Origin of the sequence: Brevibacillus sp. (genome assembly GCF_003521185.1) — a bacterium.
Lineage (GTDB): Bacteria > Bacillota > Bacilli > Brevibacillales > Brevibacillaceae > Brevibacillus > Brevibacillus parabrevis.
Window position 1 is genome coordinate 168,571 of sequence record NZ_DOTK01000034.1, and the last position, 57,671, is coordinate 226,241.

General features: G+C 50.9%; 59 protein-coding genes (2 of these 59 only partly in view). All 59 read left to right on the forward strand.

Going from position 1 to position 57,671, the window contains the following annotated elements; all coding sequences use genetic code 11:
- On the forward strand, nucleotides 1-207 hold the final stretch of the coding sequence (gene dprA, locus DEP07_RS08985) for a DNA-processing protein DprA (protein WP_173598880.1). 909 nt of this gene lie to the left of the window's left edge; only the last 207 of its 1,116 coding nucleotides appear in the window; its start codon lies off the left edge, out of view; it ends in the stop codon at nucleotides 205-207.
- Between the two features lie 109 nt (nucleotides 208-316).
- Nucleotides 317-2,395, forward strand: coding sequence for a type I DNA topoisomerase (topA, locus tag DEP07_RS08990; RefSeq protein WP_173596488.1), 2,079 nt, complete (start codon nucleotides 317-319; stop codon nucleotides 2,393-2,395).
- 39 nt (nucleotides 2,396-2,434) lie between these two features.
- Nucleotides 2,435-3,739: an FADH(2)-oxidizing methylenetetrahydrofolate--tRNA-(uracil(54)-C(5))-methyltransferase TrmFO gene (gene trmFO, locus DEP07_RS08995; RefSeq protein WP_122965188.1), complete on the forward strand. Its 1,305-nt coding sequence runs from the start codon at nucleotides 2,435-2,437 to the stop codon at nucleotides 3,737-3,739.
- A gap of 73 nt (nucleotides 3,740-3,812) precedes the next feature.
- On the forward strand, nucleotides 3,813-4,754 hold the full coding sequence (gene xerC, locus DEP07_RS09000; protein ID WP_173598879.1) for a tyrosine recombinase XerC: 942 nt from the start codon (nucleotides 3,813-3,815) through the stop codon (nucleotides 4,752-4,754).
- 15 nt (nucleotides 4,755-4,769) lie between these two features.
- Nucleotides 4,770-5,312, forward strand: a complete 543-nt coding sequence (gene hslV / locus DEP07_RS09005) for an ATP-dependent protease subunit HslV (protein WP_122965190.1) — start codon at nucleotides 4,770-4,772, stop codon at nucleotides 5,310-5,312.
- A gap of 19 nt (nucleotides 5,313-5,331) precedes the next feature.
- Nucleotides 5,332-6,729, forward strand: a complete 1,398-nt coding sequence (hslU, locus tag DEP07_RS09010; RefSeq protein ID WP_063227640.1) for an ATP-dependent protease ATPase subunit HslU — start codon at nucleotides 5,332-5,334, stop codon at nucleotides 6,727-6,729.
- A 40-nt stretch (nucleotides 6,730-6,769) separates the two neighbouring features.
- Nucleotides 6,770-7,549, forward strand: coding sequence for a GTP-sensing pleiotropic transcriptional regulator CodY (gene codY / locus DEP07_RS09015; RefSeq protein ID WP_005834266.1), 780 nt, complete (start codon nucleotides 6,770-6,772; stop codon nucleotides 7,547-7,549).
- A 373-nt stretch (nucleotides 7,550-7,922) separates the two neighbouring features.
- Nucleotides 7,923-8,336 (forward strand): flagellar basal body rod protein FlgB, encoded by a 414-nt coding sequence (gene flgB / locus DEP07_RS09020; protein ID WP_122965191.1) that lies wholly within the window; start codon nucleotides 7,923-7,925, stop codon nucleotides 8,334-8,336.
- 2 nt (nucleotides 8,337-8,338) lie between these two features.
- A complete protein-coding gene (flgC, locus tag DEP07_RS09025) occupies nucleotides 8,339-8,797 on the forward strand; it encodes a flagellar basal body rod protein FlgC (protein WP_122965192.1) in 459 nt (152 codons plus the stop codon).
- 19 nt (nucleotides 8,798-8,816) lie between these two features.
- Nucleotides 8,817-9,116 (forward strand): flagellar hook-basal body complex protein FliE, encoded by a 300-nt coding sequence (gene fliE, locus DEP07_RS09030; RefSeq protein WP_063227636.1) that lies wholly within the window; start codon nucleotides 8,817-8,819, stop codon nucleotides 9,114-9,116.
- A 29-nt stretch (nucleotides 9,117-9,145) separates the two neighbouring features.
- Nucleotides 9,146-10,732 (forward strand): flagellar basal-body MS-ring/collar protein FliF, encoded by a 1,587-nt coding sequence (gene fliF / locus DEP07_RS09035; protein ID WP_122965193.1) that lies wholly within the window; start codon nucleotides 9,146-9,148, stop codon nucleotides 10,730-10,732.
- 12 nt (nucleotides 10,733-10,744) lie between these two features.
- Entirely contained in the window at nucleotides 10,745-11,758 is a 1,014-nt protein-coding gene (fliG, locus tag DEP07_RS09040; protein ID WP_122965194.1) for a flagellar motor switch protein FliG, read from the forward strand.
- A complete protein-coding gene (locus tag DEP07_RS09045; RefSeq protein ID WP_122965195.1) occupies nucleotides 11,742-12,560 on the forward strand; it encodes a FliH/SctL family protein in 819 nt (272 codons plus the stop codon). The genes fliG and DEP07_RS09045 overlap by 17 nt, the downstream gene beginning before the upstream one ends.
- Nucleotides 12,557-13,876, forward strand: coding sequence for a flagellar protein export ATPase FliI (gene fliI, locus DEP07_RS09050; protein WP_122965196.1), 1,320 nt, complete (start codon nucleotides 12,557-12,559; stop codon nucleotides 13,874-13,876). The genes DEP07_RS09045 and fliI overlap by 4 nt, the downstream gene beginning before the upstream one ends.
- Before the next feature lies 1 nt (nucleotide 13,877).
- The gene (gene fliJ, locus DEP07_RS09055) at nucleotides 13,878-14,324 is read left to right on the forward strand and encodes a flagellar export protein FliJ (protein WP_122965197.1); all 447 of its coding nucleotides are present in this window, start codon (nucleotides 13,878-13,880) and stop codon (nucleotides 14,322-14,324) included.
- Nucleotides 14,325-14,336: 12 nt separating this feature from the next.
- On the forward strand, nucleotides 14,337-15,245 hold the full coding sequence (locus DEP07_RS09060; protein ID WP_063227630.1) for a MotE family protein: 909 nt from the start codon (nucleotides 14,337-14,339) through the stop codon (nucleotides 15,243-15,245).
- 63 nt (nucleotides 15,246-15,308) lie between these two features.
- Nucleotides 15,309-16,541, forward strand: a complete 1,233-nt coding sequence (locus DEP07_RS09065; protein ID WP_122965199.1) for a flagellar hook-length control protein FliK — start codon at nucleotides 15,309-15,311, stop codon at nucleotides 16,539-16,541.
- Between the two features lie 24 nt (nucleotides 16,542-16,565).
- A complete protein-coding gene (locus tag DEP07_RS09070) occupies nucleotides 16,566-16,961 on the forward strand; it encodes a TIGR02530 family flagellar biosynthesis protein (RefSeq protein ID WP_063227628.1) in 396 nt (131 codons plus the stop codon).
- A 98-nt stretch (nucleotides 16,962-17,059) separates the two neighbouring features.
- Nucleotides 17,060-17,878 (forward strand): flagellar basal body rod protein FlgG, encoded by an 819-nt coding sequence (flgG, locus tag DEP07_RS09075; protein ID WP_122965200.1) that lies wholly within the window; start codon nucleotides 17,060-17,062, stop codon nucleotides 17,876-17,878.
- A gap of 70 nt (nucleotides 17,879-17,948) precedes the next feature.
- On the forward strand, nucleotides 17,949-18,170 hold the full coding sequence (locus DEP07_RS09080; RefSeq protein WP_122965201.1) for a flagellar FlbD family protein: 222 nt from the start codon (nucleotides 17,949-17,951) through the stop codon (nucleotides 18,168-18,170).
- Nucleotides 18,171-18,184: 14 nt separating this feature from the next.
- Complete coding sequence (locus DEP07_RS09085) at nucleotides 18,185-18,640, forward strand: flagellar basal body-associated FliL family protein (RefSeq protein WP_122965202.1); 456 nt, start codon at nucleotides 18,185-18,187, stop codon at nucleotides 18,638-18,640.
- Between the two features lie 42 nt (nucleotides 18,641-18,682).
- Nucleotides 18,683-19,678: a flagellar motor switch protein FliM gene (gene fliM / locus DEP07_RS09090; protein ID WP_063227624.1), complete on the forward strand. Its 996-nt coding sequence runs from the start codon at nucleotides 18,683-18,685 to the stop codon at nucleotides 19,676-19,678.
- The gene (gene fliY, locus DEP07_RS09095) at nucleotides 19,671-21,032 is read left to right on the forward strand and encodes a flagellar motor switch phosphatase FliY (protein ID WP_173596489.1); all 1,362 of its coding nucleotides are present in this window, start codon (nucleotides 19,671-19,673) and stop codon (nucleotides 21,030-21,032) included. The genes fliM and fliY overlap by 8 nt, the downstream gene beginning before the upstream one ends.
- 38 nt (nucleotides 21,033-21,070) lie before the next feature.
- Entirely contained in the window at nucleotides 21,071-21,433 is a 363-nt protein-coding gene (locus tag DEP07_RS09100; protein ID WP_005834238.1) for a response regulator, read from the forward strand.
- Nucleotides 21,434-21,456: 23 nt separating this feature from the next.
- Complete coding sequence (locus DEP07_RS09105) at nucleotides 21,457-22,113, forward strand: flagellar biosynthetic protein FliO (RefSeq protein WP_229049699.1); 657 nt, start codon at nucleotides 21,457-21,459, stop codon at nucleotides 22,111-22,113.
- A complete protein-coding gene (gene fliP, locus DEP07_RS09110; RefSeq protein WP_122965205.1) occupies nucleotides 22,110-22,871 on the forward strand; it encodes a flagellar type III secretion system pore protein FliP in 762 nt (253 codons plus the stop codon). The genes DEP07_RS09105 and fliP overlap by 4 nt, the downstream gene beginning before the upstream one ends.
- A 30-nt stretch (nucleotides 22,872-22,901) precedes the next feature.
- Nucleotides 22,902-23,171: a flagellar biosynthesis protein FliQ gene (gene fliQ, locus DEP07_RS09115; RefSeq protein ID WP_063227620.1), complete on the forward strand. Its 270-nt coding sequence runs from the start codon at nucleotides 22,902-22,904 to the stop codon at nucleotides 23,169-23,171.
- 3 nt (nucleotides 23,172-23,174) lie between these two features.
- Nucleotides 23,175-23,957 (forward strand): flagellar biosynthetic protein FliR, encoded by a 783-nt coding sequence (fliR, locus tag DEP07_RS09120; protein WP_122965206.1) that lies wholly within the window; start codon nucleotides 23,175-23,177, stop codon nucleotides 23,955-23,957.
- Complete coding sequence (gene flhB / locus DEP07_RS09125; protein WP_122965207.1) at nucleotides 23,954-25,051, forward strand: flagellar biosynthesis protein FlhB; 1,098 nt, start codon at nucleotides 23,954-23,956, stop codon at nucleotides 25,049-25,051. Before fliR ends, flhB begins: the two co-directional genes overlap by 4 nt.
- 19 nt (nucleotides 25,052-25,070) lie before the next feature.
- Nucleotides 25,071-27,113, forward strand: a complete 2,043-nt coding sequence (gene flhA / locus DEP07_RS09130) for a flagellar biosynthesis protein FlhA (protein WP_122965208.1) — start codon at nucleotides 25,071-25,073, stop codon at nucleotides 27,111-27,113.
- A complete protein-coding gene (gene flhF, locus DEP07_RS09135) occupies nucleotides 27,110-28,459 on the forward strand; it encodes a flagellar biosynthesis protein FlhF (RefSeq protein WP_242771106.1) in 1,350 nt (449 codons plus the stop codon). The genes flhA and flhF overlap by 4 nt, the downstream gene beginning before the upstream one ends.
- Nucleotides 28,460-28,463: 4 nt before the next feature.
- Nucleotides 28,464-29,330, forward strand: coding sequence for a MinD/ParA family protein (locus DEP07_RS09140; RefSeq protein ID WP_122965210.1), 867 nt, complete (start codon nucleotides 28,464-28,466; stop codon nucleotides 29,328-29,330).
- A gap of 31 nt (nucleotides 29,331-29,361) precedes the next feature.
- Nucleotides 29,362-30,474 (forward strand): protein-glutamate methylesterase/protein-glutamine glutaminase, encoded by a 1,113-nt coding sequence (locus DEP07_RS09145; RefSeq protein ID WP_122965211.1) that lies wholly within the window; start codon nucleotides 29,362-29,364, stop codon nucleotides 30,472-30,474.
- A 20-nt stretch (nucleotides 30,475-30,494) separates the two neighbouring features.
- Entirely contained in the window at nucleotides 30,495-32,537 is a 2,043-nt protein-coding gene (locus DEP07_RS09150; RefSeq protein ID WP_122965212.1) for a chemotaxis protein CheA, read from the forward strand.
- Between the two features lie 16 nt (nucleotides 32,538-32,553).
- Nucleotides 32,554-33,030: a chemotaxis protein CheW gene (locus DEP07_RS09155; protein ID WP_063227612.1), complete on the forward strand. Its 477-nt coding sequence runs from the start codon at nucleotides 32,554-32,556 to the stop codon at nucleotides 33,028-33,030.
- 5 nt (nucleotides 33,031-33,035) lie between these two features.
- Nucleotides 33,036-33,662, forward strand: coding sequence for a chemotaxis protein CheC (locus tag DEP07_RS09160; protein WP_122965213.1), 627 nt, complete (start codon nucleotides 33,036-33,038; stop codon nucleotides 33,660-33,662).
- Entirely contained in the window at nucleotides 33,649-34,134 is a 486-nt protein-coding gene (locus DEP07_RS09165; RefSeq protein WP_063227610.1) for a chemotaxis protein CheD, read from the forward strand. The genes DEP07_RS09160 and DEP07_RS09165 overlap by 14 nt, the downstream gene beginning before the upstream one ends.
- 2 nt (nucleotides 34,135-34,136) lie before the next feature.
- Nucleotides 34,137-34,526, forward strand: coding sequence for a hypothetical protein (locus DEP07_RS09170; protein WP_287102397.1), 390 nt, complete (start codon nucleotides 34,137-34,139; stop codon nucleotides 34,524-34,526).
- Between the two features lie 16 nt (nucleotides 34,527-34,542).
- The gene (locus tag DEP07_RS09175; RefSeq protein ID WP_063227608.1) at nucleotides 34,543-35,331 is read left to right on the forward strand and encodes a FliA/WhiG family RNA polymerase sigma factor; all 789 of its coding nucleotides are present in this window, start codon (nucleotides 34,543-34,545) and stop codon (nucleotides 35,329-35,331) included.
- Between the two features lie 36 nt (nucleotides 35,332-35,367).
- A complete protein-coding gene (locus tag DEP07_RS09180) occupies nucleotides 35,368-36,783 on the forward strand; it encodes a FapA family protein (protein WP_122965215.1) in 1,416 nt (471 codons plus the stop codon).
- Between the two features lie 43 nt (nucleotides 36,784-36,826).
- Nucleotides 36,827-37,168 (forward strand): hypothetical protein, encoded by a 342-nt coding sequence (locus DEP07_RS09185; protein WP_122965216.1) that lies wholly within the window; start codon nucleotides 36,827-36,829, stop codon nucleotides 37,166-37,168.
- A gap of 41 nt (nucleotides 37,169-37,209) precedes the next feature.
- Entirely contained in the window at nucleotides 37,210-37,731 is a 522-nt protein-coding gene (locus tag DEP07_RS09190) for a DUF6115 domain-containing protein (RefSeq protein ID WP_122965217.1), read from the forward strand.
- Nucleotides 37,724-38,371, forward strand: a complete 648-nt coding sequence (locus tag DEP07_RS09195; protein WP_173596492.1) for a DNA polymerase III subunit gamma/tau — start codon at nucleotides 37,724-37,726, stop codon at nucleotides 38,369-38,371. Before DEP07_RS09190 ends, DEP07_RS09195 begins: the two co-directional genes overlap by 8 nt.
- 194 nt (nucleotides 38,372-38,565) lie before the next feature.
- A complete protein-coding gene (rpsB, locus tag DEP07_RS09200) occupies nucleotides 38,566-39,276 on the forward strand; it encodes a 30S ribosomal protein S2 (RefSeq protein ID WP_063227604.1) in 711 nt (236 codons plus the stop codon).
- A gap of 132 nt (nucleotides 39,277-39,408) precedes the next feature.
- The gene (tsf, locus tag DEP07_RS09205) at nucleotides 39,409-40,296 is read left to right on the forward strand and encodes a translation elongation factor Ts (RefSeq protein ID WP_122965219.1); all 888 of its coding nucleotides are present in this window, start codon (nucleotides 39,409-39,411) and stop codon (nucleotides 40,294-40,296) included.
- A 157-nt stretch (nucleotides 40,297-40,453) separates the two neighbouring features.
- Nucleotides 40,454-41,176: a UMP kinase gene (pyrH, locus tag DEP07_RS09210; protein ID WP_063227712.1), complete on the forward strand. Its 723-nt coding sequence runs from the start codon at nucleotides 40,454-40,456 to the stop codon at nucleotides 41,174-41,176.
- A 3-nt stretch (nucleotides 41,177-41,179) separates the two neighbouring features.
- On the forward strand, nucleotides 41,180-41,737 hold the full coding sequence (gene frr, locus DEP07_RS09215) for a ribosome recycling factor (protein WP_122965220.1): 558 nt from the start codon (nucleotides 41,180-41,182) through the stop codon (nucleotides 41,735-41,737).
- A 68-nt stretch (nucleotides 41,738-41,805) separates the two neighbouring features.
- Nucleotides 41,806-42,576, forward strand: coding sequence for an isoprenyl transferase (locus DEP07_RS09220; RefSeq protein ID WP_122965221.1), 771 nt, complete (start codon nucleotides 41,806-41,808; stop codon nucleotides 42,574-42,576).
- A gap of 17 nt (nucleotides 42,577-42,593) precedes the next feature.
- Complete coding sequence (locus DEP07_RS09225; RefSeq protein ID WP_122965222.1) at nucleotides 42,594-43,379, forward strand: phosphatidate cytidylyltransferase; 786 nt, start codon at nucleotides 42,594-42,596, stop codon at nucleotides 43,377-43,379.
- Between the two features lie 39 nt (nucleotides 43,380-43,418).
- Entirely contained in the window at nucleotides 43,419-44,567 is a 1,149-nt protein-coding gene (locus DEP07_RS09230; protein ID WP_173596607.1) for a 1-deoxy-D-xylulose-5-phosphate reductoisomerase, read from the forward strand.
- Nucleotides 44,568-44,608: 41 nt separating this feature from the next.
- The gene (gene rseP / locus DEP07_RS09235; RefSeq protein ID WP_173596493.1) at nucleotides 44,609-45,880 is read left to right on the forward strand and encodes an RIP metalloprotease RseP; all 1,272 of its coding nucleotides are present in this window, start codon (nucleotides 44,609-44,611) and stop codon (nucleotides 45,878-45,880) included.
- 50 nt (nucleotides 45,881-45,930) lie between these two features.
- The gene (ispG, locus tag DEP07_RS09240) at nucleotides 45,931-47,013 is read left to right on the forward strand and encodes a flavodoxin-dependent (E)-4-hydroxy-3-methylbut-2-enyl-diphosphate synthase (RefSeq protein WP_122965223.1); all 1,083 of its coding nucleotides are present in this window, start codon (nucleotides 45,931-45,933) and stop codon (nucleotides 47,011-47,013) included.
- A gap of 43 nt (nucleotides 47,014-47,056) precedes the next feature.
- On the forward strand, nucleotides 47,057-48,805 hold the full coding sequence (locus DEP07_RS09245) for a proline--tRNA ligase (protein ID WP_173596608.1): 1,749 nt from the start codon (nucleotides 47,057-47,059) through the stop codon (nucleotides 48,803-48,805).
- A gap of 99 nt (nucleotides 48,806-48,904) precedes the next feature.
- Nucleotides 48,905-53,209, forward strand: a complete 4,305-nt coding sequence (locus tag DEP07_RS09250; protein ID WP_122965225.1) for a PolC-type DNA polymerase III — start codon at nucleotides 48,905-48,907, stop codon at nucleotides 53,207-53,209.
- 164 nt (nucleotides 53,210-53,373) lie between these two features.
- The gene (gene rimP / locus DEP07_RS09255) at nucleotides 53,374-53,832 is read left to right on the forward strand and encodes a ribosome maturation factor RimP (RefSeq protein WP_063227597.1); all 459 of its coding nucleotides are present in this window, start codon (nucleotides 53,374-53,376) and stop codon (nucleotides 53,830-53,832) included.
- 46 nt (nucleotides 53,833-53,878) lie between these two features.
- Nucleotides 53,879-54,970, forward strand: a complete 1,092-nt coding sequence (gene nusA, locus DEP07_RS09260; RefSeq protein ID WP_063227596.1) for a transcription termination factor NusA — start codon at nucleotides 53,879-53,881, stop codon at nucleotides 54,968-54,970.
- A gap of 2 nt (nucleotides 54,971-54,972) precedes the next feature.
- Nucleotides 54,973-55,263 (forward strand): RNase P modulator RnpM, encoded by a 291-nt coding sequence (gene rnpM / locus DEP07_RS09265; RefSeq protein ID WP_005834172.1) that lies wholly within the window; start codon nucleotides 54,973-54,975, stop codon nucleotides 55,261-55,263.
- Nucleotides 55,260-55,559, forward strand: a complete 300-nt coding sequence (locus DEP07_RS09270; protein ID WP_122965227.1) for a YlxQ family RNA-binding protein — start codon at nucleotides 55,260-55,262, stop codon at nucleotides 55,557-55,559. The genes rnpM and DEP07_RS09270 overlap by 4 nt, the downstream gene beginning before the upstream one ends.
- A 21-nt stretch (nucleotides 55,560-55,580) precedes the next feature.
- A protein-coding gene (gene infB / locus DEP07_RS09275) for a translation initiation factor IF-2 (RefSeq protein WP_173598871.1) crosses the window boundary here: on the forward strand, nucleotides 55,581-57,671 show its 5' portion. It continues 489 nt past the right edge of the window; 2,091 of the gene's 2,580 nt are visible here — the first part of the coding sequence; its start codon is at nucleotides 55,581-55,583; the stop codon falls past the right edge of the window.

Below are 57,671 nucleotides of genomic sequence, written 5' to 3' on the forward strand. Positions count from 1 at the left end.
GCAACTGCCAAAAAGAGCCATGACAGCGAGCTGTCTCCAGAAGAAAAGGCAATCGTAGAATCGATAACGTACGATGGCGTTCATGTAGACGAGATTGTTCAGCAATTGGAACCGGATCGACGCAAAAGCATCCATCAGTTGATGCTCAGACTGGAGGCAAAAGGGGCGCTGACTGCCCTGCCAGGGGGGTATTTTGCACGGCGTTGAGGCTTGTGTCACATGTGCTGCGAACTCCCTACCCCTTGCAAGTGTTTGACAAATCGGATAAGCATATTTAATAATAGGGAAGATTCCTTACTAAAAGGGGAGGAAAAAAATGGCTGATACGCTCGTAATCGTAGAATCCCCTGCGAAAGCGAAAACCATTGGAAAATATCTGGGAAGCAAATATATCGTGAAAGCGTCCATGGGTCATGTGCGCGACCTCCCGAAAAGCCAGATGGGGGTAGATGTCAATCATGACTTTGAACCCAAATACATAACGATTCGCGGCAAGGGCGATGTACTCAAGAGCTTGAAGGATGCCGCCAAAAAAGTGAAAAAAGTTTATCTGGCTGCCGACCCGGATCGCGAAGGGGAAGCAATTGCTTGGCATCTGGCGCAGTATCTGAATCTGGATTTGAACCAGCCGCTTCGGGTTGTGTTCAACGAAATCACGAAAGACGCGATCAAAGAAGCGTTCAAGCATCCGCGACACATCAACATGGATTTGGTCAACGCCCAGCAAGCCCGCCGCATTCTGGATCGGCTTGTCGGTTACAACATCAGTCCGATTTTGTGGAAAAAAGTGCGCAAAGGCTTGAGTGCAGGGCGCGTTCAATCAGTTACGGTCAAGCTAATCATGGATCGGGAACGCGAAATTCAGTCGTTCATTCCTGAAGAGTATTGGACGATTGCCACCAAGCTCGTAAGCAATGGCAAAGAGTTTGAAGCGAAGTTTTACGGCTATGGGGACGAAAAGGTAGAGCTGAAATCCGAAGAAGATGTCAAACAAGTGTTGGACAGAATGAAGGACCAGCCGTTTGTCGTGCAAAAGGTGACCAAGCGCGAACGCAAACGCAATCCGGCTCCGCCGTTCATCACCAGCTCCTTGCAACAGGAAGCAGCCCGCAAACTGAATTTCCGCACGGCCAAGACCATGCGCATCGCCCAGGAGCTGTACGAGGGGATCGATGTTGGCAACAAGGAAGGCGCAGTCGGTTTGATTACGTATATGCGTACAGACTCGACACGCTTATCGGAAACCGCACAAAATGAAGCGAAAGAGTACATACAGGAAAAATTCGGCGCTGATTACATACCGGCTGAACCTCGCGTCCAGGCCAAAAAGGAAAACGCTCAGGATGCGCACGAAGCGATTCGTCCTACGTCTGTGTCTCGCACACCGGATGAAATCAAAGAATTTTTGTCGCGGGATCAGTTGCGTTTGTATCGCCTGATATGGGAACGGTTTCTCGCCAGCCAAATGTCTTCGGCTGTACTCGATACGATGAGTGTGGATATAGATGCAGGGGGCATCATGTTCCGGGCGACTGGCTCGAAAGTGAAATTCCCTGGATTTATGAAGGTTTATATAGAAGGAAACGATGACGGGACAGAAGAAGAAAGCTTCCTGCCGCCGATTGATGAAGGGCAGACCCTTGAACATCAAGAAATCACCCCGGCTCAGCACTTTACGCAACCGCCGCCGCGATACTCCGAGGCACGTCTTATCAAGACGCTGGAAGAAGGCGGCATCGGACGGCCTTCCACTTATGCGCCTACCTTGGAAACAATCCAAAAGCGCGGCTACGTCGCTTTGGAGGAAAAACGCTTTATTCCGACGGAGTTGGGTGAGATCGTCATTACTTTGATTGAGGAGTTTTTCCCGGAGATTCTCAATGCGGAATTTACGGCTCACATGGAGTCTGATCTGGATGAGATCGAGGAAGGCACTGCCAACTGGGTCAACATTCTCGATGCGTTCTACGGAGGCTTTGCCAAGCGGGTAGCCGTAGCCGAGGAAGAGATGAAGGAAGTCGAGCTGAAAGACGAAGAGTCTGATGAAACCTGCGAGCTTTGTGGTCGCGTGATGGTCTACAAGCTCGGACGTTTTGGCAAGTTCCTCGCTTGTTCCGGCTTCCCGGATTGCCGGAATACGAAACCGATCGTCAAAGAAACCGGAGTAAAATGCCCACAATGTGAAACCGGACACATTATTGAACGTAAATCTAAAAAGAGCCGTATTTTTTACGGTTGCAACCAATACCCGGAATGCGATTTTGTATCGTGGGACAAACCGATTGCCCGTCCTTGCCCGAAATGCTCAAGCCTGATGGTAGAGAAAAAGCGCAAGAAGCAAGGGGTCAGCGTCGTCTGCACCAAATGCGATTACCAGGAAGAAGCAGACTCCTGATTGGACGAGGTACAATTTGTAGCTTGGAGGAAAAACAGCATGACAACACCAACTATCACAGTCGTAGGCGCAGGGTTGGCAGGAAGTGAGGCTGCCTGGCAAATCGCCAAGGCAGGGATTCCTGTCAAGCTGTACGAAATGCGGCCGAAAACCCAAACGCCTGCCCATCATACAGACAAATTCGCGGAACTGGTTTGCAGCAACTCCTTGCGAGCGAATACTTTGACCAATGCAGTCGGCGTATTAAAAGAAGAAATGCGTCGTCTGGACTCGGTCATCATCCAGGCTGCTGACCGTTGCGCCGTTCCGGCGGGTGGAGCACTCGCGGTAGACCGACATGAGTTTGCCGGCTACGTTACCGATGCGGTGAAAAATCATCCGCTGATTGAAGTGATCACCGACGAGATCACGGACATCCCGGCTGACGGGATTGTCGTCATTGCGACTGGCCCGCTGACATCGCCGGCCTTGTCCCAAAAGCTGAAAGAGCTGACTGGGGAAGAATACCTATACTTCTATGATGCTGCAGCCCCAATTATCGAAAAAGACTCGATCGACATGAACAAAGTGTTTGTCGCTTCCCGTTACGATAAAGGGGAGGCTGCCTACCTGAACTGCCCGATGACAGAGGAAGAATTTAATCGCTTCTACGATGAGCTGATCGCAGCCGAAGCTGTTCCGCTGAAGGAATTTGAAAAAGAAATTTTCTTCGAGGGCTGCATGCCGATCGAAGTAATGGCAAAGCGCGGACGCCAAACGATGGTTTTCGGACCGATGAAGCCAGTCGGTTTGACCGATCCCCGCACAGGCAGAAAGCCGTATGCAGTCGTTCAGCTTCGCCAGGACAACGGAGCGGCTACTTTGTACAACATCGTCGGCTTCCAAACCCATTTGAAGTGGCCTGAGCAAAAGCGCGTCTTCTCGCTCATCCCGGGACTGGAAAACTGCGAAATCGTGCGCTACGGCGTCATGCACCGCAACACCTTTATCAATTCTCCCAAGCTGCTTCGTCCGACCTATCAGTACAAGGAACGCGATACATTGTTCTTTGCAGGGCAAATGACCGGAGTGGAAGGCTATGTGGAATCGGCTGCATCCGGACTGCTCGCAGGCATCAACGCTGCGCGACTGGCAAAAGGGGAAGAGCTGATCGTCCTCCCGCCTGAAACGGTAATGGGCAGCATGGCGCGGTATATTACGACGGCTGATCCGAAACATTTCCAGCCGATGAATGCGAATTTCGGACTGGTTCCCGAGTGGCCAGAACGTATCCGAAACAAGCGTGAGAAAAACGAAAAGCTCGCTGAGCGGGCGCTAGATACAATTCAGAATTTTACACAATAACGACACAATTAACGTTGATATCCGAATTTCGTCTGTGTTACTATATAGGTGCTTCGAGGAGGGTGCATCCCATATGGACATTTCGCAACAAATTTCTGTGGATCTTGCGATGTTTACCCGTTATTTGCGAGTAGAAAAAAACGCCTCTCCTCATACGGTAAAGCAGTATATGGCAGATATCAGCGAATTTGTCTCCTTTATGGAACAGCACCAAATCTCCGTATTTGCTGCTGTTTCTTATTTGCATGGTCGATCCTTTCTCGCACACTTGGCGGGCAGGGGGTTATCCCGGCGAAGTGTTGCGCGTAAGCTCTCCAGCTTGCGAAGCTTGTATCGATTTTTGTTGCGTGAGGGTCAGCTGGAACAAAATCCATTTCAACTCGTCTCCACTCCGAAAATGGAGAAGAAACTCCCCTCCTTTTTGTATCCGCAAGAGGTTCAAGAGTTTTTTGATCTGCCAGATACATCAACGCCTTTAGGAATACGTGATCGGCTGATATTTGAACTGTTGTACGCGAGCGGCATGCGCGTTTCGGAACTGGTGACCTTGTCAGTTGACGACATCAATCCGAGCATGGGCGTCGCGCTTGTATATGGAAAAGGGGCAAAAGAGCGGTATGTGCCTGTGGGAAGTTATGCCTGCGATGTTCTTAGGCAATACCTAGAGTATGGAAGAGAAAAACTGTTGGCCGGAAGAGTAGATCACGGCAACCTGCTGGTCAATTATCGCGGAGAACCGCTGTCTGACCGCAGTGTTCGCCGGATTGTAGACAAATACGTAGATATGTGCGCTTCTCATTTGCGTGTCTCACCGCACACCTTTCGTCATACGTTTGCGACCCATATGTTAAATGGAGGGGCTGACCTCCGTACGGTCCAAGAACTGCTGGGACATGTCAATGTCTCCACGACACAGGTATACACGCATGTGACCAAGGAGCGACTTCGCCATGTATATGACACCGCTCACCCGCGGGCTAACCCGAATAGTACAGGTTCCGCCAAACGGACATAACGGGAGGAATCAGTAATGGAACAGTTTCACGCAACAACCATATTCGCTATTTCGCACAATGGGGCAATCGCAATGGCCGGAGACGGTCAGGTTACCTTTGGAAACAGCATGGTCATGAAAAATGGTGCTAAAAAAGTAAGAAGGCTCTATCGTGGAGAAGTTTTAGCAGGTTTTGCTGGCTCAGTTGCTGACGCAATCACGCTGTTTGAAAAGTTTGAAGGCAAGCTTGAGGAATACCACGGCAACCTTCAGCGAGCGGCTGTCGAGCTGGCGAAGGAGTGGCGGCTGGATAAAGTGTTGCACCGCCTGGAAGCCATGATGATTGTGGGCAACAGAGAGCATCTTTTGCTCATCTCCGGGAACGGGGAAATCATCGAACCGGATGACGGCATTCTCGCGATTGGCTCTGGCGGCAGCTTTGCCCTTGCTGCCGGGCGCGCGCTGAAAACATATGCGCCGCATCTTGGTGCCCGAGAAATTGCAGAAGCATCACTTCGAACTGCTGCCGAGATTTGCGTGTTCACGAACAACAATCTTGTGGTGGATGAGTTGAATTGAGCGAAAGGGAGGAACTTCTGTGCTGAATCTTGAGCAATTAACTCCGCGTAAGATCGTAGAGCATCTGGACAAATACATCGTCGGGCAGGCACAAGCCAAAAAAGCGATTGCTGTAGCCCTGCGTAACCGTTACCGGCGCAGCCTTTTGCCGGAGCAGATGATTGACGAGGTTGTTCCCAAAAATATTTTGATGATCGGGCCAACTGGGGTGGGTAAAACCGAGATTGCCCGCCGCATTGCCAAATTAACCGGCGCGCCGTTCATCAAGGTAGAGGCGACCAAGTTTACTGAAGTTGGCTACGTAGGACGCGATGTAGAGTCGATGGTGCGAGATCTGGTGGAAGCCTCCATCCGAACTGTGAAGCAGGAAAAAATGGAGTCAGTGAAAGAAAAAGCAGAAAAGCTCGCGAATGAAGCGATCGTCAATGTGCTGGTTCCATCCCGCAAACCGCAAAGCTCGTTCAAAAATCCGCTGGAGATGCTGTTCGGCGGACAACAGCAGCAACAACAAGAGTCGCATGACCAGGAAGAGGCTTCCGTCCTGCAACAGCGCAGACAGGTGGCTTGGCAACTGGCGAATGGACAGCTGGAAGAACAAATGATCGAGATAGATGTAGAAGATCAGTCGCCAAACATGTTTGACATGTTCCAAGTTCCGGGTACAGAACAAATGGGGATGCAAATGCAGGATATGCTCGGCAGCCTGATGCCTAAACGGACGAAGAAGCGAAAATTGCGAATTAAAGATGCCCGAAAGGTATTAATTCAGCAGGAAGCGCAAAAACTGGTGGATATGGACGAAGTTACGCAGGAGTCGATTCGTAGGGCTGAACAGCATGGCATTATCTTTATCGACGAAATTGACAAGATTGCGGGCAAGGACGGACGTGGTCCGGACGTATCCCGCGAAGGCGTGCAACGGGATATTTTGCCGATTGTGGAAGGCTCTACGGTCATGACGAAGTACGGACCTGTGAAAACAGATTACGTCCTGTTCATCGCAGCCGGAGCATTCCATATGGCCAAACCGTCCGACCTGATTCCTGAGCTTCAGGGACGTTTTCCGATTCGGGTCGAGCTGACGAGCTTGCGCATCGAAGATTTTGTGCGAATTTTGACAGAACCGAAAAATGCGCTGCTCAAACAGTACGTCGCCCTGTTGGAAACAGAGGGAGTTCAAGTGGAATTTACGCCGGAAGCCATCCAGGAGATCGCCAAAATGGCTGCTGAAGTGAACCAGAGTACAGACAATATCGGCGCGAGACGCTTGCACACCATACTGGAAAAGCTGCTGGAGGATCTCTCGTTTGAAGCCCCGGAAATTCATCTGGAAGTTGTACAGATCACCCCGGATTACGTCCGTCAAAAGCTGGGAACAATCGCGGGGAACAAAGACTTGAGTCAATACATTTTGTAAGCATTGGATAGGTAGTAACATACATTGGGAGGAAATACAGATGGATCTACTGTCGAAAACTAGAAGAATTAACCGCATGTTGCAAAAATCTGCGGGTCATGCCGTTAATTTTAATGAAATGGCACAAGTATTGAGCGATGTGATTGAAGCAAATACGTTTGTCGTAAGCCGCAAAGGGAAGCTGCTTGGCTTTGCGATCCACCAAGAGATGGATAACGGACGTATGCGCAAAATGCTGGAAGAGCGCCGTTTTCCGGAAGAGTATAGCCAAGGCCTTTTGAAAGTGGAAGAAACGTCTGCAAACCTGGACGTAGAAAGCCCATACACCATTTTCCCTGTGGAAATGAAAGATGTATTCCGCTCCGGTTGGACGACTCTCGTTCCGATCATGGGTGGTGGCGATCGCCTCGGTACGCTGATTCTCGGCCGCATCAACGATCAATTCGTGGACGATGACCTGATCCTGGCAGAAGTGGGCGCAACCGTAGTAGGAATGGAGATTTTGCGCGAGCGTTCTGAAGCGATTGAAGAAGAAGCGCGCAGCAAGGCTGTCGTTCAAATGGCGATCGGTTCCCTGTCCTACAGTGAATTGGAAGCTGTCGAGCACATCTTTGAAGAGCTGGAAGGCAAGGAAGGCTTGCTCGTAGCGTCAAAAATTGCGGATCGTGTCGGCATTACCCGCTCCGTTATCGTGAACGCGCTGCGCAAGCTGGAGAGTGCGGGCGTAATCGAATCCCGCTCTCTGGGGATGAAAGGAACATTCATTAAAGTATTGAATGAAAAACTGCTTCCTGAACTGGAAAAGCTGAAAACCTCGTAAGATTTTCTGGAATAAAAGTTTAGCCAAAGTGAACTTCAAGGTATAGCAACAGCCGTTGCTGTACCTTTTTTCGTGGGTAATTATACCTAGTTGCAACACTGTCCGACAATCTTTTACCAGAAATTATGCATTGATTTTTCGGGATAAGTGCAATCACAGCGCATTGAATATGGTTTGCATGTAAAAACAAGTAAAAAAACAGGAAAGTTCAGGGATTTAGTGCCATTGAATCATTTTGAAAATCGCCATCAATAGGGGCTTTTTTCACTATTACGATTTTGCTATGATTGAATCGTATCTTGGCTGTCGAAAATACAGGAATTATAGGCAGATTTGCGAAAACGAATTGACACATATTGGGGGAGAAGGCTACATGCTGGATAGTTATCATCTGCAGGTCCTTGAGAGATCGATGAACGCCGCTACACTGCGCCATCGGACGATCACAAACAATCTTGCCAATATCGATACCCCTCAATTCAAAAGTCAACAGGTAATTTTTGAGGGCTATCTGCAAGAGGAACTAAATGGGAAAATAGGAACTGGAAAGCTTGCGGCCTATCGAACCAATGAACGCCACATTCCATTTAGCAACGCTGGCGGGTTCGCGATGCCACAGGTCGTTTCCAATCCGAATAGCTACGTTCAAAACAGTGGGAATGATGTGGACTTGGAGTCGGAGACAACGGAGCTGGCGAAAAACCAAATCTGGTATAGCGGCCTGACGCAGCTGACTGCGGGCCATTTCCAGAAACTGCGCAGTGTCATTGAGGGTGGAGGGAAATAACGATGAGCTTGTTTCAAGGAATTAATACAAGTGCTTCAGCCTTGACTGCAAATCGGTTGCGCCTGGATACGATTGCGTCGAATATTGCGAATGCAGAAACGACGCGCGCAACTTTTGTCGATGGCAAGTGGCAACCGTACCGTCGAAAAATGATCGAAATGTCACCGCGCTCAAGCGAGTCATTCGACAGCTTTCTGCAAGCGGCGGTTGGGACGGTGTCTGGCAGAGGAGGAGAACAAGGGGTGCGGGTCACAGCGATTCAAGAAGACAACACTCCGTTCAAGCGCGTATACGATCCTTCCCATCCGGATGCAGATCAAGACGGCTACGTGCTCATGCCAAACGTTGATCCGATGAAGGAAATGGTGGACCTGATTTCCGCTTCGCGATCCTACGAGGCGAACGTCACTGCTTTAAACGCAACGAAAGCGATGATGTTGAAGGCATTGGAAATCAAATAAAGCGGGTGAACAGTAAAAGATGGACATAAACGCACTTTCACAAGCGGTTCCGGTCAAGATGCCTGTCGCAAACAAAATGCCAACCACCGCGGAAGTCACAAAAGAATTTGGCGCTTTTTTGACAGACGCCATGAACCAGGTGAATCAGGCGCAGGTAGAGTCGGCCAATCTGGCAGACAAATTCGCGGCTGGCGAAATTACGGATCTGCACCAACTGACTGTTGCAGGCCAAAAAGCTTCCGTGATGCTGCAAATGACGATGCAAGTCCGGAATAAAGTGATTGAGTCTTACCAAGAAATCATGCGCATGCCGATTTGATTGTCGTTTTATCCAGTGAGAGGTGAAACATGAACGAACGTTTAGCTTTATACAGAAATCAGCTTACGTCTAAATGGAACCAGTTTTCCAAAAAGCAAAAATGGATGATTGTCGGAATCTCGCTTTTTCTGTTAATTTCGCTGGGCTTATACATATACATCGCTTCTCAGCCGGTCTACAAGCCACTCTACGATCAGAGACTTAGTGAACAGGAAATCGGCGCGATCAAGAAAGAGTTGGAAGGTCAGCAAATTCCATACAGGATTACTGGAAATGGGACAAGCATTGAAGTACCGGAAAAAATGGCCCAAGACGTCATTGTCGATCTTGCCGCACAAGGAATCCCCAGCCAAGCAGGCATCAACTCCGAAGTTTTTTCCAATACGTTGGGTGTTACGGACAGACAGTTCGATGTGATGAAAAAAGAAGCCTTGCAACAAGAGCTGCGCAAGATGCTTGAAAGAGTAAAAGGCGTTCGCTCGGCACAGGTAATGATTACACTGCCACAGGAAAGCGTTTGGGTAACAGAGACACCGGATACGGCAACTGCTTCCGTCATCGTCGATGTAGAACCAGGCACGACCCTGGAGCAAAAGCAGATTAACTCGCTCTACCTGCTCGTTTCCCGAAGCGTTCCGAAGTTGCCGATCGATGCGATTGCCATTACGGACCAATATTCGAATCCGCTGGAGCGCGCAGAAGGCGAAGAAGCAGAAGGAAGCTTGAGCAGCTTTAAACAACAAGAAGCGATCAAGTCCGAGGTTGAAAAGAAGATTCAACAAAATCTGTACAACCTGCTTGGTACAATCATGGGTCGCGATAAAGTGATTGTTCACGCTTTTATCAAAATGAACTTTGATAAAGAAACTCGCGTGGAAAATCTCGTGGAAGCGCCTGACAAAGAGAACAACGAAGGACTTATCATCTCTTCTCAAAAATTATCAAAAGCTTTCTCGGGTCAAGGCCAACCGCCAGGGGGCATCGCAGGTACAGGCGCGAATGCCGTTCCAAACTACCCGGGGAACAATCCTCAAGGAAGCAACAGCCAGTATGAAGAGTTGAATGATACAATCAATCGCGAAGTCAATCGGTTTACTCGGAATATTACGTTGAGCCCGTACAAAATCGAAGACTTGACGATCAACGTCGGGGTTGAGCCTCCGAATGGCACAGAATTGGATGCGGCTACACTTGAAAGCATCAAGCAAGTGCTGCGCAATGTTGTGCGTGTAACGTTAAGCGACAAGGCTGTCGATTTGAGCGAAGAAGAACTGGACAAGCATATTTCCGTTCTTCCGCGTCAGTTCTCTGGAAAAGTGGCTGTCGAAGAATCCAGCGCACTCAGTCCAGCTGTATTGTGGACCGTTGGTGGTATTGCCGTTTTGGCACTCGCCGCTGTTGCCTTCCTCATCATCCGCCGCCGCAATCAAGCGAAGCTGGAGCAGGAAGAAGAAATGTCCGATTTGCTGGCACCTGGTCAACCTACCGAAATTCCGGATCTGATTTATCAGGAAGACGGAGATCAGGTTGTGGTCAGAAAACAGCTTGAAAAATTGGCGCGAAGCAAGCCGGATGAATTTGTTGTTCTGCTTCGTACTTGGTTAGCAGAAGATTAAGGAGTGAAAGATATGGCTCGCGGCGCTAAAGAGTTGTCTGGACGACAGAAGGCGGCTATCCTCCTCATCTCACTAGGGCCGGAAATCTCTGCCCAGGTGTTCAAGCACTTGCGTGAGGATGAGATCGAGCAACTGACGTTGGAAATTGCCAACGTTCGAAAAGTCGATACAGAAGAAAAAGATAAAATCTTGGCCGAATTTCATCAAATCGCCGTAGCAAAAGAAGTAATCTCGCAAGGCGGGATCACCTACGCGAAAGAAATCTTGCAAAAAGCTTTGGGCGAGACGAAAGCGATGGATATTATCAATCGCTTGACTGCCAACCTGCAAGTACGGCCATTCGATTTTGCCCGGAAGGCTGATCCAGGCCAGATTTTGAACTTTATCCAAAACGAGCACCCGCAAACGATTGCCCTGGTTCTTTCTTATCTCGAACCGCAGCAAGCAGCGATGATTTTGTCCGCGCTTCCGCAAGAGCGGCAAGCTGAGGTAGCGAAGCGGATTGCCATGATGGACAGCACTTCTCCGGAAGTAATTGCACAGGTAGAACAAGTCCTCGAACAGAAGCTCTCGGCCACTGTCACGCAGGATTATACGCAAGCAGGCGGGATCGAAGCAATCGTGGCTGTACTCAATGGTGTCGATCGTGGGACGGAGCGCACGATTCTCGATTCTCTCGAAATTCAGGACCCCGAATTGGCCGAAGAAATCAAGAAACGCATGTTTGTATTCGAAGATATCGCTACACTGGACAACCGTTCGATTCAGCGCGTAATCCGCGATGTAGAAAATGCGGATCTGCAACTTTCTCTCAAAGTGTCCAGCGAAGAAGTTCGGGAAGTTATTTTCCGCAATATGTCCAAACGGATGGCGGACACTTTCAAAGAAGAAATGGAATTTATGGGACCAGTTCGTCTGCGCGACGTAGAAGAAGCACAATCTCGTATCGTTGCCATTATCCGTCGCTTAGAGGAGGCTGGTGAGATCATCATCGCCCGCGGTGGAGGAGATGATATCATTGTCTAGGATTATCAAAGTGGCTAATTATCGGCCTTCGGAGGACGCTGTTCTCCTCTCGGTGACGCCTGTACCACTAAAGACGGAAAATGATCCCGAAAGGTTGCAAGAAAATCTACAAATTTTACAACAAGCTGAAATTGAGGCCAAAACGATCCTCGCAGATGCCGAAGAAACCGCGCAAAACATCCTTCAACAAGCATCCGAGCAGGCTGAGCAACTGAAGCAGGAAGCACTCCTGGAGATCCAGCAATGGTGGGAACAAAAGCAGCAGGAAGCTTCCGAATTGTTCAGCTCTGTGCAGGAGCAAGCGGTTGTTGAAGGACAGGAAAAAGGTTTCGAGGAAGGGAAGCGCCAAGCGTATGAAGAGGAGATAAAAGCACTCTCTGACGCACGCGCAATCCTGGAGCAGGCGTACAGCAGCAAGCAGCAGATTATAGCCGAAGGGGAACCTTTTTTAGTGGAACTTGCCCTTGATGTTGCCAAAAAAATTATCGGGCAAGAATTGCAGCAAAATCCGGAACAAGTCATGGAGATTGCCAAAAAAGCGCTGCGACGCTCCCGGGTTCACGGGGAGATAACGATATGCGTCAATCACAACTACTTTGATTACGTTTCTGACCACCGAGCCCAATTGCTTGCCCTGCTGGACGGTCAGGCGGAGCTTTCCGTCTATCCTGACTACACGATTTCCGATGGCGGGTGTGTGATTCGGACGCCGCTCGGAAGTGTGGATGCAAGAGTGGATACACAGCTGGAAGAGATCAAACAAGCATTGCTTGCGATTGCCGGAGGAAGTGAGTCCCGATGAGTTTCCTAGACATAACGAAGTACAAGCAGGCGCTGGGTGAGATTGATCCGATGCGCGTGAATGGAAAAGTGACGCAAGTTGTGGGGCTCACCATCGAGTCCCAGGGACCAGAAGTAAAGCTCGGCGAAATTTGCCATCTGTATCCGGCAAACAGCAAAGAGCCGATTATCGCTGAAGTAGTTGGCTTTCGCGAAAATAAAGTGCTGCTCATGCCGCTGGGCGAGCTGACAGCAATCGGACCGGGCTGTGATGTAGTGGCTACGGGGCGGTCGCTGGAAGTGAAGGTCGGGCCGGAAATTTTGGGATCTGTCCTCGACGGCCTCGGTAGACCGTATCAAGGAGCGTTGCCGTTTGGCTTGAGTTCCTATCCGACGAACAATCTGCCGCCCAATCCGATTTTGCGGCCGCGCATTAAAGAGCCGCTAAGCGTGGGCGTACGCGCCATCGATGGATTGTTGACTGTCGGAAAAGGACAGCGGGTCGGAATTTTTGCCGGATCAGGGGTAGGGAAAAGTACCTTGATGGGAATGATTGCCCGCAATACTACGGCGGACATCAACGTCATCGGACTGATCGGGGAGCGCGGCCGCGAGGTCATGGAGTTTATCGAGCGCGATCTGGGGGAAGAAGGTCTAAAGAGGTCTGTCGTAGTCGTTGCGACCTCCGACCAGCCTGCGATGATCCGCATCAAGGGAGCCTTGATTGCCACATCGATCGCCGAATACTTCCGTGACCGCGGGTTGAATGTGATGCTCATGATGGACTCGGTAACCCGTTTTGCCATGGCGCAGCGGGAAGTAGGACTTGCTATCGGAGAACCGCCGGCAACACGCGGCTATACACCGTCTGTGTTCGCGCTGATGCCGAAGCTGATGGAGCGGGCAGGGACAGCCGACAAAGGCAGCATTACGGCGTTTTATACGGTGCTCGTCGACTCCGACGACATGAATGACCCGATTGCGGATGCGGCGCGAGGAATTTTGGACGGACATATTGTGCTCGACCGGAAAATCGCGCAAAAAGGCCACTTTCCTGCCATTGATGTGATGGCGAGCGTCAGCCGTGTCATGTCAGAGATCGTTACAGACGATCACAAGGAAGCGGCAAGACAGTTGAAAAAACATTTGGCCACTTTTCGCGAGGCGGAAGATTTGATCAATATCGGAGCGTACAAGCCTGGCTCGAACCGCGATATTGATGCTGCCGTCCGCTACAAAGACATCATTACCGAGTTTACGGCTCAAGGTACACATGAGCCCTCGACATTACAAAGCGCGGTCAAGGCGCTGTTAGCCCATTTCGGAGGAGTGAACTAATGTGAAAGTGTTTCAGTTTCATCTCCAAAAAGTTCTCGATCTGAAGGAAAAAGAGAAAGAGCAGGCAGAGTGGGCATTTGGGAAATCGGTTCAACGCAAGAACGAAGAAGAGTGGAAGCTCGCGCAATTGACAGTGCAGCATGATGAGATGACCCATATGCTTGAGGAAACGCAAATGCAGACATGCAGTGCCGCCCAACTGATTTCAATCACGCAGTATCAACAGTCGGTTGCCAGATCGATAACGAGACAGCAGCGAACGTTGCGCGGATGTGAGCAGGATGTGGAACGATGTCAGTCCCATTTGACGGAGAGAATGAAGGAATCAAAGCTATGGCATCGATTGCGTGAAAAATCTCTCTACCAATTTCTCGACGAACAGCGTCAGCGCGAACAAAAAGAATTGGATGAAATCGGCACTCAGCTCTATCTTCGCCGCAGCAACTAAGGGAGGTACCAGATGGAAGAAATCCAAGAAGAACGGGAATACGGCAGGTGGGAATGGTTTTTCTACATGATTGTCATTCCTGCACTGTTTGCCAGCCTCCTTGGCGGCGTACTCCTGAGCTTGCTGGGAGTAAACGTGCTAGGGAATGTTCTCCACTGGGCTAACTCCATACCGTACGTGGAAAAGCTCGTCCCGGACGAATACGCGGCTACACCCGGTGAAGAAAAGAAACCCGACACCGAGAAACAGGTTGCGACTTTGCAGCAGGATCAGGCGAAAAACCAGCAGCAAATTTCCGTGCTGAAAGAAGAAGCAGCCAAAAAGGATGCAACGATCCAAGCGTTGGAAAAGCAAGTGCAAGACTTGAACAAGCTTATGGAAGATCGCAGGGCCACCGAGGAGGAGCGTCAAAAGCAGTTTGCTGATCTCGCCAAGGTGTACACGACCATGTCAGCGAAAAATGCAGCAGCCATCATCGAAAATCTTAGCCTGGATGAGTCTGTCACGGTCATGACCAAAATGAAGCCAAACCAGCGCGCTGACATTTTGGCCAAAATGGACCCGAAAAAAGCGGCTGACATTTCCATTCTGCTAAAAGACTCTGTGGTCAACAAAGATGATGACATCGCTGCTCTCCAGGAGCGCGTTCAAGTGTTGACGAAAGCACTCAGCGAAACGCGCAGCGGTACTTCCGCGAGCGCTAACGATCAAGTGTTGAGTGACACGTTTGCTCAGATGCCTGCGGAAGATTCCGCGGCGGTCATTCGCTCGCTGATGGCGACGAACAAGAGCAGAGCCTTGTCACTGATCAAAGAAATGCCTGCGGACAAACGGGCGCAAACTCTCTCAGCGATCGCCAAAGAGGACAAGAAAGAAAAAGACAATTTGGCGGCTCGCATTACGGAAGAGTTGCTTCGATAACAAAAGCTTCGCTTCTCGTTATCGTTAAAATAAGCAACAAATCAACCATAAGGAGGTGACGAGATGAATGTAGCCAATCTGACTCCGCCGGTAGGCTCGGCTGGTAGTGTAACATCTGCCACTGGTACTGCGGGCAATGGAGAAGCTGGCTTGGGACAACTGTTTTCGTTGCAAATGCTGCAATCTTTTGAAGCGATGCTCGATTCCAAAGGCGCCGTTGCGGCTCCAGAAGGCTTGTCAGAAGACGACCAGAAATTGCTGGATGAACTGATGGCGCTGATCGCTCAACTGCTTGCCGCCAGTCAACAAGGCAATCAAGAATTGAATGGACAAGTAGAAGAGAAAGCAGCAGCCGTTGAACAGCTTTTGGGAAAAGCGTCTGGGCTTAGCCAGGAACTTCAGGCACAGTCTGGAATGGATCTGAAACAGCTTTTGTCCAAGCTTTCGCAAAGCGAGACTTCTTCCGAGGAACTGAACAAGTTGGCCGCACTTCTCGAGTCCCTGAAGAACCAGAAAGGCAATGAAAGCAAGCAAAAGAATGGGGTTTTGCAACTGCGTTCCGAAGCGGTTCCCGTTCTGAATGCTTCGCAGCAAGAAGGGTTCAAGACGATTTCGCCTTTGCGAATGAATCAGGGCTTGGCTGCCTACAAGCTGGAGGCGGGAGTAGCCACGCAAACGGTTCAACCTGCACTTTCCGGCAGCCTGTTGAACCAAGAAGGAAATCAGGAAGACGGCGGCTTGACGATGGCCAACCAAAACCCGGTTGTCGCCCAGCAAACGACGCAAACGCAAAACGCTTCCTTCCAACAGTCACAAGCACAGCCGCATCATGTGAATGCGAACCAATTGCCGCAGCAGCTCACACAGCTGTTTGTCTCGAAGTTGCAACTTGGCGGGCAAAACGGTGTGCATGAAGCTAAGCTGATCTTGAACCCGCAATCACTTGGACAGGTAGACGTGACAATTACGTCGCACAATGGCGTGATCACTGCTCAGTTCCACGCTGAAACGCAGGCAGGCAAAGATTTGCTCGACAATCAGCTTCCGCAATTGCGGATGGCATTGACGCAGCAAGGCTTGCAGGTGGATCGACTGGAAGTCAACCAGCAGCAGGACACCGCATTCAACTTCCAGCAGCAGCGTGAGCAAGCTGGACAACAACGAGAAAACCAGCAGCAACAGAAAGAGGAAGAGCAAGAGTTTGCTCTGGACGCACTCGTAGACAGCAGTGAAACGAGCGAGTCGCTCTGGAATCGCCTGCGGGAATCGGCCCGCGGAGTGAACGATCTCGTCTAGGATTGGAATGAAGGAGGAAGCAGCATGAACCAATTTCGTGTCGCGCAGCCCTATTTCCCTCCGAAAACGAATCACGTCACCAAAACGGCTGCCCAAACAGCTCAGGGGACTGGCAAATCGTTTCAACAGTATTTGACGGAAGCGACATCGCCAACTGCCAAGACACAGCCACTATCGTTCAGTCAGCACGCTATTAGCCGCTTGCAGCAGCGTGGAATTGCCCTTGGCGGACAGCAGATGGAGCGTTTGGAGTCAGCGGTTCAAAAGGCAGCCTCCAAAGGCGCCAGAGAATCTCTTATCATCATGGATAACGTGGCTTATGTCGTGAGTATCGTAAATCGGAAGATCATTACCGCTGTGGACGATGGCAGCATGAAAGACAACGTATTTACAAACATAGACAGCGCCATCTTCGTATAAATGGCCTGTACGGGCTGGACCTCCCAGGAGGAAGCCTGATGGTTACCGAACGACAGAGGTAATCTAGACAAGCGAGAAAGCAGAGGAGGAAACAGATCATGCTTCGTTCCATGTATTCAGGTATCTCAGGTATGCGTGGCTTTCAAACAAAGCTCGATGTCATTGGTAACAACATTGCGAACGTAAACACAGTGGGCTTCAAAAAGGGCCGCGTGATGTTCCAAGACATTTTGAGCCAAAACGTGCAAGGCGCCGGTGCTCCTACTGACGGAGGAAAAGGTGGTACCAACCCGACTCAAATCGGTCTTGGTTCATCGATTGCATCGATTGATACCGTGTTTTCTGCGGGAAGCCCGATGACGACCAACTTGCCAACGGACCTTTCCATCGAGGGTGACGCCTTCTTCATGGTGACTCCGGATGATGGCGCAACGATCTACTATACACGCGCTGGTAACTTCACCCGCGATTCCCAAGGGTTCCTGGTAAACCCGCAAGGACTCAAGCTGTTGAACTCGGACGCTGCTCCGATTCAAATCAACCAGGCTGACGGGATTGTCTCTTACTCGATCGGCAAGGACGGCGTAATCACTACCGTAGATGAAGCCGGAACGCTCGCTTCCGACAATACGGTCGGTGTCATGACCTTCAACAACCCAGGCGGTTTGAAAAAGGTCGGCAACTCCCTGTATGAGAACACAGTGAACGCGGGAGCGCGTGATGAAGATCCAATGACACCTGTTACCCCAGGTACAGCAAAAGTGAGCGTCATTGCCGGACAACTGGAAATGTCCAACGTTGACCTTTCCGAAGAGTTTACGGAAATGATCGTCGCGCAGCGCGGCTTCCAGGCCAACTCGCGGATCATTACCACTTCCGATTCCGTTCTCGAAGAATTGGTGAACCTGAAACGATAACTTCTTGCAGTGGGTTAGGGAGGGGAAGCGATTGACTCCTTCCCCTGCTTGATCCCAGGAGGAGCACACGATGATCAAACTGACCCGTTTTAACGGCACTGCTTTTTATCTGAACATTACTCACATTGAAACTGTTGAAGCGACACCAGACACTGTGATTACGTTGTTCAACGACAGGAAGTACATCGTGAAGGATTCTATCGAATCGATCGCTGAACGTGTTCAGGCTTTTTATCAAAATGCTCATCCGATAGCGACTGCACCCAAGCTGCCGGACGACTTAAATGAATAGCGGGAGGCATTGCGATGTTTCAAAATCGTTTGTTTAACATGGCTCTAATTATCATCATCGCGATTTCGCTACTGGGAGTAATCTCGTTTGTCCTTTGGCAAACATACCTCTCTCCGGCCGCTCAGACGGCCAGCACGGAACAAACAGAAATGAAGCCTTTGTCCGCGAAGGAAATGAAAGAGTACTCCGTTGACACAGGCGAAATTACGACCAATCTGCTGACGAACAACTACATGATCGTGCGCTTCAGCATCACAGCGGACAGCTCGGATGCGAAAGCGGAGCTGGAGCAACGTTTGCCCCAGGTCAATCAGGTCATTATCAAAACGTTGGCTGGCCTGACGCCAGAAGACATAAAAGGAACAGAAGGCGTAAACAAGCTGGAAGCAAAAATTATGAATGAAATCAGCTCCCTGATGCAAGAGGGCAAGATCGTGCAAGTTGTGACGACCAAGCGCGTCTTGTCATAAAGGAAGCGATCACACGGATACATAGCAAGGAGGTGACGACATATGGCCGAGGTTCTCTCACAAAGTGAGATTGATGCGTTGTTGGCCGCTCTATCATCTGGCGAGATGGATGCCAACGAGCTGAAAAAAGAAGAGACTGAGCGCAAAGTCAAAGTGTATGATTTCAAACGCGCGTTGCGGTTCTCCAAAGATCAGATCCGTGGCTTGACGCGAATCCACGAGAACTATGCGAGGCTGTTGACTACTTATTTTTCAGCTCAGCTCCGTACCTTCGTGCAAATTACGGTTGCCTCCGTCGATCAATTGCCGTATGACGAATTTATCCGCTCCATTCCCAAGATGACCATCTTGAACATCTTCGAAGCTCCACCTTTGGAAGGACGAATGGTCTTGGAAGTCAATCCAAACATCGCCTATACCATGCTGGATCGGCTTCTTGGTGGCCAGGGTGCAATCCCGGAAAAAATGGGTGCACTTACGGAAATTGAAACAACGGTGATGGAGCGAGTATTCGGCAAAGCGCTGGATACTTTCCACGAGGCATGGAAGCAAATTATTGAGCTTGATCCGTACCAGGAAGGACTGGAGATGAATCCCCAGTTCATGCAGATTGTCTCGCCAAACGAGATTGTCGTCGTAATCTCGTTCAGTACCAAAATTGGAGATACGACAGGAATGATCAACCTCTGTCTGCCTCACGTTGTACTGGAGCCAATCATGACCAAGCTCTCCGGGCAATACTGGTTCTCCAAGCAGAAAAAGACGCGGGATGAGGATGAGCGCCTGCGGGTCGAAGAGCGAGTCAAGGTTGCCAAACTGCCGATTATTGCAGAAATGGGAACCGCTACAATTACAGTCGGCGATTTCTTGCAACTGCAAAAAGGAGACGTCATTCAATTGGATCAGTCGCTTGATACCAAGCTGAAAATCAAGATTGGCGATCAGCTGAAATTCCTGGGACAACCAGGGACACTCAAAGGCAGAATGGCTGTGCAGATTGATGAAGTCATAGAGGAGGGGGAGGAACAAAATGAGTAGAGATATGCTTTCTCAAGACGAGATTGACGCGCTGCTTCGCGCGAACAACTTGGTTGAGGACGAAGAGGAAGCAGGACCCATGGAGAGTCAGGATGTGGCCGATTTTCTTTCCCCATTTGAACAGGATGCGCTTGGCGAAATCGGAAATATCTCCTTCGGTAGTGCAGCGACTGCGTTATCGACTTTGTTAAGCCAAAAAGTAGATATCACCACGCCGACGGTTTCCGTTGTCAATGTGGATGAATTGGAAAGTGAGTTTCCGATTCCCCATGTAGCGGTCCACGTTGAGTACACCGACGGTTTCAAAGGGATTAACCTGCTGGTTATTCGGATGGAAGATGCGGCTGTCATCGCAGACTTGATGATGGGCGGCGACGGCAGACCTGCCAATACAGAAATGTCCGAGCTGCACATCAGTGCGGTACAGGAAGCGATGAATCAGATGATGGGTTCTGCGGCGACGTCCATGTCGACGATTTTTAACCAGTTCATCAATATTACGCCTCCAGGCATCGATGTCATGGATTTGGCCCAAGGCAAGGGCGGAGACAGCTTCTCGGACGATGACAGTCCGTTGGTCAAAGTCTCCTTCCGTCTGAAGGTCGGGGAACAGGGAGAATTGATTGACTCCAATATCATGCAGCTTTTGCCGCTTTCGTTCGCGAAGAAGATGATCGATCGACTGGTTGGCGGATCAGAAGGCGAAGCAGCAGCAGCGCTTGTAGCGGAGACAGAAATGCCTTCTATACCGGCAATTACCCAGTCGGCTCCACCAGCCCAACCCGTGCATCAGGAGCCTGTACAGAGCCACGTACCGCCTGTAGCGCCGCCTCCTGTGCAGCAGCCACAGGTGCAGCAACAACCGCCTGGAGGCTATGCTCCACCGCCTGCATACCCAGGCCAACCGATGTACCCAGATCCTTATGCGCAGTATGCGATGCCACCGGGCTATGCGCCGTATCCAGGTGCTTATCAGCAACCGCCAATGGCACCGCCACCGCCTCAGCATTTTGGCAGTCCTGCGGTTAACCAGGCAAACGTCGTTCCTGCACAGTTTGCGCCGCTTGGAACAACGCCTATGTATGCAGGAGACAATCAAAACTTGAACCTTTTGCATGACATTCCGCTGCAAGTAACCGTTGAATTGGGACGGACCAAGAAGCTGATCAGAGAAATTCTTGACTTGTCTGCTGGTTCCATCATACAGTTGGACAAGCTGGCAGGTGAACACGTGGATATCTTGGTAAACAACAAGCTGATTGCCAGGGGCGAGGTTGTCGTTATCGACGAGAATTTCGGGGTTCGCGTAACAGATATCATCAGCCAGTTTGATCGTGTTCAAAAATTGCAATAAAAACAAATCAAGAGTCAAGTATTGGGGAGGATCTATCCATGTCGAACAAAGTATTAATCGTTGATGATGCAGCATTCATGCGTATGATGATCAAGGAGATTTTGTCCAAAAACGGATACAGCGTCGTAGGGGAAGCTAGTGATGGCGCACAAGCAGTAGAAAAATACAAAGAATTGGGTCCGGATTTGGTTACGATGGATATTACCATGCCGGAAATGGACGGAATTTCCGCTCTGAAGGAAATCAAAAAACTCGATCCAAACGCACGTGTGATCATGTGCTCTGCGATGGGACAACAGGCAATGGTTATTGACGCCATTCAGGCGGGGGCAAAAGACTTCATCGTGAAGCCATTCCAAGCGGATCGCGTATTGGAAGCGATCAAAAAGACTTTGAGCTAATGATGAAGATCCGGAATGCAGGGATGAGACTATCCTGGGTCTTCTGTCTGATCCTGTTGCTGTCTGTCTTAGCCCTGCCCATTGCCGTCCATGCGGAAGGTACTGTTGCCGATGCGTACAACCAGAAGAACACAGAACAGAGCAATGCGCCCGCCGGCGGCGAACAGCCGGCGGCCATTCCGGGCAGCGGAACAGGAAGTATGATCGGCTATCTGGTTCAAGTCGTTTTTTCACTAGGCTTTATCGCTGTTCTGATCTTTTTCCTGCTCCGTTTCCTCGGACGGCGTCAAGTCGGACAAAGTCAAGGGCCGATCAAGATCATCAGCGCAGCCGCTCTCGGCAACGGGAAGACGCTGCAAGTCGTCATGATCGGAGAGTCCTTGTACATTGTAGGTGTGGGTGATAACGTCCAGCTGCTTAGACGAATCGAACCGGGTGAAGAAGTGGATCTGATCTTGTCTGATGCCGAGATCGGGCCCATAAAAAATCCGCTTTCGCTAAGCTGGCTGCCCTTTGGCAAAAAAAAGCAGGCTGACGAAGAGTTGCTGTTCTCATCCGATGTGGATGGAAAAACGTTTCAAGACCTGCTGAAAGGCCAATGGGACAACGTGAAAAAACGGCCACTCCACTCCGAATCGTGGGACAAAGAGGAAGCTTCCGACAGAGGGGACCGAAAATGAAACATTTTTTGCAGGTGCTCGTGCTTGTCGCTGTGATGCTCCTGGTACCAGAGATAGCGCTTGCTGCGCCAGCGGGATCACCGCTTATTCCGAGCATTGATTTGCAAATTGGCGGCGGCAATGGGACACCACAGGAGACATCTTCAGCGATCCAGATTTTGCTAATTTTGACGGTGCTCTCTGTTGCGCCAGCTATATTGCTCCTGATGACAAGCTTTACCCGAATCGTCATTGTCTTGTCTTTTGTGCGAAATGCCTTGGCGACACAGCAAATGCCGCCCAACCAGGTACTGGTGGCACTCGCGCTGTTCCTGACGTTTTTCATCATGGCACCGACCTTCGGGAAGGTGAACGAAACGGCTGTACAACCGTTTATGCAGGGCAAGCTGACACAGGAACAGGCATTCAACGCGGCTGTCATTCCTTTTAAAGAATTTATGGCCAAGCAAACACGCGAGAAAGATTTGGCGCTGTTTTTGGAATTTACCAAAGCGGAGAGACCGAAGACGATTCAAGATATTCCGCTGACTGCTCTCGTACCTGCTTATGCGATCAGTGAATTGAAGACAGCTTTTCAGATCGGGTTTATGATCTTCATTCCATTCCTCGTGATCGACATGATCATATCCAGTATTTTGATGGGGATGGGGATGATGATGCTGCCGCCCGTCATGATTTCATTGCCGTTCAAAATTTTGCTATTCATTATGGTGGACGGCTGGTATTTAGTTGTGAAGTCGCTCTTGACCAGTTTTTAGCGGCATTCCGAAGGGACCAGGAGGGTAGACATGACACAGGAATTATTAATGCAAATTGCCCAAAACGCTGTTTATACCATCCTGCTGATATCCGCACCCGCACTCGGGATTGCCTTGCTGGTCGGATTGATGGTCAGTGTTTTTCAGGCAACGACACAAATCCAGGAGCAGACCCTTGCATTCATCCCTAAAATTGTTGCCGTGTTCATTACCATCTTGGCAGTGGGACCGTGGATGCTGCGCGTCATGCTTGATTTTACGATGGGGATTTTTGGCAACCTTCATCGTTTTGTCGGATAGCTTATGAATCTTTATCTCGTATATTTGCCCGTTTTCTTGCTCGTGTTTGTCAGGATGAGTGCCTTTTTCGTCGCAGCTCCCTTTTTCTCGATCAAGGGTGTGCCAGCCCACTTTAAAATTGGCTTGGCATTCATCGTTGCCCTGATCAGCTTTCAAACGTTGCCTGTACAAGGACAAATTCCTCTGGACCTGACGTTTGTACTGTATGTGATGAAGGAAGCGCTGATTGGCGTCATACTCGGTTACATTTGTGAGTTGATGTTCATCGCCATCCAAGTTGCCGGAGGACTGATGGACATGCAGATGGGTCTGGCCATGGCAAACGTGATCGACCCGAAAACAGGCGCGTATGTCCCGATTACGGGTAACTTCAAAAACATGCTCGCTGTCTTGTATTTTTTCAGTATCAACGGACATCACATGCTGCTGCGCGGCATCATGAGCAGCTATCAGGTAATCCCGGTTGATAAGATGTGGGCTGCTTTTGGCAGCGAGGCTGTGATGATGACGGCGGTAAAAGTGTTTCAGAACATGTTTCTGAGCGCCTTTATGATGGCGGCACCCATCGTGGTCGCACTGTTTCTCGTAGACCTCTCTCTTGGTATTATCGCCAAATCCGTCCCGCAGTTTAATATCTTTGTTGTCGGATTGCCCATCAAACTGCTTGCAGGCTTCCTGCTCCTGATTGTCGTCATGCCCGCCTTTTTATTGACGCTAAGCGGATTGTTCGACCACATGTTCCGGGCACTCGCGGAAATGATGAAATCGCTCGGAGGATCACCATGACGCAGAAGAGGTTCCTTTTACCCGTAGACCTGCAATTTTTTAGCGGAGAAAAAACGGAGAAGGCGACTCCCAAGAAAAAAGAAGATGCACGAAAAAAGGGGCAGGTGGCCAAAAGCCAGGATCTGTCGCCCTCCATCGCGCTAACAGGATTCTTTTTTTTGCTGATGATGCTCGGTTCATCCATGCTCGGTACGTTTCAGAACCTCATGCGTGAAGCGCTGATTACTTTCACGAGCTGGCAGTTGAACGAAGAGAATCTCAAAGTGATCGTCATGACAATGACCTTCGAGGCGATAAAAATTGTGGGGCCTGTCCTGGGGCTGTCTTTTTTGCTTGCTTTTGCTGTCAACTACATGCAGGTGGGATGGATGATCAGTACAGAGCCGCTCCAGATGAAACTGGAGAAGTTGGACCCGATTAAAGGAGCCAAACGCATTTTTTCCATGCGATCAGTCGTTGAGCTTCTGAAGTCGCTGTTAAAAATCAGTGCTTGTATGTACGTCGCCTATGTTATTTTGTGGAATTCAAAGGAACAAGTAACCCAGCTTTCTTTGCTCTCACTGGGGAGCGTCCTGTCGTTTACGGCAAACGAAGTAGCCAAGCTCGGGATTTACATCGGTTTGCTGCTGTTCATCCTGGCGATTATGGATTACGCCTACCAGAAATATGAACATGAAAAGAATTTGCGGATGTCCAAACAGGATCTTAAAGACGAGCACAAGCAGGCGGAAGGGGACCCGTTAATCAAAGGGAAAATTCGTGAAAGGCAAAGGAGCATGGCGCTTCGCCGGATGATGCAGGAACTGCCCAAGGCAGACGTGATCATCACGAACCCGACCCACTTTGCCGTCGCAATCCGCTACGATGCCAGTGCAATGAGCGCGCCTACTGTATTGGCCAAAGGCCAGGATTACATGGCGCTGAAAATCAGAGAAGTGGCCAAGAAGCACCGGATTGTTACGATGGAAAACAAGCCCCTGGCCCGGGCTCTCTATAGTCAAGTTGAAATTGGACAACAAATTCCCGAAGAGATGTTTAAAGCGGTCGCGGAAGTTCTCGCGTACGTCTACAAGCTGCAAGGGAAAGTGAAATAACGAGGAAGGAGGATGAACAGTGGGATTTCGAATCAAGGAAGTAGGTACGATTTTATTTGTAATAAGCATTGTTGTCATGATGGTAATCCCACTCCCTTCTGGGCTGCTTGATCTGTTGCTGATATTGAACATCTCCCTTGCGTTGACGATCTTGCTTGTGTCGATGTACACAAAAGAAACACTGGAGTTTTCCATCTTTCCGACAGTTCTGCTGATTACGACGTTGTTTCGTCTCGCCCTGAACGTATCCACTACACGGAACATCTTGTCGCACGGGGAAGGCGGGCAAGTCATTGAAACCTTCGGAAGCTTTGTCGTCGGAGGCAACCAGGTCGTCGGATTTGTCGTGTTTCTGATTCTGATCATCATTCAGTTCATCGTCATTACAAAAGGTTCAGAGCGTGTCGCAGAGGTAGCTGCACGTTTTACGCTGGATGCGATGCCAGGTAAGCAAATGAGTATCGACGCAGATTTGAATGCCGGGATGATTACGGAAGCAGAAGCGCGAGTGCGGAGAAAAAAGATCGAAAACGAAGCAGACTTTTACGGGGCCATGGATGGTGCGAGTAAATTCGTAAAAGGGGATGCAATCGCGGGAATTATCATTTTTATTGTAAACATCATCGGCGGCTTTATTATCGGGATGCTCGTGCATGGCTTCAGCTTCCAGGAATCCGCTTCCCGTTTCACTACCATGTCGGTCGGGGACGCGCTGGTCAGCCAGATTCCTGCCTTGCTTATCTCGACTGCTGCAGGTATTATTGTCACTCGCTCCACTTCCGGAGAAGGTCTGGGAGAGGACATCGCTCGGCAAATGTTCTCCTTCCCGCGTCTGTTGTACATCGTGGGAGGCTGCATGCTCTTGCTCGGCCTTTTCACGCCAATCGGTCTTCTGCCAGTTTTGCCCGTGTCGGGGATTATGGGATTTGCCGCATGGCGCATGGACAAAAAGCAAAAAATCGAGATTCAGGAATCGGCGGACAAGGTGGAGGAGCAACAAATCGAAGAAGTGCGCAGCCCGGAAAGCGTGGTCAACCTGTTGCAAGTCGACCCGATCGAGTTCGAGTTCGGCTACGGTCTGATTCCGCTGGCAGATGTGAAACAGGGGGGAGACTTGCTGGATCGCGTGATCATGATCCGCAGGCAGATTGCGTTGGAGATGGGGATTGTCGTTCCCGTCATCCGCATTCGCGACAACATTCAGTTGCGGCCAAATGAATACATGATCAAGATCAAGGGCAACCAGGTGGCAAAAGGGGAAATTTTACTCGATCACTACCTTGCCATGAGTCCGGGAATAGAAGATGATTCCATTGTCGGGATCGAAACAGTAGAACCTGCGTTTGGATTGCCCGCATTATGGGTAACAGAAGAAAATAAGGAGATTGCAGAGCTTTCTGGCTACACGGTAGTCGATCCGCCGTCTGTGGTGGCGACACACCTTACCGAAATCGTCAAGCGCCATGCGCATGAGCTACTTGGCCGCCAAGAAACGCGAGCGCTTATCGACAACGTTCGAGAAGTGGCGCCAGTTCTGGTGGATGAGCTCATTCCGGGACTGCTGTCGATTGGCGATGTGCAGAAGGTGCTCCAGAAGCTTTTGCGGGAGAAAGTGTCCGTGCGCAATCTTCAAGTCATTCTCGAAGCTTTGGCGGATCATGCCTTGTTTACCAAAGACCCGGATGTGCTCACCGAGTACGTGAGACAGGCGATGTCCAGGCAGATTACGTTACAGTTTACAGAGCCAGGGCAGCCTTTGCGGGTAGTGACAGCAGGCGCTGGTCTGGAAAAAGCAATCTCCGAGCGGGTGGAGCAGTCGGAGCAAGGAAGTTATCTGGCGATGGACCCTGATACATCGCAACGAATCTTCCAGGGTATGTCGGCAGAAGTGAGCAAAATGATCAACTCCGGTCAACAGCCGATTCTCCTTTGTTCTCCGGCGATCCGCATGTATCTGCGTCAGCTGGTTGATCGAATGATGCCCGACGTTCCTGTATTGTCATACAGCGAGCTTGAGCCACATGTTGAAGTGCAAAGCGTAGGGATGGTGAACATTTCGTGAGAGTAAAACGTTACATTGTCGATTCGATGCCAGAAGCGATGGAAAAAATCAGACTCGATCTGGGGATAGACGCAGTCATCCTGAACTCCAAATCGATCAAGACGGGCGGATTGTTCGGTATGTTTGGCAAACAAAAAATCGAAGTGATCGCTGCCGTCGATGAAAAGGTGCCCGAGCGCGGGAACACCTTGGTCGCGGATGAACATCGGTCGAAGGACGTTTTCTCCTCTAAAGGACAGGCCGGCACCTACACGGCTCAACAGGCTTACCGGAAGGCGAATCTGGCGAAGGAGCCTGCCGAGAAGACCGCGACTTTGCCCAATGAGCAAAGAGCAGAAGCTGCTTCGAAAGCAGCTCCACCGATGGTAGCTCCTCGAACGGAAGCGAGAGAACAGCCATCGGTGCAACAGGCGGAAATTCCGGCGCAAGTGCCCCATGTATCACTGGAATCAACAGGTGCTGCCGGAAACAAAGCGGCAAATGACGCCCTTGCCAATGAAGTGCGCGATATGCGGCAAATGTTCCAAAAGCTTTTGGTCAATGACCTGAGCCAACAGCTCCCGCCTGCTGTTCAAGAAGTGCGCAGCCGGCTGGTGAGCCAGGAAGTAGGGGAAGAGGTTACCGCGGAAATCATCCGCAAGCTGCTGGAAGCGAAGAAGCCTGAGGAAACGTGGGATCAGGAGACGGCTTTCGGCGAGGCGCGAAGCATCATTTCTTCCATCGTTGCCTCGTATGCGCCAAAAACATCAGGGATTCGCAGGGATGTGCAGTACGCTTTCTTTTTTGGCCCTACAGGCGTTGGCAAAACAACGACGATCGCCAAACTGGCAGCGAGCAGCATGTTGAAGGAAAAGCGCAAAATCGGCTTTATCACCGCGGACACGTACCGGATGGCTGCGGTGGAACAACTGAAGACGTACGCGAACATCTTGAATGTGCCGCTCGAAGTGGTGTTTTCCCCGAAGGAAATGGTTCCGGCCATGGAGCGTTTAAGCGACTGCGACCTGATTTTTGTCGACACCGCAGGCCGTAATTTCCGCAACGATGAGTACGTGCAAGGCATCCGGGAACTGGTGGAGCATGGGAAGAACAGCATGAATTACCTCGTGCTGAGCCTCAGCTCGAAGTACAACGATATGAAGACGATCGTGGAAAACTTTGCAGAGGTGCCTGACAAGCAGGTCATTTTTACCAAGGCAGATGAGACAAACAGCTACGGTTCCGTTTTGAACATTTGTCACGAGAGCAAGCTTGCACTCTCCTACTTCACTACGGGACAAAACGTCCCAGATGATATCGTAGTGGCTACACCAGAGCTGGTAGCAACGATGATTATGGGAGATTGACTGGATGAGAGACCAAGCAGAACAACTTCGGATGCGCATGCAACAGTCAGGTGCGAAAGAAAAAACGACGCGGTTGGTGACCGTAACGAGTGGAAAAGGCGGGGTCGGCAAATCCAATTTCAGTTTGAATTTTGGACTTGGATTGCTCGAACGGGGCCATAAAGCCGTATTGTTCGACGTCGATCTCGGGCTTGCCAACCTCGATGTATTGATGGGGATTACCCCGAAAAAGCACTTGTTTCACTTGCTTGAGCCGGACACGGATGTGTGGGAGATCATCGAGCATGGGCCAGGCGGACTGGAATTTATTGCCGGAGGTTCGGGCTTCACTCAGATCATGCAGCTGGACGAAGCCAAGCTGGATCGCCTGTTTACTAGGCTTGAGCCGTTGCAGGGCTATGCGGATACGATCATCTTTGATACGGGAGCAGGCTTTTCCAAAGAATCGTTGCGCTTCATGCTCTCGTCTGACGAAGTCATTCTGGTGACGACGCCAGAACCGCCAGCGATTACGGATGCCTATGCCGTCATTAAGATGCTTCACGCGCGAAACCCTGCGATTGTGATTCGTCTGGTCATTAACCGGGCTTCCTCGGAAAGAGAAGGCAGAATGACAGCGGACAAGCTTGCGATGGTAGCCAAACGTTTTCTGGATATGGACATCCAGTCGCTCGGATATGTTTCAGACGACCCGCACGTATCAAAAGCTGTCAAGCAGCAGCGTCCTTTTCTACTTACATATCCGCAATCGCAAGCCGCAAAGAGCATTCGGAACCTGGTTGACCGATACTTGGACAGCCCGACCGGACAGGATGCGAAAACAAATGGACTGAAAGGCTTTCTTGCGAGGCTGAAACACTTCATACGTTGAGACACATAGGTAGGAAGGGAGTGACATTCGATTGAGCAAAATTCGAGTTCTGGTCACAGATGATTCTGCATTCATGCGTAAAGTTATTAGCGACATTTTATCAGGTGATCCTGAAATTGAAGTGATTGATCGAGCAAAGAACGGACTCGAATGCGTGGAGAAATGCAAGCAACTCAGTCCGGATGTCCTCACCCTGGACATCGAGATGCCAGTGATGAACGGCTTGGAAGCGTTGGAAAAGCTCATGGTTGACTGTCCGGTTCCAGTGGTCATGCTGAGCAGCCTGACACGCGAGGGAGCTGAGGCGACGATTCAGGCTCTGGAGCTTGGAGCATTTGACTTTATTACCAAACCTTCCGGACCGATCTCACTCGATATCCACAAAGTGGCGGATCGGCTGATCGAAAGAGTCAAAGCGGCAGCTGCTGTAAAAGGCCGCATGCGCAGGACGCTCAGACCGAGTCGACCTGCCGCGCCGGAACCAACGCGCCAAAGTCCAATTCCTGCCCCCGCTCCGTTGCGCCCTGCGCAGCCGGTGATCAATGCTTTGCCTCGCATCCAAAACAACGGGAAAGCAAGGTTGGTCGTGCTGGGAACATCGACAGGCGGACCGAAAGCGCTGCAAAATGTGCTGACGGCAATTCCGGCCGGGTTCCCTGCACCGATCGCGATTGTCCAGCACATGCCGGCCGGGTTTACGAAGTCGCTGGCGCAAAGGCTCGACTCTCTGTGCCAGATTCGGGTGACAGAGGTAACCGACGGGGAATGGCTGGAGCCGGGCACTGCCTATATTGCACCGGGCGGATATCACTTTGAGGTACAGCAGGTGAGTGGAAAGCTGCAAGCGCTCCTGCACCAGCAAGAGCCACGAGGAGGCCATCGTCCTTCCGTAGATGTCCTTTTTGAATCTGTGAGTCGATTGACAAATGTAGACAAATGGGCAATTATCATGACAGGCATGGGAAATGATGGGACCAAAGGTCTGAAGCAAATGAAGGAGTTTGGACCTGTTACCAGTATTATCGAAGACGAGTCGAGTTGTGTCGTATTCGGGATGCCACGAGCGGCGATCCAGGCAGGACTGGCAGATCATGTGGCCCCATTAGAAAAAATTCCAGAGCTGTTGTGCAAGCTCTTGCACTGATTTTGGGAGGTGGATCACCGATGGATATGAATCAGTATTTGGACATGTTTATTGAGGAATCAAAAGAACACCTGCAAGCAATCAACGCCAACTTGTTGCTGCTGGAAAGTGATCCGGGAAACATTGGGCACGTGAAGGAGATTTTTCGTTCGGCGCACACGTTGAAGGGAATGTCGGCGACCATGGGTTTTGAAGACATGGCCAGCCTGACGCACGAAGCGGAAAATGTGCTCGATCTGATCCGCAACCAAAAACTGACGATTACCAGTGACATTATGGATGTGATCTTCCATAGCGTGGATTTGATTGAGAGCATGGTAATCGACATTACGGAGGGCGGAGATGGTTCCGCTGACGTATCCGCTCCGGTGAAAAAACTGAGAGCGATTGTGGCTGGCGACTATACGGCTGACCAGGAAGTAGCGGCGGCGACAGCGGTAGCCGAGGCAGAAGCAGTGGAAGCTGCCGAAGAGGAAGGAACGCCAGCCGAGGATCACGAGCTGGACGATTACGCTTTGATGGTGCTCAAGCAGTCCAAGGAGCTGGGCAACAACCTGATGTGGATCACGGTGACGCTCAATGAGAACTGCCTGCTGAAAGCGGCGCGCTCCTACATGGTGTTCGACCAGCTTGAATCCATGGGTGAAGTGATCAAGACGAAGCCATCGGTAGAGGATATCGAGAACGAGCGTTTCGAGCAATCTTTTGAGATCGCCTACGTCACCATGCAGTCGGTCGAAAAAGTGCGCAGCACGATTCTCAACATTTCGGAAATCCAGGATGTTGTCATTGAACCGATTCAATTGAAAAGTGAAGCGCCACCGGCTCCGGTAGTCACAGAAGTTGCCGCGCCTGTAGAGAAAAAGCCGGCAGACAACGCCCAGACAGCTGCTGCGAAGAAAGCGACGGCTGGCGGAAAAACAATTCGCGTCGACATTGATCGCCTGGACATTTTGATGAACCTGTTCAGTGAGCTGGTCATCGATCGTGGTCGTCTGGAACAGCTTGCACGCGAGATCGGAAAAAGCGAGCTGCAAGAGACTGTGGAGCATATGAGTCGCATCAGCGGCGATTTGCAAAACATCATTCTGACCATGCGCATGGTTCCGGTGGAGCAAGTGTTTAACCGCTTCCCGCGTATGATTCGCGATTTGCAAAAAGATCTACATAAAAAAGTGAATCTGGAAATCATCGGGGCGGAAACCGAGCTGGATCGCACCGTTATCGATGAAATCGGCGACCCGCTCAACCACTTGCTGCGCAACTCGCTCGACCACGGAATCGAATCGCCTGCCGATCGGAAAAAAGCAGGGAAACCGGAGGAAGGAACTATCGTACTGCGTGCGTTCCACAGCGGCAACCACGTCTTTATCGAAGTCAAAGACGACGGCGCAGGCATCAACAAGGAAAAGGTGCTGAAAAAAGCGCTTGAGCGCGGCATCGTCAATCCGGCGAACGCTGACAGCATGTCGGACAAGCAGATTCATGAACTGCTGTTCGCAGCAGGCTTCAGTACCGCTGAAGTGGTTTCGGATATTTCTGGTCGCGGTGTCGGTCTGGATGTCGTCAAATCGAAAATCGAATCGCTTGGCGGAAGCGTAGGTGTTGAATCCGTTCGCGGACAAGGCACGACCTTCCTGATTCAGTTGCCGCTGACGCTCTCGATTATTTCCGCCATGCTCGTACAAGTCAAAGACGAGAAATATGCGGTGCCGCTTTCCTCTATTATTGAAACAGCCGTGTTCAAGAAAGATCAGATCATGATGGCCCACCGTCAAAAAGTAATCGACTTCCGGGGACGTGTCGTTCCACTCGTTTCGTTGCAAGACATTTTCCAAGTGCCGGACAACGGAGCGGATAAAGAAGATGAAGTGGCGGTTGTCATTGTGCGCAAAGGCGAGAAGATGGCCGGACTGGTCGTTGACTCCTTCATCGGGCAACAAGAGATCGTCCTCAAATCGCTTGGCAAGTACATGGTCAACGTCTTCGCGATCTCAGGCGCTACGATCCTGGGTGACGGACAGGTCGCACTCATCATTGATTGCAATGCACTGATTAAGTAGAGGGAGGGGCAGTCACATGCTCGATCAAAAAGAAATCGTAAGCGAAGTCAAAGTGATTGTGTTCCGTTTGAAAGATGAAGAGTACGGAGTAGAAGTCAACCAGGTGAAATCCATCGAAAAATTGGAGCACATCACTCGCGTTCCACGCACGCCTCCATTTGTCAAAGGCGTAATCAACCTGCGTGGAGTGGTGACGCCGATCATCGACCTGCGCAATCGCTTCGGATTGGAAGAAAGCCTCTATTCCGAATCGACGCGCATCATCATCGTAGCGGTAGGCGAGCTGGAAGTCGGGCTGATCGTCGATGCAGCCAACGACGTTATCGATATTCCGGTCAACGCGATCGAGCCGCCGCCTGAGGTTGTAGGCGGCGTGGAGGCGGCTTACTTGCGAGGGGTAGCAAAACTGGACAAGCGGCTTTTGATTTTGTTGAATCTCGATAAAGTATTGAGCACAGAGGAAATTAAACAGCTGGACTCAATTGAGGGGTAAGAAAGATGGCCTATTTCACAAAGTTTGGAGATTTCCAATTTGACGTGCTGCGGGAAATCGGGAATATCGGTGCAGGACATGCTGCAACGGCGCTCTCCAAGCTGATGCAAAAAGAGATCGACATGAAAGTGCCCCAGGTCAACATCATCCCGTTTGACAAAGTGGCAGATTGTGTCGGCGGAGCCGAAGCAGTTGTCCTTGCCGTATTTTTTCGTGTGGAAGGCGATTGTCCGGGAAACATGTTCTTCATTCTCGATCTGGATTCCGCGAGATACCTGCTTGAACAAATTACGGGAATCAGCAAGGATGTCTATGAATGGGAAGAGCTAGAGATTTCTGCGCTTCACGAGATCGGCAATATTTTGACAGGTTCCTATCTCTCCTCGCTGGCGGATTTTACACAGCTTAATTTGCAGCCTTCCGTGCCTGCACTCGCTGTGGATATGGCTGGAGCTATTCTTAGCTACGGACTGATAGCGTTGGGTCAAGCGGGTGACTTTGCCCTCACGATTGACACAGCATTTTTTGAAGGCAACGAGAAAGTCAAAGGGAATTTTTTCCTTATACCTGATCCTGAATCGCTTCCTATTCTATTTCGTTCATTAGGGGTTCCGTTCGATGGAGATTATTAAGATAGGTATGGCCGACCTCGGTGTGGCAAAGCCGCCGAGTAAATTACGAACTACTGGTCTAGGTTCTTGCGTAGGGGTTGTCCTCTACGACCAGACCCATAAAATTGCAGGAATGGCACATGTTATGCTTCCAGAGTCTTCGCTGGCCAAAAGCGGAGAACTGACGATTGGAAAGTACGCAGATACAGCTATTCCCCATCTGATCAATCTGATGGAAAAGGCAGGGGCGCAAACCCGAAACATCGTTGCCAAAATCGCGGGTGGAGCACAAATGTTCGCTTTCTTGGGAAACAGTGATACGATGCGGATTGGGCCGAGAAACGTCGAGGCTTGCAAGCAGGCTTTGAAGGACGCACACATTAAAATCGTGGCAGAAGATACAGGGGGAAACTGCGGTCGGACGATAGAGATGGATGCCACAAATGGAGTTCTTCAAATCCGTACGGTAAATCAAGGTGTGAAGGAAGTATAAGAATGTTGGGAACCATTTGGATAAATACAGGCATGGGGTTGCTCGCTTTTGTCATTACATTGTGCACGACGCTTGCGAGTAATGTCTGGTTGGTCTCCTTGGAGCGAGCCGGCATTGCTCTGGTGATATTCTTCCTTGCCGCTTTCCCGATTCGCTTTGTGCTGGCGCTCGTCACGCAAACACCAGCCCAGTCTGCAGAAGCAGGCGGCCAAGAGGAGTTGAATGCTCCTCTGGCCGATGGCGGGGATGAGGCGAATCCGCCAGGTCAGACGGGAGAGCAAGCGGCAGCAGAAGCATTTTCTCCGCTGTCCTTCACCAAGCTGGAAACGATCCATCCGTCAGAGGACCCAGCCACCGTTGCAGAGGTCGTTAGGCGCTTAACAGATGAGTAAAGGTTGGTGACTATTCGTGGCACGGCTAACCAGTCAAGAAAAAGCAAAAGAGTTCGATAAATGGGTCATGTGGAAGCAAGAGGGCAGTCGCGAGGCGGAAGTTGACCTGATCACTAAATTTTTGCCGCTGGTGGACAAAGTGGCGAATCGTCTGGCGATCAATTTGCCAGCGAATGTGGACAAGGACGACTTGATTAGCTACGGACGATTTGGGCTGTTGGATGCTTTGGCCAAATTCGATCATACGCGGGGACTGCAATTCGAGACGTATGCCATGTGGCGCATTCGTGGAGCCATGATTGATGGCCTGCGTGAAAATGACTGGATTCCTCGCACCGTTCGAGACAAAGCCAAAAAAATCGAAGAAGCGTACACCACTTTGGAACAGCAGATGCTGCGAATGCCAACCGATCAGGAAGTGTCCGAATATCTCGGAATAAGCGAAAAAGATCTGCAGCAGGTGTTTTTGGAAACCTCTTTGGCTAGCATGGTCTCCATTGACGAGGCAGTAGGGGAAGAGGACGAGCAAAAAACCGCAAGACATTCCTACATCGTGGACGAGCTGACTCCTCGCCCGGAATCGGTAGCAGAAGTCAGCAGCCTGAAAGAAGTGTTGGTCGGTGTGATTGACAAGCTTCCTGAAAAAGAAAGACTCGTCGTCTCCCTGTTTTATTTCGAGGAGCTGACGCTGTCGGAAATTGCTGAGATCATGAGCTTGTCGCCTTCACGCATTTCCCAGCTTCATTCAAAGGCGCTTTTCCGACTTCGTTCCGCATTGTCAAGATGGAAGTCGCAGTTACTGTAAACAGAAATTTACCCAAGCTTGAGAGGGGTAGAATGTATGGAAGGGATCGGGAATTATAGACTAGAGGTCAAGTTATCCGCAGACAAATTAGAAGCAGATATCATTTTGCGCGTAGATGAAGAAGACATCGACAACATTGTCGTCGTGGAATCGGATATTTACAACGCATTGCAACAGCAAAAAGTGAAGGCTGGCATTTTGGAAGACGTCGTGCAGGGGCTATGTACTTTTCCGGCGAAGTATGCCAATGCCAAGGTTACCATTGCACGCGGAGTGGCTCCAGTCCCAGGCGCAGACGCCATCATCGAGTACCCGTACTTGGCGACTGTTTCAGACAATGAAGGGCCGAAAGAGCTGGAAGACGGCCGCGTCGATTATTACAACATAACCAGTATTCCGAATGTCGCCAAAGGACAGCTTTTGGCCCGCAAGACTCCAGCTAGCTCTGGAACTCCAGGGACAGCAGTTACCGGAGAGCCCATCGCTCCCAAAGCAGGCAAGGAAATCAACCTCAAGCCAGGCAAAAATGTCGTGCACAATCAGGAGCGCACGATGCTTTACGCCGCTATTGATGGACAGGTTTCCTTTACCGACCACGACAAGCTGAATGTTTTTCCCGTCTTTGAAGTAAAAGGGGATGTCGATTTTGGTGTAGGCAACATCGATTTTGTGGGAACGGTGGTCATTCGCGGGAACGTACTAAACGGTTTTCGGGTGAAGGCGTCTGGTGACATCCGTGTACTGGGAAGCGTGGAAGGCGCCGAGTTGTACGCGGAGGGCTCTATCGAGATCAAAAGTGGCATTGTTGCCCAAGACAAAGGGGCGATTGTTGCCGGCAAGGACATTCGCACATCCTTTATTCAAAACGCGAACGTCACCGCTGGCAATCAGGTGATTGTGTCTCAAAGCATCATGTTTTCCAATGTGCGTGCAGGGAAGCAAATTATTTGCAAAGGCCCGAAAGGAATTATCATCGGGGGCGTCCTGCAAGCGGGAGAGAAAATTGCTGCGAGAGTTTTCGGCAACACCAGTGCTACACCTACACTCTTGGAAGTAGGCGTGAAGCCAGAACTGCGTCAGGAACTTTCGAACATCCAGAAAGATTTGCAAAATGTGTATGAAAATTTACGCAAAACGGATCAAGGCCTGGGTGTGCTCAATCAAATTTTGCAAACAGGCAAGGAGCTTACCACCGAGAAAAGAATCATGCAAATCAAGCTGACCAACACGCGGCTTGTTCTCGAAAAAGAGTGCAAGCAGCTGGAAGCGCGCAGAAAAGATTTGGAGAGCGAGCTGAAAGGGGAAGGCCCTGCGGCAGTCGAAGCGTACCACGTCATGTACCCCGGGATCAAAATGACATTCGGCAAGCTTGTGCATTTTATCAAACACGAGTATGCACGTACGCGATTTATCGTTCTCGATGGGGAGATCAGTACAGCAACACTCATCTAATAGCCGAATGTGATTTCGAGAGGCGAGGAAGGGGCTGGGCTGCATGAGCTTGAAAGCAGTGGAATTGCAGGTGGCATTGCCACGCACCTTGGAAGTCGGCCGAATCCAAGAGCACCAGATGCAACGGTCCATGCATGAAACGCAATCGATGATCGATCAGCGCAAAGAACTGGACGCGCACATGCGCCATCGTGCGACGGATATTGATGAAACGCAAAAAAATCAGATTCGCGATAGGGAGCAGGGGCAACAGCGAGAGCATGATGAGTCAGGTGACAGCTCTTCCGCAGGACAGAAGAATGCCGCAGCAAAAGACCAAAATGCCCCTTCCTCGGTCTCCATGAGAGATCCGATGCGCGGACGCTTCATTGATATTTCCTTATAAAAGGAACAGAAATTGACAAGCCAGAAGTAAAGGTGGCCAACATGGATCAAGTGTACATCATCCTGATTGGCGCAGGAATCATCACCATGCTGCTTGCTTTGTTCATCCAAAGAAAGTCGCCTGCTGATCATACTGCCGCCATCCAGACATCACGATCAACTGACAAGGCAGATATTGAAAAAAACCTGCAACGCTTGAACAAGCAGTTCAAGCAGGAGACCGCCCTTCTTTCTGCCGAATGGCAAGAAACAAGGGCTGATTTGCTTCGTGAAATCGAATTTTTGCAAAAGCGCGTGGAGCAACTGGAACAACAGTTGGATGAAAGAGTAGTCGTTCGCGAAACCGCCGCTGCTGTAGAGGCTCCGCCAGTCAAAAGCGCAGAGCCTGTATCGGAGCAAGTCGACATGCTTGCCTTGCGGGAACGCTATCGGCGTGTCTTTGAGTTAAGCAAGGAAGGGCTCGCTCCAGACGAGATTGCGAAACGGCTGGGGGCGGGCCGGGGAGAAATCGACCTGATTTTCTCATTGGCGCAAAGAAACGAGCGAGGTTTTGCCGATGCGTAAACGCGAATTGTTATTTGGATTCGGCGCGGGCTTGATCGTGGCTGCTTCGGCTCTCGGGCTGATGGCTCCGAAAAGCGGGGCGCCCAGTCCTGCGCTAACCGAGGCTGAAATCAAGCAGGCTGCCACCGAGCTGCAAATGGTCGTGCTTACGCCTGAAGAATACAAGCAGTGGCAGGAAGAAAAGAAAGTGAACGTGCAGCCTGCTCCAAACGCGCCAAAAGCTCCGGCGGCACCAAACGTCGAGCAGACGAAGACACCTGCGGCTGCCAAGCCCCAAACTCCTGGAGTTAATGAAGGGACACCGCCAAGCGTGAATAGCGTCCAGGAGACGTCGTCAGCCGCTGAGAGCAAGGTAGAGTCTGTTGCAGCTCCGGCACAGACAGGGACGCCACAAGCACCTGCGGTCGAGACTCCCGTCGTGAAAAAGACCGCTTCCTTTACCGTGCCATACAAGGCGACGGCAGAGGGTGTTGCGGCTACGCTCGTCAAGGAAGGTATTTTGCCTGCAAACAATCATTTTGTCGACCAGCTGCGTACGATGGACAAGCTGAATCGGATTCGCGTAGGGACGTATCAGGTTTCCCTGCCCGCTTCTGAGGAAGAGATCGTCAAGCTGATTACTACGCCGCCGAAAAAATAGGGCGGTATTTTTTTGCAAAAATAATGGGATTCGTTTGTTGCAATTGAAAGACCCATATGATATATTCATTTACGGTGTTGAAATCGCACGTCCACCAATTCCGGCAACGGTGCTGCCACTGGCAGAATTGCTTGGAACATGCGGTGAGGCGGAGGTAGGCATCACAAAAACCATTTTTGAAGGAGGTGTGAAATATGGCAGTAATTTCGATGAAACAATTGCTCGAGGCTGGTGTACACTTCGGTCACCAAACTCGCCGTTGGAACCCGAAAATGGCTCGCTATATCTTCACCGAACGTAACGGAATCTACATTATCGACCTGCAAAAAACCGTTAAAAAAGTAGAGGAAGCGTACAACTTCGTGCGTGAACTCGCTCAAGACGGCGGAAAAGTGCTCTTCGTTGGTACGAAGAAACAAGCACAAGAATCCGTAAAAGAAGAAGCTGAGCGCACAGGTCACTACTTCATCAACCAACGTTGGTTGGGTGGTACCTTGACTAACTTCACTACCATCAAAAAACGTACTGCTCGCCTTGCTGAGCTGAAACGTATGGAAAACGATGGCACTTTCGCAGTATTGCCTAAGAAAGAAGTTATCGTACTGCGCAAAGAAATGGATCGCCTGGAGAAATTCCTCGGCGGTATCGCTCACATGGATAAATTGCCAGACGCACTGTTTGTCATCGATCCTCGTAAAGAGCGCATCGCTGTAGCAGAAGCTCGCAAATTGGGTATCCCAATCGTTGCTATCGTAGATACTAACTGCGATCCAGATGAGATCGACTACGTGATCCCAGGTAACGACGACGCAATTCGCGCTGTTAAACTGCTCACTGCAAAAATGGCAGACGCTCTGCTGGAAGGCAACCAAGGCACAGAGCAACAAGCCACAACAACTGCGTAAGCAAGTGTGTAAAAGGGTGGACTGAGGGTGTCAGAGCCCCCGGCCACCCTTTTTTTCTTAGCAAGCATTTGTAACAGTTGACTTGCATTTCCCCTATACTAGGATCGTAACTTTCCAAGGAGGTTTCACTCAATGGCAATTAGTGCACAAGCGGTTAAAGAACTGCGCGAGCGTACAGGCGCAGGTATGATGGATTGCAAACGCGCGCTGGAAGAAACAGCAGGCGACATGGAAAAAGCAATTGACTTGCTCCGTGAGCGCGGTATCGCGAAAGCGGCGAAAAAATCCGGCCGTATCGCAGCAGAAGGTTTGACAGCTACAGCAGTTGCTGGTAACGTAGCAGCAGTTGTAGAAGTAAACTGCGAAACAGACTTCGTAGCGAAAAACCCTGAGTTCCAAGCACTCGTGAAAGACATTGCAGAACACGTTGTATCCCAACGCCCTGCATCCGTTGAAGCAGCTCTGGAGCAACCGTTCAAAGGTGCTGGCGAGTCTTTGGCTCACGTCATCAACGAAAAAATCGCGACTATCGGAGAAAACATCTCCTTCCGTCGTTTCGCTCTGTCCGAGAAATCCGATAGCGGCGTATTCGGTACTTACCTGCACATGGGTGGACGAATCGGCGTTCTGGTCACTTTGGAAGGTACACAAGACGAAGCGCTGGCTAAAGACCTGGGCATGCACGCAGCAGCGTCCAACCCACGTTTCGCTAATCGCGAAGAAGTTTCCCAAGACGAGATCGAACGCGAGCGCGAAGTTCTGAAAAACCAAGCGCTGGCTGAAGGCAAGCCTGCTAACATCGTTGAGAAAATGGTGGAAGGCCGCCTCTCCAAATTCTTCGAAGAATACGTACTGGTTGAGCAACCATTCGTAAAAGATCCAGACAAGAAAGTAGCTGCTCTGTTGAAAGAAGCAGGAGCTACCTTGAAAGGCTTCGCTCGCTTCCAAGTAGGCGAAGGTATCGAGAAGAAACAAGAAGACTTCGCAGCTGAAGTAATGGCTCAAGTGAATAAGCAGTAATAAAGGTATAGGGAACACCTTCGTGTTCCCTATTTTCAAAGCGAGAGTTTCACTTCATGTGAAACTCTCCTGCACGTAAAAAGCAATGTGTGCCGCAGCTTGCAGAAGGAATGCAGGAGGCGCACAGAGAATGATTCATGAATGGAGGCCGTTTCACATGCCACTTCCTGCCTATAAACGGGTTGTGTTAAAGTTGAGTGGGGAAGCACTGGCGGGAGACCTCGGGTACGGAATCGACCCGAAGGTGATTCTCTCCGTAGCGAACCAGATCAAGGAAATCGTAGAATTGGGAGTACAAGTCGCCGTAGTCGTCGGAGGAGGTAACATCTGGCGCGGACTTTCCGGAAGCTCAAAAGGAATGGATCGGGCTACTGCCGACTATATGGGGATGTTGGCCACGATTATGAACTCACTCGCCTTGCAGGATGGGTTGGAAAAAGTGAACGTCCCGACTCGTGTTCAAACCTCGATTGAGATGAGACAGGTAGCCGAGCCATACATACGCCGACGCGCCATTCGCCATCTGGAGAAAATGCGCGTGGTCATTTTCGCTGCGGGAACGGGTAATCCTTACTTTTCTACAGATACAACGGCTGCCCTGCGCGCTGCTGAAATCGAAGCAGAGGTCATTTTGATGGCGAAAAACAAGGTCGATGGGGTCTACTCCGCTGACCCAAGCCTGGACCCAAATGCAGAGAAGTACGATAAGCTGACATTCCTGGAGGTCCTCAACAAAGGATTGGGAGTGATGGATTCGACCGCATCGAGCTTGTGCATGGATAACAGCATCCCACTCATCGTATTTAACATTTCCGAAGAAGGTAATATTCGTCGGGCAGTAATGGGCGATAAAATCGGTACTCTAGTGAAGGGGGAATAAACGATGCCACAAACAGTGCTAAAAGACATGGAAGATCGTATGAGCAAAGCGATCCTCGCTTTGAAAAAAGACTTGTCCAGCCTCCGCGCTGGCCGTGCTAACCCTGCGATGCTGGACCGCGTCATGGTTGACTACTACGGTTCGCCAACGCCAATCAGCCAATTGGCTAACATCAGCGTTCCGGAGCCGCGCATGCTGACCATCCAGCCTTGGGACAAAACAGCGCTGAAAGAAATTGACCGCGCGCTGCAACAGTCCGATTTGGGCATTTCTCCATCCAACGACGGGGTAATCATTCGCCTGATCATTCCTCCGCTTACAGAAGAACGCCGCAAAGAATTGGTGAAGCTGGCTGGAAAAGGCGGAGAAGAAGCGAAAGTTGCCATCCGCAACATCCGTCGTGATGCGAACGATGACATCAAAAAGCTGGAAAAGGCTGCGACCATTTCCGAGGATGAATCCCATCGTCATCAAGAAACGATCCAAAAAACGACAGATAAGTTCATCGCTGAAGTCGACAAGATCGTAAAAGACAAAGAAAAAGACATCTTGGAAGTATAAATTTTAGGGCGATCCCCCTCATTTGAGGGGGATGCACGTCTATATCTCTCATTACGGGGGAACACTTTATGTTAGAACATCTGGCGCGCAAATGGAGCCGCAAGGAAAAACAAACGGTACCAGCCGAGTTGGATCGTTCCGGGAAAATCCCGCAGCATGTTGCGGTGATTATGGACGGCAACGGTCGTTGGGCCAAAATGCGCAATTTACCCCGGGTCGCCGGGCATCGAGCAGGCATGAAAACGGTCAAGGAAGTCGTAAAAGCTGCTGACGAGATCGGCGTGCGCTACATGACCATGTACGCTTTTTCTACTGAAAACTGGAAGCGACCGCGGGACGAAGTGGATTTTCTCATGAAGCTTCCGCAGGAATTTTTGTCGACAGAATTGGATGAATTGATCGAACGGGACGTGCGTATCCGCATGCTCGGCAGCAAAGACGAGCTGCCGTCGCATACACTAGATGCTCTCTTGGAAGCAGAAGCACGTACGCAAAACAATCAAGGGCTTCAATTGTGCTTTGCCATGAATTACGGTGGCCGCGACGAAATCGTCAAAGCTGTTTCCGTATTGGCTTCGAAAGTAAAAGCGGGCGAACTCGATCCACAAGACCTGGATGAAGAGGCGATTTCCCGCTATCTGTATACAAGCGATATTCCAGACCCTGATCTTTTGATCCGCACCAGTGGAGAAATTCGCTTGAGTAATTTTATGCTTTGGCAATTGGCTTACACAGAATTGTGGTTTACGGATGTGCTCTGGCCTGATTTTACCCGTGAACACTTTTATCAAGCGATTGTGGAATACCAAGGCCGAGCTCGTCGCTACGGGGCGGTATAGCCGAGAGGTGGAATCAGTTGAAGCAACGAATCATAACAGGCTTGATTGGTGGAGCGGCATTTCTGTTTTTTATCTACCAAGGTGGAGCCTGGTACTCACTTTTGGTGTTATTACTGGCCGTCATAGGCCATTTTGAATTTATGCGGATGGCTGGCATTCAGCCATTCAATGTGGCAGGGATACTCGGATACGTGCTCATGGCCAGTTTGCTGTGGCCATCGCTCGCGTTTTCTGACTGGCTTCGCATCAGCATGCCGGATCTGATGCTGCCTGTCCTTTTGCTTTTGTTGATTTACTCCGTTCTGCGGAAAAATCAGTTTCACATTGAACACGTCGCCCTTACACTGGTGGGGGCGTTATACATAGGCTTCGGTTTTACATACATGGCCGCAGCCCGCAATCTTCCAGACGGATTGATGCTCACTGCGCTTGTGATTGCTGCGATCTGGTCCACAGATTCGGGGGCCTATTTTGTCGGGAAAGCAATCGGAAAGCGAAAGCTCTGGCCCGAGATCAGTCCGAACAAAACGGTCGAGGGCGCGCTTGGCGGGCTGGCAGCGGCCGTTCTGATCGTGATCGTCATCAATGCTTGCTTCGGCAGCATAGCATTTGACAAGGCACTAACGATTGCCCTGGTTGCCGGCATCATTGGACAAATGGGCGACCTGGTAGAATCGGCATTCAAACGTCATTTTCAGGTAAAAGATTCAGGACAGCTCATTCCCGGACACGGTGGCGTGCTGGATCGCTTTGACAGTTTTCTGCTTGTCTTTCCGGTTTTGCATCTACTAGGTATCGTCTGAAACCTGGTGCATATAGAAGAGATATAGAGGGTGAAATCAGTGAAAAAAATAGCGCTCTTGGGTTCGACTGGCTCGATTGGAACAAGCACCTTGGAAGTGGTTGAACAGCACCCGGAAGATTTTGCTGTCGTCGCCATGGCAGCAGGGACGAATGTGGAGCTGTTTGCCAAGCAGGTCGAAAAGTTTCGGCCTGAGCTTGTTTCGGTGGGGAGCGAGCAAGCGGCTGTCCAGCTTCGCGAACAGTTGGGAAGCGGACATAAACCCGAGATTGTTTTCGGATCAGCGGGGCTTGAACTGGTTGCCTGCCACGATGCCGCCAGCTTTGTCATGACAGCGGTGGTCGGCAGCGTAGGCGTGGCTCCTACCCTTGCCGCTATCGAAGCGGGCAAGACGATTGGACTAGCAAACAAGGAAACGCTGGTGAGCGCAGGTCCCGTTGTGATGAAGCGGGCGAAAGAAAAAGGGGTTTCCATCATCCCTGTCGACAGCGAGCACTCTGCTGTCTTTCAATGTCTGCAAGGAGAAAGAGCAAAAGATGTAGCCCGTATCATCTTGACTGCTTCCGGAGGCTCGTTCCGCCATTTGAGCCGCGAGGAGCTGCAACAAGTGACGGTAGAGCAAGCACTGGCGCACCCGAACTGGAGTATGGGCGCAAAAATCACCATTGATTCGGCTACCATGATGAACAAAGGCTTCGAAGTAATCGAGGCCCATTGGCTGTTTGATATGCCGTACGAGCACATTGACTGTGTGCTGCATTATGAAAGTATCGTTCACTCTATGGTAGAATACAAAGACCGGGCCGTTATGGCGCAGTTGGGCACACCTGACATGAAGGTGCCAATCCAATACGCCATGGGGTATCCCGGCAGACAAAATTTGAGTACAGAACCTCTTGATCTGGTCAAAATCGGCTCGCTTCATTTTGCTGCCATGGATTTTGAACGCTATCCTCTGCTACAATTGGCGTATGAATGCGGGAGAGCGGGCGGTACGCATACCGCTGTCCTGAATGCAGCCAATGAAGTCGCTGTCGACCTTTTCCTGAAAGGCGCCATTGCGTTCCTCGACATCGAAAAGGTTGTCAGACAGACGTGTGAGGCCCATGAGGGAGTACATAATCCCGAGCTGGACGAGATTTTTGCGGCTGATCAGTGGGCGCGCGCTCATGCGCTTGCGTCCGTTTAAGAGACTGGATCTAGACACTCCAACGAAAGGTGGCTGTTCACTTGCCTTTTCCCAACATGGATTCCGTTGAATCAATTCTCGCGATTGTCGTCGTTTTTGGTGCGCTCGTTTTCGTGCATGAGCTGGGGCACTTTCTCTTGGCTAAAAGAGCCGGGATTCTGTGCCGCGAATTTGCGCTGGGAATGGGGCCGAAAATCTTTCGCGTGAAGCGGGGAGAAACGGAATACACGCTTCGCCTCCTCCCCATTGGAGGTATGGTCCGCATGGCGGGCGAAGACCCCGAAATGGATATGTTGAAACCGCACATGGAAGTAAGTTTGGAGCGGGATGCGTTAGGAAAGGTAACCCATATTTTGCTGGACGGACCGGGTACTGCTTCCCCTCGTGCGATCACGGGGACAGTGGTTCGTTTTGACTTGGAAAACGATTTGTATATCGTAGTGGATGTGGCAGGAGAAGAGCGCCAGTTTTCCGTTCATCCGCAGGCGCAGTTGGTCAAGGATGGACAAGAGGTGCAGATCGCGCCATTGAACAGACAGTTTAAAGGAAAGACGATCTCGCAGCGCTTCTGGGCGATTTTCGCCGGACCTTTTGCCAACTTCTTGCTGGCGTTTCTGTTGTTCATCGCTATCGGTCTGCTGTACGGCGTGCCGAAAGACATCCCGTATCTGGGCGAAGTCAGGGCAAATGGACCAGCGGCTGAAGCTGGCTTGATGCAAGGAGACAAAATTATTTCGATTCAGGGACAGCCTGTGGCTTCCTGGAAAGAAATCGTCCAGATTATCAGTACATCGCCGGGCAAGGAAATGAAGTTTGAGTATGAGCGCAATGGACAGCGCAACTCCGTTTTGGTCAAGGTCGGAAAAGACGAAAATAACGTGGGCAAAATCATGGTGACGAACCCGTTGACGTACGCCCCGGGAGAAGTGTTGAAGTACGGCGCGTCCTCGACTTACGAGTTTACGGCGATGATTTTGAAAAGTTTAGGGATGCTCTTTACGGGTTCAGTCGGGCTTAACGACCTGAGCGGGCCAGTAGGCATCTTCAAGATGACCGGAGAGTTTGCTCAGCAAGGCATGGCCATTTTGATGAAATGGGCAGCCGTGCTCTCCATCAACCTCGGACTGTTCAATCTGTTGCCGCTTCCGGCACTGGACGGAGGAAGACTCGCCTTCCTCGCGGTAGAAGCGCTGCGTGGACGTCCTGTTGATCCGCATAAAGAAGGAATGGTTCATTTTCTGGGCTTTGCTTTCTTGATGTTGCTGATTCTTGTTGTAACCTGGAACGATCTGCAACGGTTGTTCTTCCAATAACGTACTATCATGATGAGTAGAATACAGACAAATTTAAAGGATGGTGCAAAATGTACAAGCGCGAGGAGACGAAACCGGTTTTTGTGGGAGGCGTGCAAATCGGTGGCCAAAAAAGCGTAGTAATTCAATCGATGACGACAGCAGACACGCGTGATGTAGAAAAAACACTGGCCGAGATTCAAAGACTTCACGATGCTGGTTGCCAAATTGTCCGCCTAGCCGTCATCAATCAAGACGCAGCGCTCGCCATCAAAAAAATCAAGGAGCGTTCCCCGCTGCCGCTTGTTGCCGACATCCATTTTGACTATAGGCTGGCGTTGACAGCGCTGGAAAGCGGCATCGACAAAATCCGGATCAATCCGGGAAATATCGGGTCCATTGAAAGAACAAAGCGCGTTGTGGAGGCTTGCCGCGAGCGGAACGTTCCGATCCGCATCGGGGTAAACTCCGGTTCGGTCGAGAGACGACTGCTGGAGAAGTACGGATATCCTTCGCCAGAAGCGATTGTCGAGAGTGCGCTTGACCACGTGGAAATTTTGGAAGACCTGAACTACGACAATATCGTCATTTCCTTGAAGTCGTCCGATGTGCCGACGATGATCCAGACGTATTCGCTGATGGCGCAAAAACGCAACTATCCGCTGCACGTTGGGGTGACAGAAGCAGGAACACAGTTCTCCGGCACGGTCAAGTCTTCCGTCGGCATCGGTACAGTTCTGTCGATGGGAATCGGCGACACGATCCGCGTATCCTTGACGGCTGATCCGGTAGAAGAAATCAAGGTTGCCAAGCAGATTTTGCGCAGCCTCGATATCGTGAACAACGATCCTGTCGTGATTGCCTGCCCGTCTTGCGGCCGTTGTGCGATCGATCTGATCGGCTTGGCTACAAAGGTCGAGGATGCGATTTCCACTTTGAAAGTGCCGTTGAAAGTAGCCGTCATGGGATGTGCTGTAAACGGGCCGGGGGAAGCGCGCGAAGCGGATGTCGGCGTTGCGGGCGGAAACGGTGAAGGTCTGATTTTCCGCAATGGTAGAATTGTTCGCAAAGTGAAAGAAGATGAATTGTTCGAAGAGTTGATGAAAGAAATTAACGAAATGGTCAACGAGAAAAAGCCGACTGAAGTAGGCTGATCATTGTTGATTGCTGACGAGGCATAAGGAGGACACGCACGTGTTGAAGCAAAGTCAAATGTTGATTCCTACCTTGCGGGAAGTGCCTGCGGATGCGGAGATTGCCAGCCATAAGCTGCTTCTCCGCGCCGGTATGGCCCGCCAACTGGCTTCCGGTATTTATACATACCTGCCATTGGCGCTTCGGACCCTGCATAAAATCCAGGCCATTGTGCGTGAAGAGATGAACAACGCAGGCGCCCAGGAGCTGTTGATGCCAGCGATGCAGCCGGCTGAGCTGTGGCATCAGACAGGCCGTTGGGACGTGTACGGGCCAGAACTCGTACGTCTGCGCGACCGCCACGACCGCTCCTTTGCGCTCGGACCGACGCATGAAGAAGTCATTACCAGTCTGGTTCGTGACGAGATTAACTCTTACAAAAAACTCCCGATCAACCTGTATCAAATTCAAACGAAGTTCCGCGATGAAGTGCGTCCGCGCTTCGGTTTGATTCGTTGCCGCGAGTTTATCATGAAGGATGCGTATTCCTTTGATACGACCCAAGAAGGACTGGATCGCAACTTCCAGGCGATGTACGACGCCTATACGAACATTTTCACCCGCGTTGGCCTGAATTTCCGTGCAGTAGAAGCGGATGCAGGCGCGATCGGCGGAAAAGGCACGTATGAGTTCATGGCTCTGTGCGACATCGGCGAAGATACGATTGCTTATTCCGAAGAAGGCGATTTTGCCGCCAACCTGGAAAAAGCAGAAGTCGTGTACAAGCCAGCAGCAAAACCAGCTGCAGAAGCGGCAGCAAAAGAAAAAGTGCACACGCCAGGCAGCAAAACGATTGATCAACTCGTACAAGCTTTGCAAGTCGAAGCGAAGCAAATCATCAAGAGCCTCATCTACCGCGTAGACGACAAGCTGGTGATGGTGCTCGTTCGCGGCGATCATGAGCTGAATGAAGTGAAGCTGAAAAACATGTACGATGCAACCTTCGTTGGATTGGCGACAGAAGCGGACATCGTTTCCGTGACGGGAGTACCTGCCGGATTTGTCGGCCCTGTCGGTATCGATGCCGAAAAAGTGGAAATCGTTGCGGACAACTTCGTGCAGGACGTGCACGATGGCATCGTCGGCGCCAACGAGACGGACTACCATCTGGTGCACGTCGTCCCAGGCCGCGATTTTGCCGTTTCCCGCTATGCTGATTTGCGCAACATCACAGAAGGCGATGAATGCCCGCGTACGGGTGGCGCGATCAAGTTTGCGCGCGGCGTAGAGGTTGGACACGTGTTCAAGCTCGGAACGAAATACTCTACGGCCATGGGCGCTACCTTCCTGGATGAGAACGGCCGCAGCCAGCCGATGATCATGGGTTGCTACGGTATCGGCGTATCGCGGACGATTGCAGCGGTCATCGAGCAAAACAACGATGAGAATGGGATTATTTGGCCGGTAGCTGTCGCGCCTTTCCATGTACATGTGATCCCGGTCAATGTTAAAGTAGAGGAGCAGCGCCAAATCAGCGAACAAGTTACGGAAGCCCTGCAAAAAGCAGGCGTGGAAGTATTGTTCGATGACCGCCCTGAGCGTGCTGGCGTGAAGTTCAAGGATGCAGACCTGATCGGACTGCCGCTGCGCATTACCGTATCGGACAAAGCGGCGCAGGAAGGCACGATCGAAGTACGCGTCCGCAAAAATGGAGAAACCGTAAACGTGAAGCTGGAAGACCTCGTATCCGAAGTGAAAGCGATGCTTGCTCGCGTGGATCATACGGGAGCCGCCCTGTTTGGCATCGAGTAGCTTGCAGGATTGAAGGAAGATTTTGTCGAATTTTACGGGGTACTCCCCTAGTCACAATGGGAGTACCTCTTTTTCTTGTTTTTGGGAGGGTGGAATACCGTGGACCGTATACAAGAGCAAAAACAGCGTTTCTCTCTGTTACTCAAGCAAATGGAAGTACCTGAAGAATGGGTCAACCGCTATTTTCTTGACGGGCAGATCGACAAGCTGGAGCTGTACAAACAAAACAAAGAGTGGGTTTTCCATTTTACCTTGCCCAAGCTTTTGCCCGTCGAAGCTTATGCAGCTTTCACGAAGCGATTGACGCAGTCCTTCTCCCATCTGGCGAAAGTCGATGCCAGGTTTTGCTACAGGCAGAAGCCTGCGCTTGATTTTGTCGTGGAGCAGTATTGGGACTTGCTCGTCGGGGGACTGGAGCCGACGCTCAATTCCTTGGCTGCAACGTTGCGTACCGCGAGAAAACAGGTGGAGCAGCAAGAAGTAAAAGTGTACTTGCCGACCGAGATGACAGTCGAAGTAGCCAAGCGAAAGCGCGCTGACAACGAATTGCTTGCCGCTTTCCAAAAAGCGACGGATACTTCCATGCGGTTTTCCTTTCATGGTGAGGAGAGCGATGAAGCGTACCAGGCTTTTGTCGAGCAGCGGAATGAAGAAGAGCGGGCACTGGTTGAAGTCGTCATGACGGCGGCAGCCCAGGAAAGCAAAGGCTCCGACAAAACAGAAGCCATCACGACATTGATGATGGGCTACGAGATCAAAGACGCCCCGATCCCGATCTGCGAGATTCAGGAGGAAGAGCGCCGAATCGTGATTCAAGGTGCCGTGTTCAACGTGGAAGTAAAAGAACTGCGCAGCGGCCGTCACTTGCTGACGTTCAACGTGTCAGACTATACGGATTCATTGACGGTCAAAATGTTTTCGCGTGACAAAGAAGACGTCAAGATGCTGGAAGCACTCAAAGACGGCATGTGGGTCAAGGTGCGCGGGAGCGTTCAGCATGACACCTTTATCCGCGAGCTGGTGATGAATGCCAATGACTTGAACCAGATCGAGCAGGTCATTCGCCGCGACCAGGCGGAAGAAAAGCGGGTGGAGCTGCATTGCCACACGCCGATGAGCGCGCTGGACGCAGTAGCTTCCGTCAAGTCGCTTGTTTCCACAGCGGCCAAATGGGGTCATAAGGCGATCGCGATTACCGACCACGGGGTTGTGCAGGCGTTCCCGGAGGCGTATTCGATCGCGAAGAAAAACAACATCAAGTGCATTCTCGGCATGGAAGCCTACGTGGTGGAAGATGGCATCGACATCGTCTACAACCTGAATGCAGACAACAACTTGCCAATCGACGAGACGACAGAATACGTCGTGTTCGATACGGAGACGACGGGGCTGAATGCTGCCGAGCACACGATTATCGAGATCGCTGCGGTAAAAATGAAAGGGTCGGAAATTGTCGATCAATGGACAGAGCTGATCGATCCGCAACTGGAGATCGGGCCAAAGACGACGGAGATCACGGGGATTACGAACGAGATGCTGCGCGGTCAAGACACGCTCGACGTCGTGCTTCGCAAGTTCAAGGATTTTACCGGCGACGCCGTGCTGGTTGCGCATAACGCCGAGTTTGACAAGGCGTTTATTAACGCGTGTGCCAAGCGCATCGGGATGGAGCCGTGGAACAACCCGTTTTTGGACACATTGCCCCTGGCGCGGATGATGTACAAAGGCATGCGCAACTACCGTCTCGGTTCACTCGCCAAGAAGTTTAATGTCGAGCTGATCAACGCTCACCGGGCGTTGGACGATACAGTCGCACTCGCACACGTCTTCCAGCAAATGCTTAAAGATATCAAGGAAGCGCAGATCAAGTCGCTCGCCGAGCTGAACGAAAAAAGCAACGAAGAAGCCGATTACAAGAGCGGACGTCCTTTCCATGCCACGATTTTGGTGAAAAACAAGGAAGGTCTCAAAAACTTGTACAAGCTCGTCAGCCGCTCCCACGTGGAGACGTTCTTCCGTTGGCCTCGCATCCAGCGCAGCCAGCTGAGCAAATACCGCGAAGGCTTGCTGATCGGGACGGCGTGCAAAGACGGAGAGCTGATGCAGTCGATTTTGCGCGGGAAGTCGCCCGAAGAATTGAAGGAAGTCGCTGCTTTTTACGATTTCCTGGAGATTCAGCCTATCGCTCATTACTCGCCGCTGCTCCGCAACGAAGAGATTCCTTCGCTGGAGACGATGAAAAACTATCACAAAATGATCGTGGACATGGGAAAAGAGATGGGCAAGCTGGTCGCTGCGACAGGCGACGTTCATTTTCTCAATCCACAGGATGAAATTTTCCGCGATGTGTTCCTGTTGTCAAAAGGCGATCCGACAGCAGGGAATCAACCGCCTTTGTATTTGCACACGACAGATGAAATGCTGGAGTCCTTTTCCTACCTCGGCGAAGAGCTGGCCAAAGAAATCGTCGTGACGAACACCAATGCCATAGCCGACATGATCGAGGACGTCAGCCCGATTCCAGACAAGCTGTACACCCCGATTATCGAGGGAGCAGATGATGAACTGCGGGAAATGTGCTACAACAAGGCGAAGCTGCTCTACGGCGATCCATTGCCGGAGCTGGTGGAAAAGCGTCTGGAAAAGGAACTGAACAGTATCATCACGCACGGCTTCGGGGTTATTTACTTGATTTCGCAGCGTCTGGTGACCAAATCGCTTCAGGATGGTTACCTGGTCGGCTCGCGTGGATCGGTCGGCTCGTCCTTCGTGGCGACGATGTCGGAAATTACCGAGGTAAATCCGCTGCCGCCGCACTATCGCTGCCCGAATTGCAAGCATAGCGAATTTATTACGGACGGTTCCATCGCTTCCGGTTTCGACTTGCCTGACAAAGAGTGCCCGCAGTGCGGAACCAGTTTTGCAAAAGACGGACAGGACATTCCGTTCGAGACGTTCCTTGGCTTCAAGGGAGACAAAGTTCCCGATATTGACTTGAACTTCTCGGGTGACTATCAGCCGCGAGCCCATAAATACACGCAGGAGCTTTTCGGCGCAGACTACGTATATCGCGCAGGAACGATCGGTACTGTCGCGGAGAAGACAGCGTACGGCTATGTGAGGAAGTACGCTGATGAGCGGGGCATGACTTTGCGCAATGCAGAGATATCCCGGATCGTGAACGGATGCACGGGCGTCAAACGGACGACTGGGCAGCACCCGGGCGGAATTATTGTTGTTCCTGACTACATGGAAATTGAAGATTTTTGTCCGATCCAGTTCCCGGCAGATGATAATGAATCCGAGTGGCGCACGACTCATTTCGACTTCCACTCGATCCATGACAACTTGCTGAAACTCGATATTCTCGGACACGACGACCCGACCGTCATTCGCATGCTGCAAGACTTGACAGGCATGGACCCGAAAACGATCCCGCTCGACGACAAGAAGACGATGTCCATTTTCAGCTCGACAGAAGCATTGGGTGTGACACCGGAGCAGATTGGGACGAATATGGGAACGCTTGGAATCCCCGAGTTTGGAACCAAGTTCGTTCGCCAGATGCTTGAGGATACGAAGCCGACGACATTCGCCGAGCTTGTCCAGATTTCCGGGTTGTCTCACGGTACGGATGTATGGTTGAACAACGCCCAGGATTTGATCCGCAACGGCATATGTAAACTGCCTGAAGTTATCGGTTGTCGTGACGACATCATGGTTTATTTGATCTATAAAGGTTTGGAACCGTCCCGCGCATTCAAAATCATGGAGTCTGTGCGGAAAGGGAAAGGTGTGCCGGAAGAGGATCAGGAAGAAATGCGCAAAAACAACGTACCGGATTGGTACATCCAGTCTTGCCAGCGCATCAAGTACATGTTCCCGAAAGCCCACGCCACGGCTTACGTGATGATGGCTGTGCGGATTGCCTACTTCAAGGTGCATCGTCCGCTTGAATTTTACGCGACTTACTTCACTGTGCGGGCAGATGACTTCGATATCCCGTTGATGGTCAAAGGCTCCGCTGCCATCCGGCAAAAAATCGACGAAATCGAAGGCAAGGGCCACGACGCGCAGCCGAAAGAGAAAGCGCTGTTGACCGTGCTAGAGATGGCGCTGGAGATGGTGGAGCGCGGCTTCCGGTTTGCCAACGTCGACCTGTATGAATCGGACGCGACACGCTTCCTGATCAAAGGCGACTCGCTGATTGCTCCGTTCAACGCTTTGCCAGGCTTGGGCACGAACGCTGCGATCAGCATCGTGGAGGCGAGAGAACAAGGGGAGTTTTTGTCGAAGGAAGACCTGCTGTCCCGTTCCCGCATCTCCAAGACGATTTTGGAGTATCTGGAGGAACAAGGCGCTCTGAAAGGACTGCCGGAATCGAACCAGCTGTCGCTGTTCTAGTCCGGCCTAGCGGGCCCTCGTATCCAAAGGTTGTCAGCGAAGGGCTGTTATGCTATAATTTTTTTGGAAATACTGGTTTTATACGCATGGCAGATCGAGAGTGGGGAAACCCACTCTTTCTTTCTGGTTACACCTCATGGTTCAAACGTAAAGGAGGTACTTGCTTGAGCAAGGTAACGGGCATCGTCACCGAACTGGTCACGCCCATTGTTGACGAATTGGGTTTGGAACTGGTTGACATCGAGTACAAAAAGGAAGGCAGCAACTGGTTTCTGCGCGTGTTTATCGACAATGAAACTGGCAACATCGACATCGATGACTGCAGCCTTGTCAGCGAGAAGCTGAGTCAAAAACTTGACGAAGTAGATCCGATTCCGACTGCATATTTTTTGGAAGTATCTTCGCCGGGTGCTGAGCGTCCGTTGCGCAAGGATAAGGATTTTACCAAAGCTGTCGGCAGGCATGTGCACATTACAACCAAAGAGCCGATAGAAGGAGCAAGCCAGTTCGAGGGCGAACTGATATCGTACGAGGACGGCAAACTGACTGTTAAAGAAGCGAAAAAAACGTACGTGATTTCCCAAGAGCAAATTGACACGGCACGAATGGCAATCGTTTTCTAGATTGCTGGTGGCCGGTGGGTAAGTAAAGGAGGAGGCAACGAAAGTCATGAACGGCGATTTTATCGAGGCTCTAGAAGCCATTGAGAGAGAGAAAGGCATCACCAAAGACGTGCTGATCGAGGCCATCGAAGCGGCTCTTATCTCTGGATACAAACGTAACTTCAACTCGGCCCAAAATGTACGGGTGGATGTAAATCGTCATTCAGGTATGGTTCGCGTGTATGCACGCAAAGAAGTGGTGGAAGAAGTTTTTGACCCGCGCCTGGAGATTTCCCAGGAAGCTGCCCAAGAAATCGATCCGAATTTTAGACTGGAAGATATCGTGGAAATCGAGGTTACGCCTCGTGACTTCGGACGAATTGCTGCACAAACCGCGAAGCAAGTGGTGACACAGCGCATTCGCGAAGCGGAGCGCGGCCTCATTTACAGCGAGTTTATCGAGCGCGAAGACGATATCGTTACAGGGGTTGTCCAACGCATGGACGCCCGCAATTATTACATCGATCTTGGCAAAGCGGAAGCTGTTATGCCGATCACCGAGAAAATGCCGTCCGAAGATTTCAAGTCGCAAGATCGCGTGAAGGCATACATCATTAAAGTAGAAAAAACCACCAAGGGTCCGCAAATCGTCGTTTCCCGTACTCATCCGGGACTTTTGAAGCGCCTCTTTGAATTGGAAGTGCCAGAGATTTACGATGGTGTGGTTGAAATCAAGTCCGTTGCTCGCGAAGCAGGCGACCGTTCCAAAATCGCTGTTCATTCCATCAACCCGGATGTAGATCCTGTAGGGGCATGTGTTGGTCCAAAAGGCATGCGCGTACAGACGATCGTCACCGAGCTGAAGGGCGAGAAAATCGACATCGTCCGCTGGTCTGAAGATCCGGCCGAGTACGTAGCCAACGCGCTCAGCCCGGCGAAAGTGCTTCACGTTGAAGTCAACCTCGCGGAAAAAGTAACCCGTGTCATCGTGCCGGATTACCAATTGTCGCTTGCGATCGGAAAACGTGGACAAAACGCTCGTCTCGCTGCCAAGCTGACTGGCTGGAAGATCGACATCAAGAGCGAATCCCAGGCAGATCAAGAAGGCATCGTCTACCCGAAAGAAGTAGAGGGCGATGAAGGAGTCGACAACGAATAGTCATGAAGCAAAAAAAGATCCCTTTGCGTAAATGCATTGTTTGCCAAGGAATGTTTCCGAAAAAGGAATTGATCCGCGTGGTCCGAACGCCGGCTGAAGAGATCGTCATCGATCTGACGGGAAAGGCGGCAGGACGCGGTACCTATGTGTGTCGGCAGGAAAGCTGTCTGAAGCCGGATGCGTTCGCATCGGGAAAATGGAAAAAAGTGCTGGAACGTGCCCTCAACATGTCCATCTCGGAAGAAAAGTACGACGCTTTTCGCGAGAAGTGGCTGGAGATGATGGGACGATGATCCCGAAGGCAGCTCAGCTGCTCGGAATTGCGATGCGCGCGAGAAAAATCGTGACAGGAGAGGAATTGGTCATTACGTCTATCCGCAATGGCCAGGCTCGTCTGGTTTTGCTCGCATCAGATGCATCAGACAATACCGCCAAAAAAGTCAAGGATAAATGTTCCTATTACGGGGTCTCATGTATAACCACAGGCGACCGACATTCATTGGGACACGCAATCGGAAAAGATGGGCGCGTTACCGTGGCGGTGACCGATGGGAAGTTGGCTGAAAGCATTCAGCGTCTGCTCACCTAACTTAGAAAGGGTGAAGTTTATTTGAAGACACGTGTGTATGAATATGCCAAACAGCACAACATGAGCAGTAAGGAAATCCTCAATTTGCTAAAGCGATTGAACATAGAAGTAGCAAATCATATGAGTATCATGGAAGAAGGGACGATTAAGCGGATCGAGGATCACATGGCCAAATTGCGCGCCGGTTCCAAGCCGGAAGGACGCAATACGCCAAGTGATGCAAGACCAAAGCCAATGGACGAACAACGACGCCCCAACGAATCCAGAGGACAGCAGACCCCATCCCAGCAACAGCCGGGGCAAGGTCAGCAGTCACAAGCTGCCAAAAGCGATAGACAAAACGATCGCGGCGGTTTTGCTACCAGCAACAATCGTCCAGTCAACACCACAGCAAGTGGAAAACAGCCCGATCAGCAAAGTCCTCAACATGGAAAAAATCAGGGGAAGAATCAGGAGAGAAGACCAAACCATATGAGAAGTCAACCTGCGAAACCGAGTGACCGCAAACCGCAAAACCAACAACGACCACAAGGCCAAGGCCAACAAAGACCACAGAACCAACAGCAAAGACCGCAAAACCAACAGCGTCCTCCGCAACAGGCTGCTGCGACCAGCCAAACCGAGACGCGCACAGGTGATGAGTTTGAAGACAAAGTAAAACTCCCATCCAACGTCGGTATGGAAAAGCGCGAGAAAATCAAAAAAGCGCCGCAAACGCAAAAGACGTTTGAAGACAATAAAAAGAGCCAGCCTTTCCGTGGCGGCAATAACCGCAACAACCAAAACAACCGTCGTGGCGGCAATCACAACCAGCGCGGTGCCCAAAAAGCGCAGCGCCCTGTGATTGAACCACCAACAAAAATCACTTTTACCGATTCCTTGACAGTGAACGAGTTGGCTGTGAAACTGCGCAGAGAACCGGCGGAAATCATCAAAAAGTTGTTTAATTTGGGGATCATGGCAACGATCAACCAATATTTGGAACGCGAAGCGATTGAGTTGATCTGCGCTGACTACGGCGTAGAAGTGGAAGAAAAAATCATCATCGACGAGACAAACTTCGAAACGCTGGAAGAAGTAGATGCGCCAGAAACCCTTTTGGAGCGTCCTCCGGTTGTTACCATCATGGGTCACGTTGACCACGGAAAAACGACTTTGCTCGACGCCATCCGCTCTACCAACGTAGTAGCAGGCGAAGCAGGCGGTATCACCCAGCACATCGGTGCTTACCAGGTAGAGATCAAAGGCAAGAAGATCACGTTCCTCGATACGCCTGGTCACGCGGCGTTCACAACGATGCGTGCGCGCGGTGCGCAAATTACGGACATCACGATTCTCGTGGTTGCAGCCGATGACGGTGTTATGCCACAAACCATTGAAGCGATCAGCCATGCGAAAGCAGCGAACGTTCCGATCATCGTAGCTGTGAACAAGGTCGACAAACCGGAAGCCAACATCGACCGGATCAAGCAAGAACTGACCGAGTATGAACTGGTTGCAGAAGAATGGGGCGGCGAAACCATTTTCTCTCCTCTGTCTGCCAAACAGCGTACAGGTATCGAAGAATTGCTGGAGTACATTTTGCTCGTCGCAGAAGTTCAGGAGCTGAAAGCAAACCCTGACAAGCGCGCGCGTGGTACGGTAGTAGAAGCCGAGCTGGACAAAGGCCGCGGTCCTGTAGCGACCATCCTGGTACAGCAAGGAACACTGCGTGTCGGCGATCCGATCGTAGTCGGTTCTGCTTATGGCCGTGTTCGTGCGATGGTGAACGACAAAGGCCGTCGTCTGAAAGAAGCCGGCCCATCTACGCCAGTGGAAATCACAGGTTTGAACGATGTGCCGCAAGCTGGCGACCAGTTCCGCGTATTTGAAGACGAGAAAAAAGCTCGTGCGATCGGGGAAGCCCGCGCAGTCAAACAGCGCGAATCCGAGCGCCGCGAAAGCTCTCGCGTATCGCTGGACGATCTGTTCCAACACATTCAGGAAGGCGATATCAAAGAGCTGAACCTGATCGTAAAAGGCGACGTGCAAGGTTCTGTAGAAGCTCTGCGCGGCTCCCTGGAAAAGATCGACGTCAACGGTACCCGCGTGAAGATCATTCACACTGGTGTC

Coding starts and splice junctions, on each gene's coding strand:
- DEP07_RS09220 (WP_122965221.1), top strand. CDS start 41,806: ATGTTAGAACATCTGGCGCGCAAATGGAGCCGCAAGGAAAAACAAACG.
- rnpM (WP_005834172.1), top strand. CDS start 54,973: ATGAAGCAAAAAAAGATCCCTTTGCGTAAATGCATTGTTTGCCAAGGA.
- DEP07_RS09065 (WP_122965199.1), top strand. CDS start 15,309: ATGAATGTAGCCAATCTGACTCCGCCGGTAGGCTCGGCTGGTAGTGTA.
- fliP (WP_122965205.1), top strand. CDS start 22,110: ATGAAACATTTTTTGCAGGTGCTCGTGCTTGTCGCTGTGATGCTCCTG.
- rpsB (WP_063227604.1), top strand. CDS start 38,566: ATGGCAGTAATTTCGATGAAACAATTGCTCGAGGCTGGTGTACACTTC.
- flgC (WP_122965192.1), top strand. CDS start 8,339: ATGAGCTTGTTTCAAGGAATTAATACAAGTGCTTCAGCCTTGACTGCA.
- DEP07_RS09165 (WP_063227610.1), top strand. CDS start 33,649: ATGGAGATTATTAAGATAGGTATGGCCGACCTCGGTGTGGCAAAGCCG.
- DEP07_RS09180 (WP_122965215.1), top strand. CDS start 35,368: ATGGAAGGGATCGGGAATTATAGACTAGAGGTCAAGTTATCCGCAGAC.
- pyrH (WP_063227712.1), top strand. CDS start 40,454: ATGCCACTTCCTGCCTATAAACGGGTTGTGTTAAAGTTGAGTGGGGAA.
- DEP07_RS09070 (WP_063227628.1), top strand. CDS start 16,566: ATGAACCAATTTCGTGTCGCGCAGCCCTATTTCCCTCCGAAAACGAAT.
- trmFO (WP_122965188.1), top strand. CDS start 2,435: ATGACAACACCAACTATCACAGTCGTAGGCGCAGGGTTGGCAGGAAGT.
- topA (WP_173596488.1), top strand. CDS start 317: ATGGCTGATACGCTCGTAATCGTAGAATCCCCTGCGAAAGCGAAAACC.
- DEP07_RS09105 (WP_229049699.1), top strand. CDS start 21,457: ATGAGACTATCCTGGGTCTTCTGTCTGATCCTGTTGCTGTCTGTCTTA.
- DEP07_RS09155 (WP_063227612.1), top strand. CDS start 32,554: ATGCTCGATCAAAAAGAAATCGTAAGCGAAGTCAAAGTGATTGTGTTC.
- fliF (WP_122965193.1), top strand. CDS start 9,146: ATGAACGAACGTTTAGCTTTATACAGAAATCAGCTTACGTCTAAATGG.
- fliY (WP_173596489.1), top strand. CDS start 19,671: ATGAGTAGAGATATGCTTTCTCAAGACGAGATTGACGCGCTGCTTCGC.
- fliE (WP_063227636.1), top strand. CDS start 8,817: ATGGACATAAACGCACTTTCACAAGCGGTTCCGGTCAAGATGCCTGTC.
- DEP07_RS09100 (WP_005834238.1), top strand. CDS start 21,071: ATGTCGAACAAAGTATTAATCGTTGATGATGCAGCATTCATGCGTATG.
- flgG (WP_122965200.1), top strand. CDS start 17,060: ATGCTTCGTTCCATGTATTCAGGTATCTCAGGTATGCGTGGCTTTCAA.
- DEP07_RS09160 (WP_122965213.1), top strand. CDS start 33,036: ATGGCCTATTTCACAAAGTTTGGAGATTTCCAATTTGACGTGCTGCGG.
- flhB (WP_122965207.1), top strand. CDS start 23,954: ATGACGCAGAAGAGGTTCCTTTTACCCGTAGACCTGCAATTTTTTAGC.
- frr (WP_122965220.1), top strand. CDS start 41,180: ATGCCACAAACAGTGCTAAAAGACATGGAAGATCGTATGAGCAAAGCG.
- DEP07_RS09060 (WP_063227630.1), top strand. CDS start 14,337: ATGGAAGAAATCCAAGAAGAACGGGAATACGGCAGGTGGGAATGGTTT.
- DEP07_RS09270 (WP_122965227.1), top strand. CDS start 55,260: ATGATCCCGAAGGCAGCTCAGCTGCTCGGAATTGCGATGCGCGCGAGA.
- DEP07_RS09170 (WP_287102397.1), top strand. CDS start 34,137: ATGTTGGGAACCATTTGGATAAATACAGGCATGGGGTTGCTCGCTTTT.
- flgB (WP_122965191.1), top strand. CDS start 7,923: ATGCTGGATAGTTATCATCTGCAGGTCCTTGAGAGATCGATGAACGCC.
- DEP07_RS09195 (WP_173596492.1), top strand. CDS start 37,724: ATGCGTAAACGCGAATTGTTATTTGGATTCGGCGCGGGCTTGATCGTG.
- tsf (WP_122965219.1), top strand. CDS start 39,409: ATGGCAATTAGTGCACAAGCGGTTAAAGAACTGCGCGAGCGTACAGGC.
- fliG (WP_122965194.1), top strand. CDS start 10,745: ATGGCTCGCGGCGCTAAAGAGTTGTCTGGACGACAGAAGGCGGCTATC.
- DEP07_RS09085 (WP_122965202.1), top strand. CDS start 18,185: ATGTTTCAAAATCGTTTGTTTAACATGGCTCTAATTATCATCATCGCG.
- DEP07_RS09140 (WP_122965210.1), top strand. CDS start 28,464: ATGAGAGACCAAGCAGAACAACTTCGGATGCGCATGCAACAGTCAGGT.
- DEP07_RS09080 (WP_122965201.1), top strand. CDS start 17,949: ATGATCAAACTGACCCGTTTTAACGGCACTGCTTTTTATCTGAACATT.
- ispG (WP_122965223.1), top strand. CDS start 45,931: ATGTACAAGCGCGAGGAGACGAAACCGGTTTTTGTGGGAGGCGTGCAA.
- DEP07_RS09045 (WP_122965195.1), top strand. CDS start 11,742: ATGATATCATTGTCTAGGATTATCAAAGTGGCTAATTATCGGCCTTCG.
- xerC (WP_173598879.1), top strand. CDS start 3,813: ATGGACATTTCGCAACAAATTTCTGTGGATCTTGCGATGTTTACCCGT.
- DEP07_RS09190 (WP_122965217.1), top strand. CDS start 37,210: ATGGATCAAGTGTACATCATCCTGATTGGCGCAGGAATCATCACCATG.
- fliQ (WP_063227620.1), top strand. CDS start 22,902: ATGACACAGGAATTATTAATGCAAATTGCCCAAAACGCTGTTTATACC.
- fliM (WP_063227624.1), top strand. CDS start 18,683: ATGGCCGAGGTTCTCTCACAAAGTGAGATTGATGCGTTGTTGGCCGCT.
- codY (WP_005834266.1), top strand. CDS start 6,770: ATGGATCTACTGTCGAAAACTAGAAGAATTAACCGCATGTTGCAAAAA.
- hslV (WP_122965190.1), top strand. CDS start 4,770: ATGGAACAGTTTCACGCAACAACCATATTCGCTATTTCGCACAATGGG.
- DEP07_RS09150 (WP_122965212.1), top strand. CDS start 30,495: ATGGATATGAATCAGTATTTGGACATGTTTATTGAGGAATCAAAAGAA.
- fliI (WP_122965196.1), top strand. CDS start 12,557: ATGAGTTTCCTAGACATAACGAAGTACAAGCAGGCGCTGGGTGAGATT.
- nusA (WP_063227596.1), top strand. CDS start 53,879: ATGAACGGCGATTTTATCGAGGCTCTAGAAGCCATTGAGAGAGAGAAA.
- DEP07_RS09185 (WP_122965216.1), top strand. CDS start 36,827: ATGAGCTTGAAAGCAGTGGAATTGCAGGTGGCATTGCCACGCACCTTG.
- fliR (WP_122965206.1), top strand. CDS start 23,175: ATGAATCTTTATCTCGTATATTTGCCCGTTTTCTTGCTCGTGTTTGTC.